The sequence below is a fragment of the Empedobacter sp. EJD.6dd genome (assembly GCF_057369435.1).
Map to the genome: position 1 here is coordinate 1614803 of NZ_CM170667.1, position 57671 is coordinate 1672473.

Sequence of the window (57671 nt, forward strand, 5' to 3'; positions counted from 1 at the left end):
TTGGGATAATTTCTTCTAAAACGGACTGATTTCTTTTCAGAATATTTTTGATTCTCAGAACCAATTCTTCCGGATCACAAGGCTTTGTAATGTAATCATCAGCACCCAATTTTAAACCTAAAACTCGATCAAAACTTTGTGCTTTTGCAGTTAAAAATAAATAAGGAACCGAAAATTTTTCAGACAACTTTTTTGCTAAAGAAAACCCATCAATTTCGGGTAACATGACATCTAAAATAATTAATTGAGTTGAAGATATAATCGACAAATCATTCAATAATTTTTGTGGATGATTAAACCAAGTTACTTCAAAGTCAGAAAATTGAAGATATTGCGTCAAAACTGTTCCCAAATCTTGATCATCTTCTACCAAAATCAATTTAGTTTTCATCCAGAATTTGTATTATAAATTCGACACCTTTTTCTTTGTTATTATCTACTTTAATTGTTCCAAAATAGCGATCAACAATCGTTTTTACGAGATACAAACCAATTCCTAAACCATTTACATTTTGATTTATCGAACGATCGACACGAAAATATTTATCAAAAATAAAAGGTAAATCATTCGTCGGAATTCCTATTCCATTGTCAGAAAATGAAAGAATTATTTCGTGTTGAAAATTAAAGTTCAAGTCAATTTTAGTTGCACCATATTTGATAGAATTTTCAATTAAATTCTGAAAGATTTGCTGAAAGTCTTTCGTTTGTAATCTTCTGTTCTTTTCAAAAAATATTTGATGCGTAATTTTAATTGTAGGAAATTGTAGCTTTGCTTTCTGAATAATTTCACTTAAAATTATTTCCCCCAACAACTCATTATTTTCATCATTTTTCACAAAAATAGAATCAACCGTATTTTCTAAACGATTAATTTGTCGTTTCATCATTTCTTTTGTTTCTTGATGTTCAACTTGATGTAACACAAATTTCATCGTCGTTATTGGTGTATTCAATTCATGTGCAATAGAGTCTATTGTTAGATGTAATTGATTGATTTTCTCTTCTTGTTTTGACAAATTTTGAATAGATTTCCAGTATAAAAAAACTATTAATGCAACAATCAATAAACTCACCACAACCAAAGGAATTATTTTCTTTAGAATTAGAAATCTAAGGTTTAATAATTCATAATCAGTTTGTGATTTTATTTTGTATTTATGTCGCTCACTTTTATCAATCCCTGAATCAGAATCTTTTTGATTACTTATATCATCCGACGACCAAACACTTTGATTAATTGATTTTGGATGAATTATTTTTGTGGATGAACGATACATTATCAATGGTTTATTTGGTAATAATTCTTTATGATTGATTTCATCATAAACTGAATAAATATCCATTTTTAACGCAATTTGATAATCTTTTTCTTTGGAGTAAAAATCAATCAACGAATCTACTTTTGATGTAAACACCTGATGATTATTATTGATATTCAAACGAATAACGTTTAATTCATCAAATTGTTTGTCTTTTTCGTGTGATAACTTCTTAAAACTATTAATTAAATTATCTTCATCTATTACTTTCTGAAATTTGTTCATCTCATCCGAAACTTTCAAAGCAATTTCAGAAGCTTCTTTATTCATATCTTTTTCTACTAAACGATACGAATTGTAAATGTAATAAGCCTGTAAAGCGACCAAAATCAACAATACAAAAGAAAATAAAATTGAATAATATTTTTTAGAAAGATTCATATTCAAAAATACATTGTTTTTCATCACAAAACACAGATTAACGCATCGTTAACCGTTCATTAACCCAAAAAAGACTTGTTTAAAATCAACTTTGTGAAAACTTATCGCATGAAAACAATTTCTTATTTCTTCCTTTTTTTTCCATCAATCATTTTTGCGCAAATAATGACAGGAAAGTTAAGTGATGAACAAAATAATCCATTAACAAAAAGTTCTATTGAAATTGAAATCCCTTCACAAGAAACTCTTTTAATCGAAACAGATGAAAAAGGAGAATTTAATTTTGAATTTCATCAAGCAAAATTATTTACAATTTATATCAAAGAATTCGGTTATCAAGAGTTTGAAAAAACTTATCAAACTGATGACACAAAATCTATTGAAATTGTTCTCAAAAAAGATGAAACAATCAAATTGAATGATGTTGTAATATCGTCTCAAAAACCAATGTTGAAAAGAAAAATTGATCGCATCGAATTTAATGTTGACAATACACCTTTACAAAATCTTAGCGCTTGGGATATTGTAAAAAATACACCAAATATTATTGTTAAAAATGACCAATTAAGTGTAAGAGGAAATACTCAAATTTTGGTTACAATAAACGATAAAAAAACATTGATAACAGAAGATCAATTGAAACAACTATTGGAAAACACAGATGGCAATACAGTTTCTTCTGTTGAAGTCATTACGAATCCTCCAGCTAAGTATGAAGCTTCGGGAAGTGCGATTATCAATATCAAAATGAAGAAAAATGTATTATCTGGTTACAAAGGTCAATTCAGAGCACGTTATCATCAATCTGCTTACGCTAAAGGGTTATTGGGAACATCGCAAACTTACAATACAAATAAATGGCAATTAACAGGAAGTTATTATTTTGTAAACGGAAATTATGTTCGAAAAAATTTTGATGTTGTAACTTTTCAAGAAGATAAAACACGCTGGGAAAGTGATATGATTCGCAAAACTTCCGCAAAAGAACAACATATTTATAATTTTTCATCTCAATATACAAGAGATAGTTTACAGAATTTTCAGTTTGGATTAAATGGTTCAAGAAACCCCGCTTCTATTGGAAATTATGAAGTTCCTACAAACATTTACAACACAGATAATAATCAACTCGAATCTTATTATATCACTCAAAATCATCGTCGAGAAGCTTCAAGTAATTTTAATACATATTTTATATATGACAAAAAGTATGGAAAAAATAATTTGACTTGGTCTAATAATTTTAGTTATCGTTATTATAAAGAAAAGCAAGATGTTTTTACGAAACTGAATTTCAAAGATAAACCTTATGAAGAAAATCGTTTTTTAAGCGCTGCAATTCAGAAATTAAATTTATTTTCTACTCAAATAGATTATAGTTTCACTGATGAAAATTTTGGCTTAGAATCGGGAGCAAAATATAGTTTTGTGAAAAATAACAATGACATGGATTTTTTTGAATTAATCCAAAATCAAATCGAATATCAACCTTTAAAGAGTAATATTTTTAATTACAAAGAACAAATTTTTGCATGGTATGTTTCGTCTAATTATAAATGGAAAAAATGGGAAACGAAAGCAGGTTTGAGATCTGAAACAACTTGGATTAATACGATTTCTGATAATCCCAATAACCACAATAAACGAACAAATACAACTTTATTTCCCACTTTTTATGTGATGTATACTATAAATGATAAACAACAAATAGGATTGAATTATGGAAAAAGAATTGATCGACCTAATTATAATTTCTTGAATCCGTCAAAATCATATTATAATTTGTACGCATATTTTCAAGGCGATGCCAATATAATTTCTACAATTATTCACAATTTGAGTTTGAGTTATACATTGAGTAATTGGAATTTTGAAACCTATTATCGTTATGAAAAAGATCCTGCAATGGAAATTTCAATTCAAAATCCTGATACTTTCGAAACTGTTTATCATTTTACAAATATCAAAAATGGTCAAGCTTTTGGAGCTAATTTTTCAAAAAACTTTAATCTAAAATCGTGGTGGAAACTGAATTTATTTGCGATGGGCGAATACAACGAAAATTATTATTTCGGACCAGATCAACAACAATATAAAAATGATGTGTTTTTTTATCACATAAATTTGGGTACTCAACTTGATTTGGATAAAGAAAAAACATTAAATATTTCGGCTGGTTATCAATACAATTCAAAAGCAATTCAAGGTTCGTTTAATATCAGTTCTTCTCAAAACACCTATTTAATTTTGAATAAAAAGTTATGGAACAACCGTTTTGAAATTGGTTTAACTTTTAATGATATTTTCAGAACTGATCGCAATACCATTTCAACAAATTATGCGAATCAAAATCAGTCTTTCAAAGATTATCGGGACAATCAATACTTCATGATCAACTTAAAATACAATTTTGGAAATCAGAAAGTAAACGAAGCAAAACAAGTTCAAAAAACAGCAGAACAAAATAGAATTTAGTATTTTATAAAAATGAATTTTTGTTAAATTTGAGCAAAAGTAATTAATGCATTCAATCAAAATTATTCGTACAAATTCATCTGACAAAGATTTTCAAAAATTGGTAGCAGAATTAGATAAAGATTTAGCCATAAGAGATGGAGATCAACATTCTTTTTTTAATCAATTCAACAAAATTGATTTGATACAACATGTTATTGTCGCTTATTTGAATGATGTTGCGGTTGGTTGTGGAGCAATAAAACATTATTCTGACACTACAATGGAAGTGAAAAGAATGTATGTAAATCCTGATTATAGAGGAAATAGAATTGCTACAAGAGTTTTGAATGAATTAGAAAATTGGACAGAAGAATCTGGATACGCAAGATGTATTTTAGAAACTGGAATAAAACAACCCGAAGCAATTTCTTTATATAAACGATGTAATTATACAAGAATCGAAAATTATGATCAATACAAAGGTATGAAAGAAAGTGTTTGTTATGAAAAGATATTAAACTAAAAAAGCCTCTATTTTAGGACACTATCCCATCAAGTGTGTAAGTAGAAAAGTTAGGGCTTAGATTTTATAATCTGAGCCTATTTTCAAAAATAAGCATAAATTGGTTTAAAACAATTCCCCAATTATGGATTGGCATAGTCCATTTTTTAGTGGACTCTTTGAGTGCCAGATAAACAGACTTTAAGACAGCATCATCGGTAGGAAATGACATTTTATTTTTAGTGTATTTTCTAATTTTTCCGTTTAGATTTTCAATTAAATTAGTGGTGTAAATGATTTTACGGATTTCTAGCGGAAATTCAAAAAATACGGTTAATTCATCCCAATTATTTCTCCAGGATTGAATGGCGTACAAATATTTACTTTCCCATTTTGTTGCAAAATCGTCCAAAGCAGCTTTTGCGGCGTCTTTGTTGGGTGCTGTATAAATGTGTTTCATATCGGCAGAAAACTCTTTTCTGTCTTTCCAAACCACATATTTGCAAGCGTTTCTAATCTGATGAACTACACAAATTTGAGTTTGCGATTCTGGAAAAACAGAGCGAATAGTCTGGGTAAATCCGTTCAAATTATCGGTTGCTGTAATGAGAATATCTTCAACACCACGAGCTTTTAAATCGGTCAAAACACTCATCCAAAAACTGGAACTCTCATTCTTTCCAAGCCACATGCCTAACACTTCTTTTCTTCCCTCTCGGTTTAAACCAACGGCTAAATAAATGGTTTTATTGATGACTTTTGAATTTTCTCGAACTTTAAAAACAATTCCATCCATCCAAACAATCAAGTATAAATCGTCTAACGGTCGGTTTTGCCAAGCAACAACTTCACTAGCAACAGCGTTAGTAATTCGTGATATTGTTGATGTTGAAATATCAAAATCGTACATTTCTTTGATCTGTTCTTCGATGTCCGAAACACTCATTCCTTTGGCATAAAATGAAATAATAATATTTTCTAAACCATCGATAATATTGTGTCTTTTGGGAACTAAAGCAGGTTCAAAACTACCTTGTCTATCACGAGGAACCTTAATTTCTGATTCACCAAAAGCGGATTTTATTTTCTTGGAGTCATGTCCGTTTCGATAATTTCCATCTTTACTTCTGGCATGTTTTTCATTGTCTAGATGACTATCTAGTTCAGCATCCAATATATGTTCAACTGCTTTCTTGTGCAGCTCCTTGAAGAAGGATGTTAAATCCTCTCCATTCTTAAAGGACTTGTAAAAATCCTTACTGTTTAATAAATCTTCTTTGTCGATCATAACTATGTAACGTTTAAAAATAATAAAAAGTTATCTCCGAAAAATTATTTGAGCTGTAAGGCTCATAATTTTTCAGAATAACTTTTCTTCTTACACAGTTTGTGTGATACTACCTATTTTAGAGGCTTTCTAATTAAAAATATTATATAAAATAGATTTATTTCTTAAAAATTGATGTCCCCCCAGCTTGTGCTTTCGGAAAAATTGTAACATCTGCAATTTGTACGTGTTCTGGTTGTTGCAACAAATATTCAATTGTATTTGCTACATCTTCTGCTACCAATGGCTCGAAACCTTTGTAAACATTATCTGCTTTTTCTTCATCGCCTTTGAAACGAACCAACGAAAATTCTGTTTCAACTGCTCCTGGTGCAATATTCGAAACTTTAATTCCATAAGGCAATAAATCATAACGCATTCCTTTACTTAACGATTCTACCGCTGCTTTAGACGCGCAATACGTTCCGCCATTTGGATAAACTTCTTTTCCAGCAATCGAAGAAAGATTGACAATATGCGCATTGTTTGATTGTTTTAACAATGGAATAATCGCTTTAGAAACGTAGATTAATCCTTTCACATTAATATCAATCATCGCTTCCAAATCAGCCAAATCAGCTGTATCAAAAGGTGCTAATCCATGTGCATTTCCCGCATTATTGATTAAAACATCAATATTTTTCCATTCGTTATCTAAACTTTCTACTGCGTTGAAAACAGCTTCCTTGTCACGAACATCAAATTGAATGGTTTTTACTTCTGTTATTTGACTCAATTCTGCCTGAATTTCATCTAATCGATCTTGACGACGCCCACATAAAATTAAACGATAATTTGGTGCTAATTTCTTTGCTGTCGCCATTCCTATGCCAGATGTTGCTCCGGTAATGAAGACTGTTCTTTTCATTTTCTTAAATAATTAAAAGTGCTTTTTTAAGACCGTCTAAGATACAAGCTAAAAAGAAATTAAAAAATGATTTATCCTGTTTTCGTTCGATATTTTCTACTTTTTCTTCTTTCATTTTTCCACGCGAATCATTCTTCACTGCAGCATTTCCAATTGCTGAAAGTAATTTCTTTTTCGAACCATCATCGCGCAAAACATTTACTTTCAAACCTTGGTAATCTATTCCAAAATTTCCTCCTGCGACTTTATCATTTCCATCAAAATTAAATTTTATTTGATTGAAATAACCATCTATAGAAACTTTAAGATAAGGCTTTACAAAAGGATCGAGGTTTTTTGCAGGAAGTTTCGTTATCGAACCATTGATGTTAAATTTCTCTGAACGATTCATTGGATTAAATGTCCAATTTGCACGCAAATCTCCATTCATAAATTCTGAACGCCAATTCACATCTACATCTGGCAACGATTTTTTACGGTAACCTGAATTGATATTCTTAACGGTCGCATTTATCGAAGAAAAAGTCAATTTTCCTGTTCCGATACTTTTCTCTGTTTCTTCTTCGTATTCTAATTTAGAATTAACCAATTGCAATTGTTTAACGCCTAAATCAAATTTCATTTCACGCAATTTTTCCGAAAACATCGTTTTGCGTTTCGTATCATCTGGTTGTAATAAACTTCTATAAATATTTGCATAAAGTTGATTTAACTTGAATTGATTTGCTTTCAAGAAAAAATCTTTTGATGGCGAAATCCCCCATTGTATACCATTCCCTTGCAATTGTTTCACAGAAACTGTGTACAAATCAGCTTGTTTTTGCAAAGAAGCTGTATAGGTTTTTCGAGAAATTTTAGGCTTCAAATTTAATTGATTCAACGTTAAATTTCCGTTGTGAAACTGCAAAGCTCCCGTATTTAATCGATATGTTTTTCCTAAATCAAAATCAATTCCCGAAGATTTTAACAAAACAGATTTGTACGAAAAAGGTATTGCTTCTTGAATTGTTTTTGGATCGACATTAATTTGATCAAACACCAACTGAACTTGCTTTAAGGTTAAATTTGGTGTTTTTTGTTGATATGGAATCACATCCAAATGTCCATTTACCAAAGAAATTTTATCAACTTTTATAATATCATTAAATTCTTTCGAGGTTTTATTTTCTCGTTGAGCAACACGTCTTGGTTGACCAAAAATCGTAAATTTAGGATTCTTGAAAATGACATGATTAATACGAAGTTCTTTTCCATACTCGTTTTTCAGTCCTAAAACAGTCAAATTAACATTATTGAAATCAAATTTTTGTGATGCAATAAATCGAGATTGTTTTATCTGAATAGTATCAATTCCGAGATTAAAATTAATCAAGAATTTTTGCGACGCTTTTTCTACTTTCTTCGCAATCACTTTTTGATTTTTTTGATCGATGATTTTGACATTTACTTCATCTAACTTGATCGAATTTGAATGAAAATAAAAATCTCCATTTCTCATTCCCCAACTATTGTTATTCAATGTTAAAATTGGCGCTTCGACATCAAGTAATGAATTTGATTTGGTGTAATTTTGATTGAATTGATTTTTAGAAATCAATGGTTTCATTTTAAAATTCTTCAGAATCAATTTTTTTTCTGTCAAATCAAAATTAGAAGCCGTTAGCGTATGCATTTCATTCAATCGATAATACATCGAATCCAGCTTTATACGAAACGTTTTATAATCAATCGGAATATCATTTGTACGTGTTAATTCGTTCATTTTTATTCCTTCGATATTTAGCACAACATTATTAACAGCATATTTTACAGTAGTTGCATTCGAAAAAAGGGAACGAATTTTTCCATTTTCTATTTGTAATTTTTTGATGTTTATCAACTCAGCATCTTCTGTTTTTATAGACACTTTTTTGGCAGATTGTTTCTCAACCTTATTTTCTGGCTTTGCTGAAATAATGGTGATTTTTGGCTTTTTGAATTTAATTAAATCTGTCTTAAAGTATAATTTATCTTCCGACGTAAAACCCCAATCCATATTTGTTAAAGAAAGTAAAGGAGTTTGAATATCCAACAAATCCTTTTCAGAATTATTTGGAACATAAAATTTTCCATTCATTTTGAGTGGTTTCATCGAAAAATTATCCAATTCAAAATCAGTTTCATTGAATCGTACTTTTCTTGCTCGAATAATCTGTTCCTCTTTTACAACAAAAAACATCGAGTCTAATTTGATATCAAAATGAGAATATTTGAACGGAATTTTCTTATTAATTGTTCTTTCATTAAAATGTACGCCGTCAAAATCAATATCAAAATTAGAAACATTAGCCATGTGTCTTTTTCCTGATTGAGAATATAAATTAAACTCACCATTTTTGATATTTACATTAGAAACATCAATACTTTGACCAACTTTGGGTTGAATAGTATCTTTTTTAACGGTATCTTTTTTCTCTTTTAGATAATAATTTACGGTAGGACTATTGATATTAATAGAAAGTGCAGCAACTTCTTTTTTGGTAATTAACTTGAAAAAATTAATTCCAACCACATTTATTTCTTTCACTTTTCCAGTTGCATCTATAGAATCCTTTATCATCAAAGAATCTTTTGGCGAAACTTCAACATTTTTTAGAGAAAGAGATGAATTGAAAACAGAGAAACTTAAATCTTCGTAAGTTAGATTATAAGCAGTATCATTTTTTTCTGCAATGATTTTTGGAAGACGATCATTGAGAAAATAAGAGATGTAAAAACTTAAAATAAAAAGTATCGCAATAATAGATATTAGAGCGATACCGATTCTTTTTATCCAACGGTTCTTAATCATTGATATAGTTTGGTTAACAATCTAAATACAATTATTATACCAAATCTAATGAAATGTTAAAATTACTCGTTAATATCGTAAATTTCTTTGATATTTTCTAAGATTGAATCAAAGTTTAAATTCAAATCAATTAATTTTCCTGTAAACAAATCGAATACCCAACCGTGAATTTGCAAACCATTTTCCATAGCACGTTGCACAAAAGGATTTTTTACAACATTTACACATTGCTCTTGTACATTAAGTTCTACTAAACGATTGTAACGCATTCCTTCATTTTCAATCGCATTTAATTCTTCTGAATGTAAACGGTAAACGTCGCGTATATTTCTCAACCAAGGATTCATTACACCTAAATCTTTCGGAATCATAGCCGATTTTATCCCTCCACAATTGTAATGTCCACAAACTACTACATGTTTTACTTTTAGATGTTCAACAGCATAATCTAAAACAGAAGTTGTGTTCATATCCAATCCAATAACCATGTTTGCAATGTTGCGATGAACAAAAACTTCTCCAGGTTCTGCTCCTAACAATTCCTCTGCTGTCACACGGCTATCCGAACAACCTATATAAAGAATCTCTGGATTTTGACCTGCTGAAAGTTTATCAAAATAATGTTCATCTTGACCTAAACGTTTATTTACCCATTCTTGATTGTGTTCGAAAACTTTTTCTAAATTCATAATTTTTTAAATTACATCTTGTACTTCGGGATGTTTACCAATGTAAACACTTACATAACTACAAAATGGTATGATTTTCAACTGATTTTTTCTGGCGTATTTTACAGCTTCTAACACTAATTTTTCGGCTAAACCTTTACCTCTCAATTCAGGATTAACACCTGTATGATTGACAATCATTTGTTCTTCTTTTAACATAAAAGTAAGCTCTCCTACCTCTTTGTTATTATTGTCAATCATGACAAAAACGCCATTCTTTCCTTCTAAATTTAATTCGATTTTCATTGCAGTTTATATTTCAAATTAAATTACTCTTTTTAGATGAGATTAAGCTAAAACATTTGTTAAATATCTATAAACACAAGACAAATTTAAGGTCGAAAAGTTTTTTATTCAAAGAAAATTTAAACAAATAATAATGATCTTTTAATAATCAGCTTTCTGTTTGATTATCAACAACAAACCTTTCTATATAATATTTAATGTATAGGTATGAGTTTTTTACTTGATTATTTATTACATTTGTTAGATATTTTAAGGAAATATTCTTCATATGAAATTTATTGTATCGAGCAACACGTTATTAAAAAATGTTAACTTAATCGGAGGAGTTATTAACTCTAATAATACTTTACCAATCCTTGATAATTTTTTATTTGAATTGGACGGAAGTCAATTAACAATCACTGGTTCTGATTTGGAAACAACAATTTCGACAACATTAGAAGTTGAATCTAATGACAACGGGAAAATTGCAATTCCATCAAAAATCTTAACAGATACGTTGAAAACTTTTCCAGCACAACCACTTACTTTTATTCAAAAAGAAGGAAATACGTTGGAAATTGTTTCAGAACAAGGAAATTATCAGTTAGCATTTGAAGACGCAAACGAATATCCTCAAACGCCAGATATCGAAGATGCAAGTTCTACAACACTTAGTGCGAGCATATTATCAGAGGCGATTATCAAAACTATTTTTGCAACAGGAAACGACGAATTACGTCCAATTATGACAGGAGTTTTCTTTCAGGCAAGTACAGATATTTTCCGTTTTGTTGCTACAGATGCGCATCGTTTAGTAAAATATACACGCAACGGATTAGAGAATTTACAAGCAGCAGAATATATTATGCCGAAAAAACCGCTTAACTTATTGAAAAATATTTTAGGAGGAAATAATGACGATGTTACAATCGAATACAACAACACAAACACACGTTTCTCTTTTCAGAACATCGTGTTAACTTGTCGCTTGATTGATGGTAAATATCCAAATTATGAAGCGGTAATTCCAAAAGAAAATCCAAACGTATTAACGATCAATAGAAACTTATTCTTAACATCTTTAAAACGTGTGGCAATTTTCTCTAACAAAACAACAAATCAAGTTCGATTAAAATTAGTTGGAAATTCTTTAACAATTTCTGCTGAAGATATCGATTTTGCAAACAAAGCAGAAGAAAGACTTCCTTGTGATTACAACGGAACAGACTTACAGATCGGTTTCAATTCTCGTTTCTTAATCGAAATGTTGAACAATTTACAATCAGAAGAAATTACATTAGAAATGTCTGAACCAAATCGCGCAGGAATCATCAAACCAGTTGATGGACTTGAAGATGGCGAAGAAATCTTAATGTTAGTTATGCCAGTTATGTTAAACGCATAATCAAAAAGAATTCATAAAATTCATTTATACAATACAATGAAAATTTCATACAATTGGCTAAAAACCTACATTGATACAGATATAACACTTGATGAAGTGTCTTCAACACTTACAAGTACAGGTCTAGAAGTTGAAGGTGTAGAACAAGTAGGTGGAGCTAAAAATTACTTGGAAACCGTAATAGTTGGTAAAGTTTTATCAGCTGTGCCTCATCCAAACGCAGATAAATTAAAAGTTACTAAAATAGATTTAGGAGACGGAAAAGAAACGCAAATCGTTTGTGGTGCTCCTAATGTTGCAGAAGGTCAAAATGTACCTGTAGCAACTGTCGGAACTATTTTACCTTCTCCAGATGGAGAATTTAAAATTAAGAAGGCAAAAATTCGTGGTGAAGAATCTTTCGGAATGATTTGTTCTGAAGTAGAACTAGGAATTGGAACAGATCATTCTGGTATTTTAGTTTTACCAGAAGATTTAAAACCAGGAACTTCTACGTTTGACCTTTTCAGAAAAAATGATGAAGTTGATCACGAAATTGAAATCGGTTTAACACCAAATCGTGCGGATGCTATGTCTCATTTTGGTGTAGCGCGTGATTTACATGCCGCATTAAAAACTCGTGATATTGCGTCAACATTCAAAACATACGATATATCAAATTATCCTTCGACAGATTTAGGGAAAAGTCCAATTTCTATTGAAGTAAAAGATACAGAAGCTGCTCCTCGTTATGCAGGTGTTTACTTAAAAAATGTAAAAGTTACTGAATCTCCAGATTGGTTAAAAAATCGTTTGAAAGTAATCGGATTATCTCCAATTAACAATGTTGTAGATGTTACCAATTATATTTTACACGATTTAGGTCAACCTTTACATGCTTTTGATGCAGATAAAATTGAAGGAAATAAAGTTATCGTTCAGAAATTAGCTGAAGGTACAAAATTCACAACTTTAGATGGCGTTGATCGTACATTAAAAGGACACGAATTGATGATTTGCAACGAAAATAACCCAATGTGTATTGCGGGAGTTTTTGGTGGAAAAGATTCAGGTGTTTCAGATGCGACTACAAATATATTCTTAGAATCGGCATATTTTGAACCTGTAACAATTCGTAAAGGTGCAAAAGCACATGGTTTGAACACAGATGCTTCTTTCCGTTTTGAGCGTGGAATTGATCCTAATATTACAATTGATGCATTGAAAAAAGCAGCGATGATATTAGTTGAAGTTGCTGGAGCTGAAATTGCATCTAATATTGATGATATTTACGCAAATCCAATTCAAAACTTTAACGTAAAATTACGTTTAGGTAAAGTTGTAGATTTATTAGGTGTTAAAATTGCTGATGAAAAAATCAAGTCAATTTTAGAGAATTTAGAAATTAAAATTTTATCAGAAAATGATGGCGTTTTAGATTTAGAAGTTCCTGCTTACAGAGTAGATGTACAACGTGATGTAGATTTGATTGAAGATATTTTGAGAATTTATGGATACGATAACATCGAGATTCCTTCAAAATTCTCATTCTCTTATGTTCCAAATCAAAAAGTTAGCCCAGATAAAATTGAAGATTTTATTGCGCGTCAATTGATTTCTTTCGGATTCAATGAAGCGATGAATAACTCGTTAACGAAAAGAGAATACGAAGAAATTTTCTTTTATCCAGAAGGAGAAAGTGTTGCGATGTTAAATCCACTTTCTGCTGATTTAGCTGTAATGCGCCGTACGTTATTGAATGGATTATTAGAAAATGTTGCGTTTAATATCAATCGTCGTAATTCGGATGTTAAATTATTCGAATTTGGAAAAATATACCGTAAAATTAATGGTATTTACGAAGAGAATAAATGTTTAGGAATCGTTCTTTCAGGTAACTTTAACAACGAATCATGGACAGGAAATTTACGTAAATCTTCATTCGCTGATTTGAAAGGTTTAGTTAAACAAATTTTTGTTCGTTTAGATATTACTATTACAGATGAAATTCCAGCTAAAGATGATAATTTCTTAGATGGAATTGAATTTATTTCTGGTCAAAAATCTTTAGGAAAACTTGGAATCATCAACAAGAAATTAGCAAAAAAATTAGGGGTAAACCAAGATGTTTTCTTTGCTCAATTAAATTGGGATGCAATGGTTGCTTTGGCAAACAAACACGATTTGAAATACAAAGAAATCTCTAAATTCCCAGGTTCTCGTAGAGATTTAGCGTTATTAATTGATTCTTCTATTAAATACGAAGATTTATTTAAAGCGACGAAAGAAGTTAAAACAAAATTATTGAAAGCGGTTAATTTATTCGACGTTTACGAAGGAGATAAATTGCCTGCTGGTAAAAAATCATATGCGTTAAGTTTTATGATTCAAGACGAAAATAAAACATTAAGTGATCAAGAAATTGATGGTTTAATGAATATATTAATCAAATTGTATCAAGAAAAATTCAACGCTGAGTTGAGATAAAATATTCCAAAAATGAAAAAGATTGTAACCCTATTTTCAGCTACTATTTTGATGAGCGTTGTAACTACGTCTTGTTCTACAAGTGCAAATACAGCAAAATTAAAACCGAAAGGGGAAGTATCAATTTCAAATCAAAATTGGTATTTAACAAACGACAACAATGTGGTAAAAGGTTTGTACGAAAAAGATATCATGATAACAATTGACGAAGCTAATTCTACTGTAAGTGGTTTTGCTGGTTGCAATAATTTTAATGCATCTTTTACAAAAGTTGGTGGTGTAACAAGCTTTGTAAATTTTTCTGAAACAAAAATGGCTTGTCCAAATTTGAATGAAGAAAAAGCATTTTTATCAATGTTGAAAAATGTTAATCGTTACGAAGTTTCTGGAAAAGAATTACATCTTTACAAAGGCAATATTTTATTGATGAAATTTAAAACTATTTAATTTTCGTTATATATAAAATCAAAAGCGCTCTTAGAGCGCTTTTTTTTGTGGTTTATTTTATTTATTTTGAACTTCTTTATTTTCTTCGATTGACTGTTTTGGAGTTTCAACGACTGTTTCCTCACTTTGTTTAAAACCAATTTTTGTAATCGGAATTTCTTTTGATGATAAATAAAACTCTAAATCAGAATTTAATTCAATTAAACGATGCGGAAAATCTTGTCCAACATTTTGTTTTGCTTCATTGATAAAAATAGCACAATGCCTCAAATAATCTGACGTTAATTTAGATTTAGCTTCTTGAAATGCAGAAAATAAAACTTTTTCTGTTAGTACGATATTTTTTGTTTCATCTTTTCTGTATAAGGCATACAAGCGTTTCTTGAGTGATTGTGTAAAATCAATCAACATTGTATTAGAAAAGAGTTTCATCTCTGCAGCATATGGCGTCCAAAAATCTTTGTTTAGTGCATTTTGATTTTTCAAAATTTTTAACAAAGGAGAATCCGAAGCCAAATTAGCCGTTAAATGATGTAACAATAATTGCTTGCGCTCATCTAAACTTGGTGGAAAAATTGGAATATGTAAATCGAAACGACCTGGTGCAACAATCTCGTCATTCAGACTTGCTAAAGATTCTACAGAACCAACAATCAAAAGTTCTTGTTTGTCATTCTTCTGAATGTGTCGCAAAACAGAATAAAATAAATCAACCATTTCTGGATAAATTGTATTCTCAGAAGTTGAATGTAACAATTCGTCAAACGAATCAATAAACAATAATGTTTTGGGTTGATTCATTTTCTTTGATAAAAAATCTGAAAATTTATTCTTTTTCGAATCAAAATTCCCGATCAAATAATCATTGAAAACGTGTACAAATTCATAACCAATCATATCTGCAATTTTCTTTGCCCAATAAATTTTCCCACTTCCAGGAGGTCCATATAAAACTAACCCTGCAGGTTTCGAAATTCCCCACCTTTCAACTTGATCTTTACTAATAAATGGATCTAACATATCTGTCAGATAAAAATATAAATCTGTATAACCGACTAATGTTTTACCAGAAAAATCCTCACATTGCGGAAAAGCTTTTTCTATGAAAGGATATTTACCTCCAATATAAGAATGAATCAAATAACTGGAAACACCTGTTTTCATTTGTTTTGCAACCTCAGCTGGAATTCCATTCGAGACAAAAAAATGAAGAACTTCTTCTTCTTTTGCACCAATTGTTTGTGCTATTTCTCCTATAGTTTTTTCTTTAGAATAATCTTCGGCATATTTCTTCAAAAAATCTTTGTTCTTCTCAGAAAAGTCAAGAAAATCTTGTGTTACATTAAAATTTTCATCGATACAAAAACTTAGATCAATATTAAAATCATTGATAAAGTTTTGTAAACTTCCTAAAGATATTTCGAGTTGATTAGATAAATCTTTTAATTTCATTTTTGGTGGTTTGTTCTAATTTCTATTAAAAATAAAGATTAATTCACGAATAAGACAACTATTAGTTCTAAACTTCTGTTAAACAAGAAAGCGCATCTATAGATGCGCTTTCTTGTATGATTAATATATTTTCAACATTATAATTTTGATGAATGAAGATATTCTTCCATTTCGTCTTTATTCGCTTCATCTACCTCATCTTTTAATACACGATTTGCTACTTTACCAACAGTTAAACCTTGTATCACGATAGAGAATAGAACAACGATGTAAGTAATTTCTAATAACAAATCTTTCCATTCTGAATTTGGCATAGAAAGTACTAATGCAATAGAAACTCCTCCACGAATTCCTCCCCAAACCAATACAATTAATGAACCTTTGGAAAACGTATTTTTTCTTAAAATAGTTCGTGCAGGAATTATTATAGATAACATTCTCGATAACAAAACAATAAAAATAGTTACAATTCCAAGTAAAATTTCATCCATTAAATCTTCTATCAACAACAATTCAAAGCCTATAAAAAGGAATAAAATGGCGTTCATAATTTCATCTATTAATTCCCAAAATTTAGCAAGATAATCGCGTGTCGTTTTACTCATCGCTACTTTTTTACCATAATTTCCGATAATCAATCCAGCAATTACCATCGCTAATGGACTTGAAACATGAAGTTCTTTTGCTATTAAAAAACCTCCCATTACAATTGATAAAGTGATTAAAGCAGATACTTTATAATCATCAATTTTTTTCATCGATTTGGAAGCTGTAAATCCTAACAAAAGTCCAAGTAAAACTCCTCCTCCTGCTTCCATTAAAAATAATTTGGAAACACTTGCGAAATCTGCGTCAAAATTTGGATTGGTTGCGATTTGTAAAACTACGGCAAACATTACTACTGCTACACCATCGTTAAATAGTGATTCTCCAGTAATTTTAGTTTCGATGATCTTTGGAACTTTTGCTTGTTTTAAAATTCCTAATACAACGATTGGATCAGTTGGCGAAATCAATGTTCCGAATAATAAGCAATAGATATACGGAATTTGTATGCCGAAATAGGGTGCGATGTAATATAAAATCGCTGAAATGATAAAAGCAGATAACACAACAGAAATTGTTGCATAGGTTGCAATTGTCCATCTTAAATTTTTAAGATCGAGGATATTGACATGCATTGCACCTGCAAAAAGCAGAAAATTAAGCATTGCTCCCATCAATATTTCATTGAAGTCTAAACTATTAAATAATTGAAAAAACTCTTTTGTGGCGTCAGGAAAATAACTATCACCCAATAAACGGATGGCGACAGAAACAAGCATAGCAATAATCATAATTCCAATTGTCCCTGGCAATTTCAAAAATCGAATATTTGCATAAGAAAATAATGCTGCGAGAACAATTAGAACCGAAAAAGAATAATATAGTTCCATTGGTTTTGATTAAAATTTTGAAAAAGGTACAAAAAAAGAGCCACTCTAAAGTGGCTCTTTTTATATTAATTTGAATTATTTATCTAATTAGTTTTTTGGAGCTTGTCCAATTAAATCCATAAATTGATCTAACTTAGGTAAAATAATAATTTGTGTACGACGGTTTTTAGATTTACCTTCTGCAGTAGCATTCGTAGTTAATGGGTTGTATTCTCCACGACCACCAGCAGTTAAACGTTTTCCATCAACTCCATATTGGTTTTGTAATGCTTGTACAACAGAAGATGCACGTAAAGCAGATAAATCCCAGTTGTTACGAATGTTTGGTTTAGAGATTGGCACATTATCTGTGTTACCTTCAATCAATACATCGTAATCTCTATAATCATTGATGATTTTAGCAATTTTACTTAAAGTTTCTCCTGCAGCTGGTGAAATTTCGTAGCTTCCAGATTTGTATAACATATTGTCTGCTAACGAAATATACACAACACCTTTCAATACTTTAACATCAACATCTTTAGCTTCGTTACTTGATAAAGAACGAGTTAAGTTGTTTGTTAATACCATATTCAAACTATCTGATTTGCTTTTTGCATCAATCAAGTGTTTGATATATTTGTTTGATTGGTTGATTTCGTTCACTAACTCAGAAACATTTTTAGAACCTCCATTAATACAATTTTTCAATTGCTCTTGTAATTGTTTAATTTGGTTTCTTTCACTCTGAACTGTGTTTTCGAATTGACCTTGATTCGCTTCATAATTAGCTAATTTAGCTTTCGCTACAGCCAATTCTGTTTGACATCCTTGGTTTTCAGAATAAGCAGAGTTGAATTTGTTTTGTAATTCATCATACTTCTTCTGGCTCACACAACTAAATAAAGTTGAAGCAGCGATTACCGCTACTGGCAAAATTGAAACTTTCATAATTATTTTTTTATTTCAGTTATACGAATATATGTTATTATTTTTTTATTGGAACTAATATTCCGCAAAAACCATGCTGTAAAAATACAAAACTCCTACAATCATAAGGTTGTAGGAGTTTTAACGATGTAATTTTATTTATATTGCATTAACCCTGAGGGATATACAAAACTTGTCCAGGATAAATTTTATCCTCGTGTTTTAACATTGGCTTGTTTGCTTCGAAGATTTTTGGATATTGCATTGGATCTCCATATACTTCTTTAGCAATTTTAGACAAAGAATCTCCACTTTTTACTGTGTACATTGTCTTAGAAATATCTGGAATCTCAATTGTTAAAGGCGTTTTTAATGTCAATTGATCTTCTACTCCATCAACTCCATCAATATTTCCAGCCGTAGCTAAGATTTTTTGTTTTTCGTTGATGTCCAAAGCTTGTCCAGCTACCACAATTTTATCTCCATCAGCAGAAAATGTAACTCCTGATAAATCGAATCCTTGTTTTGCAACTTGATCTTTTACTTTAGCTGCTTTTTCTTCTGGAGTTTCTGCTCCTCCGAAGACTTTTTCTCCGGCATTTTTAATAAATGAAAATAATCCCATAGTGAGTTGATTTAATAATATTTATTTGTTGATATTTAGTAAATATATGATTTCTGTTACAATTATCGTGCAATTGATGAATATTTCTTTTTTAAATTTTCACTCATTGTGCGCTGTTGCTGGATTTGGCTTGTCAATTGATTAATCTTTGCATCAAGTCCTTTATCATTATCTTCTGCTGTTTGAATTTTTCCATTTAACGAAACCACTTGATCTTCGATTGTTTTTAAAGCATTTTCGGTTTTAATTTTTTTCTTCATTAATCCATCAGTTGCTTTATCATCAGATTCTCTTTCTAGTTGATTTACGATTAAATCTAACTTATCGCCCAAAATCTGTTTCTTGCTTTCTAATTTTAATAACGTATTATTATTTTTTAAATATGATTTGATAGAATTTCCTTTCTTCAATTGAGCATCTGCATTCTCTTTCGCCAAACGAATCATATTCTCGTTTGCCAATTTCAGTTCATTGCGAACACAACCTTGCTTCGTTTTTACAGCTAAATCTTTCAATTGATTATAAATCTTTTCAAATTCTGCCGAATTACTATTAAAGGTCATTCCATTTTGATCAGTTAACGTATTAATCACAGTTGTTTTTCCGTTTTCTTCATCAACCAAACTGATCACAGATTTATAAACATCTTGCGAATTTTTGAACTTGATATTACTCGCTTCATGTTTTTTAAGAAAACCCGAAGCCCCTTCTTTGTTTGTTACCCAATTTTCCCACGATTTTACAATCAAACTTTGGGAACAATTATCAGTAGAAAAAGCAAAGGATTTTAATTCTTGACCATTCATTTCATACTCAACTTCAAACAATCCTTCGTCAGATTGTGCACTAACATATGCTGATGTTATCAAAGTTGTAATGGCTAAAAGTACTATTTTCATCAAGTTTGTATTTTATAATTCTATTCTCAATAATTCATCCAATTTAGCAAAATATCAGAGTTTTTGAAAAGATGTTGTACAGATTTTTTATAATGGTTAATTTTAACCAGAAATTAATCAAAACTCAATGCAAACAAAAATTTTATTAATCTACACAGGAGGAACAATTGGGATGGCTAAAGACTATGGCGACCAATCCTTAAAACCTTTTAATTTTGATAATTTGTTGAAACAAATTCCAGAATTAGGACTGTTAGATTGTTCTTTTGACTACCATAGTTTCGATACGCCAATTGATTCGTCTGATATGAAACCTAAATATTGGATAGAAATTGCTGAAACAATACAACAAAATTACGAAAACTATGATGGTTTTGTTGTCTTACACGGAACTGATACAATGGCATATACGGCTTCTGCAATGAGTTTTATGATTGATAATCTTGAAAAACCTGTTATTTTCACTGGATCTCAATTACCAATTGGAGATTTGCGAACAGATGCAAAAGAGAATTTGATTACGTCAATTCAATTGGCTTCATTACGAAAAAATGACAAACCAATTATTAAAGAAGTTTGTGTATATTTTGAATACAAATTATTTCGTGCAAATAGAACAACAAAGATTAATGCAGAAAATTTTGACGCATTCGAATCACCGAATTATCCTGTAATTGGAGTTTCTGGAGTTCATTTGGAAGTGAAAGAAGATTTGTTGTTGAAAAATAATGTTACTGGTAAACTTTCTATCAATAAAAATCTGAATGCAGATGTTGGTGTTTTGAAAATTTTCCCAGGAATGAATCGTTCTTTTATCGAAAGTGTTTTAAAAGCTCCAAATACAAAAGCCTTTATTATTGAAGCTTTCGGAACAGGAAATATTTTTACAGACGATTGGTTTATTGAATTATTAGAGGATATAACTAATCAAGGAATTCATCTTATCATCAACACGCAATGTGCAGGTGGAATGGTAGAACTTGGACGTTATGCAACAAGTGATGCTTTATTAAATATGGGTGCAATCTCAAGTTTTGATTTAACAATGGAAGCTGCAATTACGAAAGCTATTTATTTATTAGGTCAAAATCTTTCGAAAGAAGAATTTAAAACACAATACGAAGCAAACTTAAAAGGAGAACTTCGTCATCATTTTTATAATGATTAAATCGATATAAATTTCATAAAAAACGCTACAAATTTGTAGCGTTTTTTATGTTTTAATACTTCTCATCTTCAAAAGGTTTACGAACAAAATCAAGAAATTTTCTCTCTGAAACTCCAAACTCTTGAAAATTTTTCCTCGCTTGCTCTAAACATACTTTATTTGCTCCTTCCTCATACAAAGGATCATTATATTGAATTCCATCATCTTCCCAAAAACATACTTCACATAATTGAAACGTATTAGTTGGTTTTTCAGAATATGTAAAATATCCACAACATGGACATTTATACATTCCTTCTTTATTAGTCATAATTTACTAAGATAGCATTTATTTCTTCCCTGACATTGAAGCTCCGTCTGATTCTCTCAACTTAAAAAAAATATAAGTAGATAAAATTGTCATCACACCCATTGTTAAAAACGAATATCTGAAAGCTTGTACTTCTGCACCTTTTGTTAAATCTTCCATTTCTCTAAAAAGACCTAAAATAAGAGCTGCAACTGAAATACCAAAAGTCAAGGATAATTGTTGCGTAACAGATAATAAACTATTTCCTTCACTCGATGTATTTTCGTCCAAATCGGCTAATGAAAGTGTATTCATCGCTGTAAATTGAATTGAACTAAAAAATCCATTCAAAATCATTAATGGAATGATATAATAAATTGGTGATTCTGATCCTAAAAAGAAAAATAACGAAATAATTAATCCTAATATAATCGTATTTGCAATCAATGTGTTTCTATATCCAAATTTATTCACAATTGGAACAACAAATGATTTCGCAATAATGTTACTTGCAGCAGACGGAATCATGATCAATCCTGCAACTGTAGCAGTATAACCATATCCAACTTGCAATAACAACGGAATAAGAAAAGGCATTCCTCCAATTCCTAAACGTGTTATTAGATTTCCTATTATTCCTATTTTAAGCGTTCTAATTTTGAAAAGATTTAAATCAATTAAAGGATGTTGTTTATGTTTTGCATGATAGATATATAATCCAATTAAGAAAATTGAAACGGCTGATAACGCTAAAACTGTTTGTAATCCTATTACACGAGAAGAAGTTAATTCCATTATCAAGGTTAGCATCGTAACACCACCACTAAAAAGAATTAAACCTCTTAGGTCAAATTTAAAAACTGGATGTTTAAAATCGGGGATTGCAAAAGTAGTCATCCAAAGTGCAATAATTCCGAATGGAATATTCACAATAAAAATCCAATGCCAAGAAAGTGTTTCAACTAAAATTCCACCAATCGTTGGTCCTAATAACGGTCCTATTAAACCCGGAATTGTAATAAAATTAATCACTTTCAATAATTCACTTTTTGGATATGCATACAAAATTGCTAACCGAACTACAGGAACCATCATTGCACCACCAATTGCTTGAATAATACGAGAAATAACTAAAAAAGGTAATGTTGTAGCAAATGCACAAAGTGTGGAACCAAATGTAAAAATCAAGATAGCTGCTTGAAATACTTTTTTTGTTCCATATTTATCTGAAAGCCATCCGCTCAAAGGAATCAATAATGCTACAGTTAACGTATAAGCAACAATTATGGACTGAATCTCTAAAGGGGATTTTCCTAATTCTTTTGCAATTGTAGGTAAAGAAGTATTTAGAATTGTACCGTCTAATGATTGCATAAAAATTGCCATCGCTCCTAACCATGGCAAGTATTTTAACAATTTTGGACTTAAAATATTTTCATTATTCATTGGTAGTTGCATAGCAAATTTTATTCCCTTTTAAATATCATTAATTTCTATATTTAAGAAGAATAAAAGACCTAAAAAAATTTAGGTCTTTTATGTATAATTTACTTTTTAATAAACTTCAAATTTTTAGTTCCTCCAGTTGTTTGAATAGTAATAATATAAACTCCTTTTGGAAGTGATGAAACATCAATTTGTCTTTGATTATTAGTTGATTTTATTTTTGAATAGCTGCGACCATTCAAATCATTTATTTTATAATCTAACACTTCTTTATTAGATTCTATATTCAACATTTTATCTGTTGCTGTTGGATAAATTCTGACATTAATATTCTTAGTCAAATATTCTTGCGTACTTAGATTTTGAAACTTAAGAACTGGATAATTATCATTCAATCCACTTACAAATTTCCATGGCTTTTCTGAATTTGAAGCATTTAATTTATTTGCAAATGTTTCATTTTTCATTGCAGTTGTTGTGTTTCCTGTAACATCAGCTGTTACACCTTCAAATTCAAAAGTTCCAATTCCATCTATACTAGAAATTGTTTCATCAAAATAAGAATTGGTAATCTTAGCACTTCCTATCATACCAGCATAAGTTCCTACTGCCATTGGAGCTTTTACTATACTAACTGTATATGTATTTTCTACTGTTAATGCTGTTTGTGCATAACCTGCAAACCCTCCCGCTCTTTCTAACTCTGCTTCTACTTCTGAAATAGAATAAGAATCTTTAATCGTATTCATTCTATTCGGACCAAAAGCCATTGTCGTAAAACCTACAAATCCTCCAATAATATATCCTCCCACAACTTTTCCTTTTGCAAAAGAATTTGTTATTGTAGATTTATCCCATAAATTCCCTGTAAATCCTCCAACTTGATTTTTCCCTTCTACGTATCCTTCAAAAGAAGAATTATTAACAAAAGAATCTGTTAATACACTTCCCGCAAAACCACCAATATTATAAGAAGTTGTAATAATTTCTGCATTTGTTACATGACAGTTATCTACAAGACTATTTGTAGAAAGGTTACCAACAAAACAACCTGCTGTATCTTTTGCTCTAACCTTAATATTATCTATTTTTAAATCTTTGAAAGTTGCTTTGAAAGCTTGTCCAAAAAAACCAACAAAATCTCCAGTTGGTCTGTTAATTAAAACATTCTTGATTGTATGATTATTTCCTAATACAGTTCCTGAAAAAGGCTTTTGATACCCATAACCAATAGAAGTCCACAAATGTTTTCCTACATCGATATCATTAGAAATAATAATCGTTTTTCCCAAGAAATCATTTCCATCAAAAACCAATTTTGCTAATCCAGCTAACTGCTCTGCATTACCCAAAGTAAAAGATGTAGAAGTAGAATTATACCAAGAGGTATCTGCATTATCAATCCAATTTGTTGTTGGAAAATTTTCATCCGCTTTCTTTGTAAACTCTTTCTCTGTCGTTAATTCATTAAAATTAGGTGCCTTCCCACTCTGTCCGTATAACGGAATACTCGACATTACTGCCGCTAATAAAATTGTAAATAGTGTTTTCTTCATGTTTTTGTTAATTTAACTTCTAATATATTATATTTAAAACACTTAACATAAATCAATAAACCTATTTAAGTAGTTTATACTAATTACAAATAATCTTTAAAATCCTAATTAGTAGAGATATCGTTTATTTTGTATTTTTGAATTTATGTTTCTCAACGCTCATACGCATCATTTATCAAATCAATCAGATATTTTGGAATTGTATAATCAGTTTCCAAATGATTTGAATGATAAAGTGAAGTTATTTTCTATCGGAATTCATCCAGCTTATATCAAAACCTCATCAATAGAAGAAGAAATAGAACTTATTAGACAAGCTATTTCAAATAAAAACTGTTTAGCAATCGGAGAAATTGGATTAGATAAATTATGTGAAACTAATTTTGAGTCACAAATCGAGATTTTTGAAAAACAATTACAAATAGCGGAAGAAAATAGAATTCCAGTCATTATTCATTCAGTTCGGGCTTATCAAGAAATTTTACAGATTCGTAAAAAAATGAAATTAACGATACCGTTTATTTTTCATGGTTTCAATAAGAACGAACAATTGCTCAATCAAATTATTACGCAAAATTGTTTTGTATCTTTTGGTAAAAATCTTCTTTATAACAAAAACTTACAAATTATATTTGCAAAAATTTCTGCAAATCAATTCTTTTTAGAAAATGATGCAAGCGAAATTCCGATAAAAGAAATTTATGCTTTTGCAGCAGATTTGAGAAAAATAACAATCGAAGAATTAAAGCTTCAACAAGCAGAAAATTGGAAAGCAATTTTTGATTACGAAATTCAATTATAATAAAATACATTTCAATGGCAGTTTGGCAAGAAAGAGCTGAATTATTATTCAAAAAAGAAGGTTTAGAAAACCTTAAAAAATCTAATGTTTTAGTAGTAGGTTTAGGAGGCGTTGGTTCTTTTGCCGCAGAATTTATTGCACGCGCAGGTGTTGGTAAAATGACAATTGTGGATGGTGACACAGTTGATATCACAAATATTAACCGTCAATTACCCGCCTTACATTCGACAGTTGGACAACATAAAGTAGATATCGTTGGCGATCGTTTGATGGATATTAATCCTGAATTAGAATTAACACGTATCAACGAATTTTTGAGTCCAGAACGTACACACGAAATCGTTACGCCTGATTTTGATTATGTGTTAGACTGTATCGATTCTGTTACGCCAAAAATTAATTTAATCTTAGCCGCAAAACGCAAAAAGGTTAAAGTAATTAGTAACATGGGTGCTGGAGGAAAATATTTGGCAAGTAAAGTCCAAGTACGCGATATTAGTAAAACTGACGTTTGTCCTTTGGCAAAAAATGTTAGAAAGCGCTTAAAAAAAGAAGGTATTAATAAAGGTGTTAAAGCTGTTTTTTCGACAGAAGTTCCTGATGAATTATCGGTAAAATTAACTGATGGCAAAAACTATAAAAAATCTTTTTATGGAACCAACTCTTGGATGCCTGGTTTATTTGGATTACATGCTGCTGAAACAGTGATTCGACATTTATTAAAAAATGATAAATAATTAACTACTTTCTTAAAGATTTAAGTAATTTAGTTGCAAATTAACAAAGAGACGAAAAAAATGAAAGTCAATTACGATTATATCACATACGAAGATGTTTTGAGAGCGCGTCAATTTATGTACGAGCAAGCGTTGGAACAGAATGCGACTAACTCGTTGTTGAATACCGCGAGAGATTTATTTGGAAATAGTAATTTCGAGATGTGTATCAAAGTTTGTGAAGGTTTATTGGATGCAAAAGACCCAAAACAGTTATACGATGCTAAGAAATTAATTGCTTTATCATATTATAGTTTACAAGATTTTGAAAATGCAGACAATGCTTTTTTTGATTTGGCTCAAAACTCTGATAATTCAGATGATTGGTTTAATGTTGTAATTTCTGCAGCTTTAAATAAAAACATCGAACGTAGCCAAGAATGTTTCGGGATTGCATTAGAAAAATATACTAAGTTTGGTCATCAACGCAATATGCCATCTGTACAATTGATGTTGCATTACATGATTACGTTAGAAACTGTAAAAGAATATGCATTGGCTTTAGAACAATGTAAAATGTTGTTACAAGTTTATGCAAAACTGAAAAAAACAGACGAAAAATTCTTAAGTTCTCGTGGATTAGAAAAAATCGAAAACTTTTTAGAAACAGCTAAACCTGTTCTGAAAAAAGCGAAAAAGAAAGAATTAACAGAAATCAAGAAAGAGTTATTAGAAGCTCTTGATGCAAACGGAGTAGAAAAAGCAGAAGCTTTTTTTGCTGAATTTTAAGAAAATTATTTTTTTACATATTTTAAAATCCACTTCGAAAGAAGTGGATTTTTTTGTTTTAATAAATAATGTAAATTAGTCAAAACACTAATCGAATGAAATACTTTTTTACTTTCATATTCTTCCTCTCAACTTTTACTTTTGGTTGTAGTTGTAGAGAATTTTCTGTAGAAGAAATTTTTGATAATGTTGATGCCGTTTTTATAGGAAAAGTAATTGCGGTTGATACTACAAAATATGATTTTTCTTCAAATCTTGTCTATGCTTATACATTTGAAATTACCAAAGATTATAAAAGAAAATATAAGGAAGACAAATCTCAAAAACATTATACAACTATTTATACACCATCAGAAAATTTGTTTGGTGGATGTGGAATTACATTTAAGTTAAACGAAACATATTTGGTCTATGGTATTCGCACAGATGTTGGAACAATGACAAATATGTGTATGAAAACACTGGATTTGAAATTTGTAGAAAAAAATGAATTGGATTCTTTACAATTATTAAGTAATCAATTTTTTAAAAATAAAAAAAACATTCTTGATGTAGATATTTATGGGGATTATTCAGATCAAAACAATGAATTACTTACTGAATACGAAAATGAAATTTTAAAACTAAAATCAACTAATAAAATTTACATTATTATTATTAGTCTATTTTCAGTCTTATTATTATTTAGTTTATTCTTCAATTTAAGAAAAAGAACAAATTCAAAATAATTTTAAACTTTTCAAACCTGTGTTTTTCAAAATAAATAATCTTTTTATAGCTTTATAACTATTTAATTAACACATGAGTCACGGAAAAATAAGAGAAGATCACAATTGTCAGAATTGTGGACATCACGTAGAAGAACTTTATTGCACCCATTGCGGACAAGAAAATGTAGAAACTCGGCAACCTTTTCACTTTTTATTTACCCATTTTATCGAAGATTTTCTTCATTACGATGGTAGTTTTTGGCAAACAATAAAAAAACTATTTTTAAAACCAGGACAATTAACAAAAGAATATCTAAGCGGAAAACGAAATAGTTCTGTAAATCCTGTAAAGATGTATATTTTTGTCAGTTTTATAACTTTCTTTGCGATTTCAATTTTCCCTTCTAAATCGCATGAAAATAAAACGACAACTACAATAGAACTAACACCTACTTTCGAAAAAGAAAAAGCTATAAATGCTGCTTTAGATAGTTTAAAAAGTAAAAACTTTATATCCAAAGAACAAAATGAAAAAATAAAAACTGTAGTTGAAAAAAGTAAAGATGTAAACTCTTTAGAAGATTTGAATGATGAATCTATCGAAATGATGGAGTCTAAAGTTAAAAGAGATATTCCTATTTTAACTCCGATAATAAAAAAATATCAAGAGTTGAGACAAAGAAAGGTTTCTGACGAACAAATGGGAGAAGCTATTGTAGAAAATTCATTACATGTTATTCCGAAAGTTCTTTTTGTATATATGCCTTTTTTTGCATTCTTTTTATGGGTTTTTTACAACAAAAAGAAATGGTGGTATTTTGATCACGGAATTTTTACGCTGCATTATTTCACGGTAATTCTTTTGTCCATTTTGGTGATTTTCTTACTCAACAAATTATCAAATATTATAGATATTAATGCAATTTCCTCAATTGTTTTATTACTCAATATACTTATTGTAATCTATATTATTATTTACTTTTTTATTGCACTTTATAAACTCTATCATCAAGGATTTATAATAAGTTTTATAAAAGGAGTTATTCTGCTTAATATTAACACAATCATATTTTTCTTAATTGTAGTTGGGATTTTGGTTTATTCTTACTTAAATGTTTAAAAACAGAAACTAAATAAATTCAACTTCTCACACTTAATGGGATTCTGAAATGAGTTTTGAATGATTATAAAATAAAAAGCCTCGCATTGCGAGGCTTTCTAATATCTAAATTCTAACTTCTTATTTATTAAGATATTCGCTCCAAGTTTTGATTTTTAAATCATCGATAGATAAAGTACAAAAAGCATTAATAAAAGCTGCTGCTAAACGTGCATTTGTAACTAATGGAATATTAAAATCTACCGCTGTACGACGAATTTTGTAATCGTTATCTAATTCCGCTTTTGTTAAGTTTTTAGGAATATTAATAACCATATCAATTTTCTTATCGTGAATGTAAGACATTACATTTGGTTCTTTTTTATCAGATGGCCAGTAAACTAAAGTAGAATAAACGCCATTTTCTGTAAAGAATTTGTGCGTACCTTCTGTTGCATAAATTTTATAACCTTTCTCGATTAATTGTTTCGCAGGTCCTAATAAAGCAACTTTAGATTCGATTGGTCCACCAGAAATTAAAACTGTTCTTTCTGGAATTTCGTATCCTACAGAAATCATCGATTTTAATAAAGCTTCTTCAGCAGTATCTCCAATACAACCAACTTCTCCAGTAGAAGACATATCAACAGATAAAACAGGATCGGCACCAGCTAAACGTGTAAATGAGAATTGAGATGCTTTTACTCCTACGAAATCTAAATCGTAAACAATTTCTGAATGTCCTTTTTCAACTTCTAATCCTAATAAAACTCTTGTCGCTTTTTCGATTAAGTTATTTCCAGCAACTTTAGAAACGAATGGGAAAGAACGTGATGCACGAATATTAGTTTCGATTACACGAACTGTATTATTCTTAGATAAGAACTGAATGTTCATTGGTCCAGAAATCTCAAAACGTTTTGCAATTTTAGCTGCAACTTTACGCATTTGACGAATTGTTTCGATGTAAACTTTTTGTGGTGGATAATACATTGTAGCATCACCAGAGTGAACACCCGCAAATTCTACGTGTTCTGAAACTGCATAATCAACAATTTCTCCGTTTTGACAAACTGCATCTAATTCAATTTCTTTTGCTCCTTGAACGAATTCAGAAACTACAACTGGATAATCAGGAGAAACTTCTTTCGCTAATTTTAAGAAAGCATCTAATTCTTCTGTATTAGAAACTACGTTCATTGCAGCTCCTGATAATACATAAGAAGGACGAATTAAAACTGGGAAATTAACCTCATCTACGAATTTGTGAATTGCTTCTAAAGAAGATAATTCTTTCCAACGTGGTTGATCGATACCTAATTCATCTAATATTTCTGAGAATTTATGACGATTTTCTGCATCATCAATACGTAAAGGAGAAGTTCCTAAAATATTGATTGATTGATCGTATAATTTCATGGCTAAGTTATTCGGAATTTGACCTCCAGTAGAAATAATTGTTCCTTCTGGTTGTTCAAAATCTAAAATATCCATTACACGTTCAAACGATAATTCTTCGAAGTATAAACGGTCTGATTCATCATAATCCGTAGAAACTGTTTCTGGATTATAGTTGATGATAATTGTTTTGTATCCGTTTTTAGAAGCTGTTTGTGCTGCATTTACACAACACCAGTCAAATTCTACAGAAGAACCAATTCTATATACACCAGATCCTAAAATACAAACTGATTTGTCAGTTTCTGGAGTTAAATCGTTTTCTATTCCGTGGTATGTTACGTATAAATAGTTTGTTTGTGCAGGGAATTCGGCAGCTAAAGTATCCATTTGTTTAATAACAGGAACGATACCAAAGTTTTTACGTAATTCACGAACTGTTAATTCGTTTCTGTGTACGTTTTGATTTCCTTTAACTAAAACTGCAATTTGTTGATCCGAGAAACCAGCTAATTTTGCACGTTTTACTAAATCTGCATCAACTTGTTCAAATCTTTCTAATGCTTCAAATTCTTTAGAAATATTAAAAATTCTTTCTAAACGTTGTAAGAACCATAAATCGATTTTAGTTAAATCGTGGATTTTTTCGATAGAATATCCAGCTTTAAAAGCTTCTGTGATAGCGTATAAACGTTCATCATTTGGCTCAGCTAACCAAGTATCTAACGATTCTCCTTCTGGAATTGTGAAAGAGTTTGCTACAAATCCTCTGTGTCCGATATCTAACATACGAACTCCTTTCTGAATTGCTTCTTCGAAAGAACGTCCAACTGCCATTACTTCTCCAACAGATTTCATTGCAGATCCAATGTTACGACGTACACCGTAGAATTTATTTAAATCCCAACGAGGTAATTTTACAACACAATAATCTAACGCAGGCTCGAACATTGCAGATGTAATTTGTGTAACGCTATTTTTTAATTCGTTTAAAGAATATCCTAAAGCTAATTTCGCAGCAACGAAAGCTAATGGATATCCAGTTGCTTTAGAAGCTAAAGCAGAAGAACGAGATAAACGAGCATTTACTTCAATTACACGGTATTCTTCTGATACTGTATCAAAAGCATATTGAATATTACATTCTCCAACTACACCAAGGTGGCGAATTGTACGAATTGCAATTTCACGTAATTTATGGTATTCTGAGTTTGTTAAAGTTTGAGATGGAGCGATTACAATTGATTCTCCAGTGTGAACTCCAATTGGATCGAAGTTTTCCATGTTACAAACTGTAATACAGTTATCGTAAGCATCACGTACAACTTCGTACTCAATTTCTTTCCATCCTTTTAAAGATTCTTCAACTAAAACTTGGTTAGAATAATTGAATGCTTTTTCAACTAATTCTAATAATTCTTCTTCGTTGTTTGCGAATCCAGATCCTAAACCTCCTAAGGCGTAAGCTGCACGAATAATTAATGGGAAACCAATTCTTTTTCCAGCTTCCATTGCATCAGCAACAGTTTCTACAGCTTCAGAACGAGCAGTTAAAACTCCGATTTGATCTAATTTTTCGATAAAAATATCACGATCTTCTGTTGCTTCAATTACTGGAATTTGAGTTCCTAAAACTTCAACACCGTATTTTTCGAAGATGTTATCTTTATTTAATTCTACCGCACAATTTAATGCAGTTTGTCCACCAAATGCTACTAAAACACCATCTGGTTTTTCTTTTTGAATTACTTTTTCTACGAAATATGGAGTTACAGGTAAAAAGTAAACTTCGTCTGCTATTCCTTCAGAAGTTTGTACAGTTGCAATATTTGGATTAATTAAAACTGTTTTTATTCCTTCTTCTTTTAACGCTTTTAACGCTTGCGAACCAGAATAATCAAACTCTCCAGCTTGACCAATTTTTAGTGCTCCTGATCCTAATACTAATACTTTTTTAATATCTTTTTTTAACATCGTGATTCTGATTATGCGTTAGCGTTTTTATATTTTTTTACTTCTTCGATGAATTCATCAAATAAATATTCTGTATCAACTGGTCCTCCCATTGCTTCTGGGTGAAATTGAACTGTAAAGAATGGTTTTGATTCGTGACGAATTCCTTCACAAGTACCATCATTTAAGTTTGTAAAGAAAGTTTTGAAACCTTCTGGTAATTTTGAATCATCTACCGCAAAACCGTGATTTTGAGATGTGATAAAACATCTTTTTGTACCAACTAATTGTACGGGTTGATTATGCGAACGGTGTCCGTATTTTAATTTAAAAGTAGAAGCTCCGGCTGCTAAACTTACTAATTGGTTTCCTAAACAGATTCCGAAAATTGGTTTATCACCTTTTAAAGATTCTTTGATATTATTAATTGTAGGAACACAGATTGCAGGATCTCCAGGTCCGTTAGAAATGAATAATCCATCGTATTCTAAAGTTGAATAATCATAATCCCATGGCACACGAATTACTTCTACATCACGATTTACAAAACAACGGATAATGTTATTTTTAACACCACAATCAATTAAAACAATTTTAATATCAGCGCCTTCGTTGTAACGAATAACTTCTTTACAAGAAACTTGATCTACTAAATTATCTTCGTTTGGATCGTAATATTCTACATCATTTTCAGCAACAATTTTTCCTAAAGTAGAACCTTGTTCACGTAATTTTTTAGTAATCATACGTGTATCAACCCCATAAATACCTGGGATATTTTGACTTTCTAACCAAGTTCCTAATTTTTGTATTGAATTCCAATGTGAATAATCATCAGCATAATAAGAAACAACTAAACCAGTAACTTGAATTTTGTTAGATTCCATCCAAGTTTCAATTTCCTTAATCATAGCTTTATCATCAGGAACACCGTAATTCCCAATCATTGGAGCTGTCATCACCATAATCTGCCCTTTGTAAGAAGGGTCAGTCAAACTCTCATTATATCCAACTAATGCCGTGTTGAATACTACTTCTCCTGCAGCAGAAGTATATGCACCGAAAGATTTTCCTTCGATTTCTAATCCGTCTTGGAATACTAATTTTACTGTCTTATCCATTGATGATAATGTTTATCTCAGTTTCTAATGCTGATATGAATTTATCTACGTATTGTTTTGTAATTGTTAAAGGAGGTAATAAACGAATAACGTTTGTACCTGCGTAACCAACAAAAATGTTGTGTTTTGTTAATAAGTTATTTTTTAACTCATTGATAGGGAAGTCAAATTCGATTCCGATCATTGATCCACGACCACGAACTTCTGTGATTTTTGGAAATTTATTTAATTGGATTCCGATATATTCTCCTATTTCTTTAGCGTTATCTATTAAATTTTCTTGTTCGATGACATCTAATACTGCAACTGCTGCCGCACAAGCTAAATGATTTCCTCCAAAAGTTGTTCCTAATAATCCGTAAGATGCTTTAAATTCTGGTGAAATTAAAACTCCTCCGATAGGGAAACCGTTACCCATTCCTTTTGCCATCGTAATTAAATCTGCTTTTATGTCAGAATGTTGATGAGCAAAGAATTTTCCTGAACGTCCATATCCACATTGTACTTCGTCTGCGATTAAAACAACATTATTTTCAGTGCAAACTTTTCTTAATTCTTGGATAAATTCGTCAGATGGTAAAATGATTCCTCCAACTCCTTGGATTGGCTCATAAATGATTGCAGCTACATCACCACCAGCAATTATTTCTTTAATTGCATCGATGTTATAATCTACAAAAGATACTTTGTGATGTGCATTGAAAGGTGCTACAATTTTTGGGTTGTCTGTTAAAGCAACAGATCCTGATGTACGTCCGTGAAAAGCTCCGTTAAAAGCAATAATACGATCTTTACCTGTGTGGAAAGATGCTAATTTTGCAGCATTTTCGTTAGCTTCTGCTCCAGAGTTACATAAGAATAATGTATAATCATCATATCCAGATAAACGTCCTAATTTTTCAGCTAATTCTGTTTGAATTGGAATTTGAACTGAGTTAGAGTAAAATCCGATATTGTTAACTTGTTCTGTAATTTTTTCCACATAATGTGGGTGTGAATGACCAATTGAAATCACTGCGTGACCACCATAAAGGTCTAAATATTCTTTTCCGTTTTCGTCCCAAAGGATACAATCTTTGGCTTTTACCGGAGTTACATTCATTAATGGATATACGTCGAATAGTTTCATTTAATAAGTTTTAAGTGATGAGTTCTGAGTAATGAGTTAATTAATTTCTCTAATTTTTTTAATTAATGAAATTAACATCGCTTTTATTTCATTACACTCATCGGTTAATTTTGAATATTCTTCAATTGTTATATATTCTAAATCTTTGGCCAATAGAATGAAATATGTTACTTCATTCAATGAACCTAAAGCTATGTTTAAAAAATGAGCGAAATCTTTATTTGAGTTTCTACCACATCCTTCTGCAATATTAGCAGGAATAGATGATGATGCACGTTTGATTTGAGAGATTAATCCAAATTGTTCTTCTTTCGGAAATAGATTAACCATTTTATATAAATCTAAAACCAGAAGATGAGAACGATTCCAAACTTTTAATTTTCTATAATCTTGCATAAAATCAATACTTAAGACTCAATACTCATAACTTTTTAAAACGCTACTGTTTTAAGGTTTAAACCTAATTTTTCGTCCCATCCGAAGATGATGTTCATGTTTTGTACTGCTTGTCCCGATGCACCTTTTGTTAAATTATCAATTACAGAAGTAATTAATAAAACATCGTTTTGTTTTTGCACATGTACTAAACATTTATTTGTATTCACAACTTGTTTTAGAGCAATTGGCTCATCAGAAACATGTGTAAATGGTTCGTTTTTGTAATATTCTTTATATAACTGAATCGCTTCTTCTTCAGATAAATCAGATTTTAAATAAATACCAGCTAAAATTCCGCGAGTAAAATCTCCTCTCATTGGTAAGAAAAAGATTTTATCATCAAAATTTGGCTCTAACGTATTTAAAGTTTGATAGATTTCTCCTTCGTGTTGGTGATTAAATTCTTTATAAAAAGAAACATTGTTGTTTCTCCAGCTAAAGTGAGTTGAAGCTGATAAAGATTGACCAGCACCAGTTGAACCTGTGATTGCATTGATGTGAATATCTTCTGAGATAGCTTTGCTAGCTGCTAATGGTAATAAAGCTAATTGAATTGCTGTCGCAAAACAACCTGGATTTGCAATATTTTTAGCTTCTAAGATTGCAGCACGATTAAATTCTGGTAATCCATAAACAAACTCTCTGTTATCAAAGTTTTTATCTGCATTTAGACGGAAATCGTTGCTTAAATCAATAACAATTGTATGATCTGCATACTTGTTATTCGTTAAAAATTCTGCAGATTTCCCATGACCAAGGCATAAAAAAACGACATCGGCATTTTCATCAATTTGGTCAGAAAATATGATATCGGTTTCACCTAATAAATCGTCATGTACTTTAGAAACGGGATTGCCTGCATTGGACGTACTGTAAACTGAAGAAATATTAACGTTAGGATGATGAATCAAAATACGTAATAATTCTCCAGCTGTGTAGCCGGCCCCTCCTACGATACTTACATTAATTTTATTTGTCATTTTGTTTGTTGTGCGTGTTTATTGTAATCTGAATATTGAAATAAAGTGGATTCAAGTCAATGAACCCACTTTAACGAATCAATTAATCAAAACTATGAACAATCTTTAATTGATTACCAAATATTTTAATAAATCCTCTTGCATCTCTAGAATCCCAAGCGTCATTTTCTTCTCCATAAACAGCAACTTTAGACTGCATCATATCGAAAGGAGATTCTATACCGATCATTGAGAAATGATATGGGTTTAATTGTAATTTTACTTTTCCTGTAACTCTTTCTTGTGATGATTCTAAGAAAGCTTCGATATCACGCATTACAGGATCTAAGTATTGTGCTTCGTGTAATAAAGTTCCGTACCAGTTAGATAAAGAATCTTTATGTAATAATTGCCATCTTGTTAAAGTGTGTTTCTCTAATAAGTGGTGCGCTTTGATTAATATGTAAGCAGCAGGAGCTTCAAAACCTACACGTCCTTTAATTCCTAAAATTGTATCACCTACGTGGATATCACGTCCGATAGCATATTCACCACCGATTTCGTTTAATGTTTGAATTAATTGAACTGGAGTTAATTTTTTTCCGTTTAAAGCAACTGGAATACCTTTTTCAAATTCAACTTCAATTACAGATGGTTCAGTTCTTGATAATTGTGTTGGATATGCTTCTTCTGGTAAAGCTTGGTTAGATGTTAATGTTTCTACACCTCCAACTGAAGTTCCCCAAATACCTCTGTTGATAGAATATTTTGCTTGTTCCCAACTATAGTTTACTCCGTTTGCTTGTAAATAATCAACTTCTTGTTGACGAGATAATTTTTCGTCGCGAATAGGAGTGATAATTTTAGAATTTGGAGAGATTACTGCGAAAGCAACATCAAAACGAATTTGATCGTTACCAGCTCCAGTAGATCCGTGTACAATATATTCTGCATCTACATCTTTTGCGTACTGAGCAATTGCAATTGATTGAAACATACGTTCAGCACTTACAGATAATGGATATGTGTTGTTTTTTAGGATATTTCCGTAGATTAAATAACGAACACAATCGTTGTAATACTTATCTGTAATATCGATTGTTACGTGTTTAGAAGAACCTAATTCGTATGCGCGAGTTTCAATATCTTTTAATTCTTCTTCAGAAAATCCACCAGTATTTACAATTACTGTGTGTACTTCCATTCCTTGATCTTTTGTTAAATTTACTAAACAGTACGATGTATCTAAACCACCACTGTAAGCTAAAACTGCTTTATTGCTCATTGTTTGTTTATTTGTTTATATTGGGAATAATTCTTCTTAATTCATTGGTAACCTCTTCACGGGTACTCTCTTCTTTCATTACGATCAATACCGTATCGTCTCCAGCAATTGTTCCAATTATTGTATTGAAATGCGTGTTATCAATCTCAAAAGCGATTCTGTTTGCATAACCTGGCTTTGTTTTAATTACTCCCAAGTTGTTAGAGAAAATCAAAGTTGCGTTTTCGTTATGTGTAACAGTTGTTGTTGGAGCTGCACTTTCAGTAAGGCGATAAATGTATTGTCCCGAACTATTAGGAACTTTTGAAACTTTCAATTCGCGCAAATCTCTGGATAAAGTAGCTTGAGTAACTGAGATATCTAAATCGATTAATTTTTTTAATAATTCGTCTTGATTACTTATTTCTTGATCTGTTATTAAATCCTTTATAATCTGGAATCTGTATTTTTTATTACTCATTTTGAATATTTATTCGAAATTTTATGCAAATATACTCATTTTAGACAAAAAAAAACCTTAGCTCGTATATTTATTCACTTTCTTTTTTATCAACATTTTGTTTTGCTTGCTTAGCGTACTTGTCATCAAGATTATCATAAACCAATCCTGTACAAATACAACGCTCGCGATCATTATCCATTAAGATGTGATAGTTTTTACAACTTTTACATCCATTCCAAAATTCATCCGATTGCGTTAATTCCGAAAAAGTTACTGGCTTGTATCCTAATTTTGTGTTCATACGCATTACAGCTAAAGAAGTTGTAATACTAAAGATTTTTGATTTCGGGAATTTAGTACGTGACAATTCAAAAACAGCTTGTTTTATTTCGCGCCCAATTCCTGAACTCCTTAAATCTGTACGAACAATTAAACCTGAGTTTACGACGAATTTTTCTTCTTCGTACGTTTCAATGTAGCTAAACCCTGCTATTTGATCATTATTATCAAAAGCAATCACAGCATTTCCATTACGCATTTTGCGCTCTAAATAAACTGGATTTCGTTTAGCAATACCCGTTTTTCTCATACGAGCTGATTCTTCGTACCATTCGCACAACAATTCTGTGTACTTGGCATCATCTGCATTTGCTATTCTAACATACATAATTTAGGGGAAAGTCGATTAATAAAGAGGGATTGGGAAAAGATGACCCTTTGTCATCACACTTAAGTAAAATATGAGAACCAAAAGGTTTGCTTTCTATCGGAAAGCTACTCTCATAATTGAGAAGAATAATTTCAATAATTTCTTCCATTAATCAACAAGATATTCAGTTATTATACTGAGATGCAAAGTTAAATATTATATTTTTGTATCACCAAAAAAAAGCAAACAAAATTTACATATTTATTAAAATGTTGAAAATTATTAAAATAGGTGGCGGAATTATCGATAATCAGGAAGAGTTAACACAATTCCTACAAACATTTTCTGAAATTAGTGGTCCAAAAATTTTGGTTCATGGCGGAGGAAAAGGTGCTTCGAAGATGTTAAACCAATTAGGAATCGAACCAAAAATGATCGAAGGTCGTCGCATCACAGATCAACCAACTTTAGATGTAGTGACTGGTTTGTATGCAGGAAATTTGAACAAATCTATCGTTTCTCAATTACAAAAATTTGGTTGTAATGCCTTGGGTTTATCGGGCGCTGATGGTAATGCAATCAAAGGCTCTAAACGCCCTGTAAAAACTATTGATTATGGTTTTGTAGGCGATTTGAATGATACAAGTGTCAACAAAGAATTATTTCAATTGTTAATCGACAATAACATTACTCCTGTTATTTGTGCTATTACACACGACGGAAATGGACAATTGTTAAACACAAATGCAGATACTATTGCATCTACAATTGCCGTTGCAATGTCTCAAGAAAATGAAGTAGAACTTAATTTTTGTTTTGATAAAATAGGTGTCCTACGAGATGTAAATGATGACACCACATTGATACCAAAAATTAACGAAACTTTATATTTGCAGTTAAAAGAAGAAGGTGTAATTTTCGAAGGAATGATTCCAAAATTAGACAATTCATTCAAAGTAATCAATGCGGGTGTAAAAAATGTATGTTTAGTACACGCGCGCAACATTAACTCAGACATTAAAACAATTTTATGTTAGAATTAGCTGTTCTAAAAAAGAAAGCTGTCGATTTGTTATGTCAATTAATCGAAACCCAATCTTTTTCGAGTGAAGAAGATAAAACAGCCGATATTATTTTCAAGTTTTTAACCGATCACGGTGCTACGGCTCATCGTCAAGATAATAATGTTTGGAGTATTCATCCAAATTTTGATGAGAATAAGAAAACAATTTTATTAAACTCTCACCACGACACAGTAAAATTTGGTTCTTCTTGGACATATGATCCATTGAAAGCTACAATCGAAGGTGATAAATTGGTTGGTTTGGGTAGTAATGATGCTGGAGCATCTGCAGTTAGTTTATTGGCAACTTATATTAACTTCTTGCAAGATGATTTACCATACAACTTAATTGTTGCCATTACAGCCGAAGAGGAAAGCTCTGGGCAATTGAATGTTGCAAGCATTTTACCAAACCTACCTACAATTGATTTGGGAATTGTAGGTGAACCTACACAAATGGACATGGCAATCGCTGAGCGCGGTTTGGTTGTGATGGATGTAATTGTGAAAGGTAAAACGGGACATGCAGCGCGTAATGAAGGTGTAAATGCCATTTATGAAGCGATTGACGCGATGAATTGGTTCAAAACGTATCAATTCGAAAGAGTTTCTGACATGTTAGGACCTGTAAAAATGACGGTAACACAAATTGAAGCAGGAAAGCAACATAATGTTGTTCCAGATGAATGTCGATTAGTTATAGATTGTCGTGTGAATGAATTATACTCAAATCAAGAAGTTGTGGACATTATCTCAAATTGTTTACCGAAAGCTGAAGTAAAAGCACGTTCGTTACGATTAAATTCTTCTCGTATTTCAGAACATCATCCAATCGTACAAAAAGGAATCGAATTGGGTTGTGCAACTTATGGTTCTCCAACGATGTCTGATCAAGCAATGATGAATTTCGAAACTGTAAAAATGGGACCTGGAGATTCGGCTCGTTCACATACTCCTGATGAATATATTTATTTATCTGAAATAGAACATGGAATTGAACGATATACAAGTTTATTAAAAGACTTTACTTTTTAAGCAATAAGCAATCAAATAAATTGATAAAAGCCTCAAGTTAATAAATTTGAGGCTTATTTATTTTTACTTAACTATAAAACAAAAAAAGAGGCTAAATAATTTTAGCCTCTTTTTATATATTGAAATTAAGTCTTACTCAATTTGCATTTTTACTGGAATGTTGAAATTCAACTTCGCAGCACGACCATCCTCTGTTTGAGCTGGTTTAATCGTTTTACCTCTTTTTTGTTGACGTTGTGTAATACGCTCTAAAGCTTTTCTAGCCTCAGGACCTAATTTAGCGTCACCCATTGGAGAGATTCCAACAATTCTACCTTCTGTATCAATTTGGAAAGTCAATTTAGCTGAAACTACACCTGTACCTTGACCTGCTTGATCATTTGCGAAATCTTGTAACTCATCTTGTAAGTCACGAGATAATCTATCTGATAAACATTTTGTCGCAGCATCTTTACCTTTTGCAGCTTCTTTTTCACAACCTGGATATACCGCCATTACAGCTGCTGTACGTGCAGATACTGTTGCAGGAGGTGCTGGTTCAGTACCTTTTCCAGGATTAGGAGTAGCTGGTGTATCTTTTGGTGCTTCTTTTTTAGTATTTACTTCATTAGCACCACCAGTTTGTGTTGTTGATTTTGGCCCTTCTCTATCCACTAAACCTAAATCTTTATCCGCCATTTCCTTAACTTCAGGAACAGTTTCTTCTTTTTTAGGCTGAGCTTTTGGTTCTGGCATAACCACTTTCACCTGAGCTGTTTCTTCTTGATATCTTTGTTCTGGCTCTGGCTTTGGTGGTTCTGGTTCAACCACTTCCTCCTCTTTCGGAGGTTCAGGCATATTCAAATCTTCAAGCTGAACATCTACGACTACATCTTCTGTCTTCTTACTATCGAACATACCTGTCGCAGAAGCAATAAGAGCAAAAGCTAAAATCGCAATTACTATAAATCCACGAATGAAAGCTTTTAATAACGTACTCTTCTCTGTCATTCTCATGTCATAAGCTCCGTACGCTTTATTTCTACCTTCAAATACTATCTCGTCTAAGGATTTTAGTTTGTTGTTATTTTCTGACATTTTAATTCTTTTAAATTTAACAATTAAACTAATTATTTACCTACTTTTTCGTCGAACACTTTTTGTTCAAAAGGTGCAACAGGTACGATACCGTATCGAGTAGACTTAGTAATTTCCATTTCATCTAAGATAGTTACTAAATTATCATACGTAGCATCATCCATAGGTTTGATAATTACAGTAAACTTATCCTTATCTGCTCTAGCTTGTGCTGCTGTAATAACATCACGAACTTTAGAGTAGTCAGTTTCATTTAGAGTTCCTACATTTAATCCAGCCTCATCTTGTTGATGCCAAAACAACTTGTTATCCTTTCCAATTAAAATAGACAAAGAGTTTGCTAATTTAATTTCAGGAATATCAGTAGGTTTTGGTGTGTCAATTTTTGGAGGCATGTTCAAGTTCATTACGTTTGGTTTGATCGATGTCGCCGCAAACATAAAGAAAGTAATTAATAAGAAACCTAAATCAACCAAAGGAGCCATATCGACTTTCGTCGAATTCTTTTTGGAACGGACTTTCTTTCCGCCACCGTCATCGTGACTTTCTATTTGTGCCATTTTCTAATTTCTTAATAATTATTCTTGAGATGTGATTAACTGGAACTTATTCATATTTTTCATTTGCAACTGTTGAATCAAATTCTTGAATTGTTTATATTCAGATTTTTGATCCCCTTTAATTGCTAAGAAAACATCTGGGTTCACTTCTTTTGCTTCAAATACCCAATCAATTAACTCTTGGTTCTTTTCAGGTATTGTATCTAATGGAATACCAGGATGATATTTTTGTTGTTTATCAGCAGGCTGATTCAAATAATTTCTCATCTCTTTCATTGGTACACCAAATTCCACTATGCTTTTGAATGCGTTCTTTTCAGCATCTGTAAACTTTACTCCGTACTTATCACCCATTCTCTCTAATGTTGCGATACGATCCTTTTCTTCTAATCCGAATAAGAATTGTCCTTTATCATCGATTTTAATGATCATCATGTTTTCCGCAGCCATTTTTTGGTTCGAAACAGATGTTGGTGTTACGACAGGAACTACTTCAGGCTCTCTAAAGTTAGATGTCAAAATAAAGAAAGTTAACAAAAGCCAAGCCATGTCAGACATAGCTGTTAAGTCCATCGAAGGACCTCTTCTTTTTGGTTTTACTCTTGCCATTTTCTCTGTATTATTAATTAATATTCTAAATTGTTTGTGTATTGATTTTGTCCTTATACTATCCTTCTAAGGTTTTCGTCAATGAATATTAATTGTGAGCAGAGAAAGATTGTTGGATACTCATTCCTACTTCATCAATTTTGAATGTTAAATCATCAATTTTTGAAGTTAAGTAAGCATAAGCAATAATAGCGAATGCAGAAGCACCAATACCCATACCTGTATTAATTAAGGCTTCGGCAATACCTACTGATAATTGTGCAGCGTCTGGAGATCCACCTCCTTCTCCTAATGCGAAGAATGCTTTAATCATCCCGATTACAGTACCCATTAAGGCAATTAACGTACCCACAGAAGCAATTGTAGAAATGATTGTCATGTTTTTCTCTAACGTTGGCATTTCTAAAGTAGTTGCCTCTTCTAACGTTTTACCTAATTGAGCTAATTTTTGCTCTTTGTTTAATGTAGTATCGTTTTCTAAAGCTTTGTAAGTTGTTAAACCTTCTTTAACTACATTACCTACAGCTCCTTTTTGTTTGTCACATAATTCGATTGCTTTGTTTACTTCATTTTTGTTTAATAAAGCACGAATGTCGTTAACAAATTTTTCAGCAGATCCAGTACCTTTAGCTTTGTTTAAAGCAATAATACGGTCGATTGAGAAAACGATTACCATAAAGAAGAAAGACATTAAGAATGGAATAATTACCCCTCCTTTAAAAATAATCCCAAGTGGATTTAAAGGTTGCCCTTTAGCTGTATCCCCTCCTTCAAAGTTACCTGGTTGTCCAAAAACACCATAGAAGATCCCCATTGCTACTGCAATTAAAATGATCATAGTAATCACAGGGTTAAGACCTCCCTTTTTAGTTTTAGCTGGTACTGTTACATTCTTTTCCATTTACTAATTCTTTTAAATATTATGATTTTTATTAATGTGGGTGTAAATTAAGTGAAAATTTTTTAATTCTTCTAAATTTTTTGCGTTGTTATCACGTTAAATTTCGATTTCATTCAAAATCAATACTATTTTTTACCGAATTGATAACTTTATTTTCATCAAAACAGTGCAAATATGAAAAAACAACCTTTTAATTTCGAGTATCAATAGCTATCACAAAAATTAACCTATCGCAAATTTATTCAATAATTATACATATTTATATTTTTTTTTAAGAATTAAATTATTATTTTGACTTTTGTACTTTATTTGTATTTTGATCATATGAAAGTTTGCATTGCCGAAAAACCAAGTGTTGCTAAGGATATTGCCAAAGTTATTGGCGCTAATCAAAAGCATGATGGATATTATGAAGGAAACGGATTTCGTGTCACTTGGACATTTGGGCACCTGTGTACATTAAAAGAACCGCAAGATTATACACCCGAATGGAAAAGTTGGGATCTTAATTATTTACCTATGATTCCATCAAGTTTTGGAATCAAGTTAATTGAAGACAAGGGTGTTTCGAAACAGTTTAAAATCATCGAAAAGCTAGTGACAGATGATCAAGTTGAAGAGATTATCAACTGCGGTGATGCTGGGCAAGAAGGAGAATTAATACAACGTTGGGTACTTTTAAAAGCTAAAGCTAAAGCTCCTATGAAACGTCTTTGGATTTCTTCCTTAACAGAAGAAGCGATTAAAGAAGGTTTTGAGAATTTAAAAGATGGAGAAAAATATTTCAATTTATTCTCTGCTGGACAAGCGCGTGCAATTGGTGATTGGTTATTGGGAATGAATGCAACGCGTTTATTTACAAAGAAATTTGCTCCACCAAAAACTGTTCTTTCAATTGGTCGTGTACAAACCCCTACGTTAGCAATGATTGTTCAACGTCAGAAAGAAATCAATGCATTTATTGTAGATGAATATTGGGAATTGAAAACTATTTTTAAAGAAGTTGAATTTAATGCCACAATTCCTCGTTTAAAATCAGAAGAAAAAGCCAAACAAGGTTTAGATTTTATCAAAGATCAAGAATTTGAAATCATTGATTTTGAAGTAAAAGAAGGTCGTGAAAAAAATCCTCGTTTGTTCGATTTAACCGCATTACAAGTAGAAGCAAATAAAAAATATGCATTTTCTGCCGAGAATACCTTAAAATATATACAAAGTTTATACGAGAAAAAGTTTGTGACCTATCCTCGTGTTGATACTACATATTTATCTGAAGATATTTACCCAAAAGTTCCTGGAATTTTATCTAAACTATCAGCTTATCAAAATTTGATTGCTCCTTTGATGACACAACCTATCCCAATGTCTAAAGCCGTTTTTGATAACACAAAAGTAACAGATCACCACGCAATTATTCCAACCGAAATCTTTCCACAAGGTTTATCAAACGAAGAAAAGCGTATTTATGATTTAGTTGCTCGACGTTTTATTGCTGTTTTTTATCCAGAATGTAAAGTTGCGAACACAACTGTCGAAGGAAAAGTTGAAAATACAGGAAAAGATGGACAACTTTCTGCAATAAATTTTAAAGCAACAGGGAAACAAATTCTCGAAATGGGATGGCGCGAAGTTTATGTAAAAGATAAGAAAGAAGATGAAAAAGATGAGGAGAAAATAATGCCAATTTTTGAAATTGGTGAAAAAGGACCTCACGAACCTTTTATACATAAAGGAAAAACTACGCCTCCGAAAAACTATACAGAAGCGACTTTATTACGTGGAATGGAAACTGCAGGTCGACAAGTTGATGATGAAGAAATGCGCGAACTAATGAAAGAAAATGGAATTGGTCGTCCATCTACTCGTGCAAATATCATCGAAACATTATTTCGTCGAAAATACATTGAAAAGAAAAAACGTAATATTATTGCGACCCAAACTGGTATTGACTTGATTGATACTATACAAGATGAATTATTAAAATCGCCTGAGTTGACAGGAGTTTGGGAACGAAAACTTCGTTTGATTGAAAAAGGTGAATATGAATTGGAGCAATTTAAACAAGAATTAATCGAAATGGTTTCGAAACTAACGTTTGATGTAAAAAACAGCTATTTCAGACCGATTGCTTCACATCAAAACTCAATTCAAACAGAAGATAAACCCAAAAAAGAACGCAAACCAAAAGAAGAAATTAACCTGGAAGATGCGACTTGTCCTAAATGTAAAACGCATAAGTTAGTAAAAGGAAAGGCGGCTTATGGCTGTGCTAATTTTAAGGAATGTAGATTTAAAATTCCTTTCGAATTTATGGGTAAAAAACTGACAGATAAACAGATTTTAGATTTAGTTACCAAGCAAAAAACAGGAAAAATGGCTGGTTTAATCAACTCTGAAAATGGAGAAAAAGTTACTGGAAAAGCTATTCTTGGAATGAATTTCGAGTTAGAATTTGAAGAAATGTAAAAAAATAAAGCGAGTTTCGAAATTCGAAACTCGTCTAATTATATTTCTCCAACGTTTCCTTTAAAATTGTTTTGACTTTTTCTTTCAATTTTTTGGGTTCGATAATCGTAACTGAACGACTCATAGAAAGAATTTCACTGATAAAGTCTTCGGTTAAAAATAATTCTAAACCAATGAAAACCTCATCATTTTTTGTCTCTAAAATGTGTTGAGATTCATGTAAAGGCAAAGATTCTAAATATGCAGCCTGCTTTTTTGTTACAGAAAGTATTATTTTTTCTGGTTTTTCTGAACTTGGAACAATAATTCCGAACGAATATTTGTACTTATCATTGTAATTAAACTCGATATTATCGTCAATTTTTTCCTTTAAAATTGAAACTTTATTCATTCGTTCTAAACCAAAATTTTTGACAATTCCTTTATCATCTGCAATTAAATACCAACGATTATTGTGTTCTCTAATCGCAACAGGCGAAACTTTACGAATCGTTTCTTTTTCCTCTCCAAATTTTAAATAATGAAATTCGATTTTCTTTTTTTGTTGAATTGCTTGCACAATGTCAGGCAAAAATTCTGCTCGTTTAGGTTTTCTTTTTTCTAAATAAACAATCGATTCGAGTGAATTTGTCAATTTTAAAGCAGAAAAACTATTAATTTCTTCTAAGGTTTTCAGAAATAAATCGGAACTATAATCATCTTGAATAATATAATATCCACGCTGACTTCGACTATACATAATATCAATTCCCAAAATATTTCGAATTTCTCGAATATCGCGTTGTAATGTACGTTTCGAAAAATTAAACTCTAACGTATCATCTTGAATTTGCAACATTTCAAATTCTCGTTCTAAAAAACGTTCTAACTCTTCATACGAACAATATTTTTGTTGTGAAAGTTTACGAACAATATTGAAGTAACGTGCGATATATCCTTGTTTTGACATTGAATTGTAAGTATTTGAGCAAACTTAAGTGTTCTACAACTAAAAACAAAAAAAAGTAACATTTCCTTACAAAATGTTACTTTTTCTTCATTAATAAAAATGAAATATTCGAAAAAACGGATTTTATTTTTTAGATTTTTTCACTTTCGTTTTTACGTCCTTTGTTGCAGCTTTTACATCTTGCGCAGCCTCATCTACTGATACTGCTACAGAATCCATAGCCACAGCTGCGGTATCAACTGCTCCAAGTTCTGCTGTAGTTGCAGTTAAACCTGATTCATTGATTTGCGCTGTTTCGATAAAATTTGAAAGTTTATCAACAATTTCTGCATTTGAAGTTGGTTCATTCTTCACTTTTACGCTTAAAAAGATTGATGGAGCTGCATTATCTTGGATATAATTTGAATCGTTTTGATAAACTCCGTCATTTTTAACAAGTGATGAACTGAAATTTTCTGTTAGTTCTTTTGCTACTTTAATTGTTTCATCAAACGCTACATTTTGTTTAAAAACGACTGCAGCCACCTTATTAGAATTATCATCAGTTTTATCAAAACTTAACGTCATGATTAATTCTGGTTTCAAACTATCAATAATTTCTTTTTTCTCTTCTTCTTTTAAACCTTTCGTTAAATCTTTCCAAAGTAAAACATTTACATTTTCTTTATTTAAAGATTCTAATTTAGTTTTAAGCTCAGTTGCAATATTAGCCCCCGATGCTGCAGCAATGTTATCTACAATATCTAAAATAACAACTTTTGGTGCATCTTCAACAATTTTGTAAGATGATTGTGTTACTACTGGAACTTCATTCTTTGTTGTAAAAGAGAAAGAAACTAACCCTATTGCTACAACTCCTAATACTTGCGTCAATTTTTTCATAATAAATGTGTTTTGTTTAAAAAATGATACTTTTTAAATAGTTAGTACATGAATAAACTTTGCAGACACTGTTCCGAAAACTCTTAATTAATCCTAATAAATGTTATAGTTTTCTTAATTGACTGAATTTATACGGGATTCAGAAGAGATGAATTAATCATTTATCAAGATTTCGAAAATATAAAACATAAAAAAAGCTCAACTAAGTTGAGCTTTTATATTATTTACATGCAGCAATTATCTGCACGAAATCATCATATTTTAAGGCTGCTCCTCCAACAAGACCACCGTCAATATCTGGTTGAGCAAAAATCTCGTTAGCATTCTGAGCATTGACACTTCCTCCGTATAATATGCTTGTATCGTTCGCTACCTCCACTCCAAATTCATCATTTAAAACTTTACGAATAAATGCATGAATTTCTTGTGCTTGTTCTGGCGTTGCTGTTTTTCCTGTTCCAATTGCCCAAACTGGTTCGTAAGCAATAATCAAACGAGAAAGATCTTCTGAGTTTTGAGCAACCAAAGCATTTATCAATTGAGATTTCACTACATCAAAATGTTTATTTGATTCACGCTCTTCTAATTTTTCTCCAACACAAAGAATTGGATTAATTTGATGTTTGAACGCTTGTTTTAATTTCTCAGCAATGATAACATCTGTCTCGCCTTGATATTCTCTACGTTCAGAATGTCCGATAATTGCAAAATCTAATCCGATACTGTCTAATTGTTCTGCAGAAATATCTCCAGTATAAGCTCCTTTATCGTGAGCAGAAATATCTTGCGAAGAAACCTTAACATATTGCTCGTCTACAGCTTCTAATATTGTTTGTAAATAAATAGAAGAAGGCGCTACAATTACTTGTGCTATTGGCTGATTATCTGCCACCCAAGCATTAAGGTTTGTTGCTAAATGAATTGCCTCTTCAAAGTTTAAGTTCATTTTCCAGTTTCCTGCTACGATTCTATCACGCATAAAAAAGTGTATTTGATTAGATTTTGATTTAATATTACTGCAAGATAATTATTTCTCTTGAAATTATACCTGATTTATTTTATACGAACACGAGGATCAAGAATTCCGTAAAGTATATCAACCAAAATATTAATAATAATAAACATGACTGCAATCACTAAAACAGCTCCCATAACAATTGGCAAGTCTAATGTATTCAAAGCATTTACAATTTCTTTTCCTAAACCATTCCATCCAAAAACAAACTCAACAAAAACAGAACCTGCTAACATCGAAGCAAACCAACCCGAAATTGCTGTAATTACAGGATTTAAAGCATTGCGCAAAGCATGTTTTGTGATAACTGTTTTACGAGATAAACCTTTTGCGAAAGCTGTTCTGATATAATCTTGGTTCAAAACTTCTAACAACGAGTTACGTGTTAATTGTGTGAAAACAGCTAACGGACGAGAACCTAATGTAATGGCAGGAAGAATTAAATTTTTTAACATCAAATGCTTTCCTTCGCCCAAATCATCTACTTCGTACAAACTACCAATCATATTAAGTCCCGTAATATCATGCATTAAAAATGCAAAAATATACGCAATAATAATCGCCGAAAAGAACGACGGAATACTCATTCCAAAACTTGTGACTACCAATAAAACCCGATCAACCCAAGTATCTTTCATCAAAGCAGAAACAATTCCCAAAGCAACACCAATTATTGTTGCAATAATAATAGCTGCAATAGCCAAAACCATTGTATTAGGCAAGGTTTCTCCGATAATTGTACTAACACTTTTGCCTTGTTTTTGAAAAGACTGACGTAAATAAGGTGTTTTCAGAACCATTTCATTTGTTCCAAAATCAACTAATTTGGTGTACTTGTATTTATCCGAACTTAACGATGTATAAGTTGTATTGTTTTCGTCAATATTGTGAAAAGAAATCGGTGAAAGATCATTTAAATAAAACGCATATTGTTTCCATAAAGGCTGATCTAAACCTAAATTCCTACGAATTTGAGCCAATTGCTCTGGATCTTCTTTTTGATCAAGCATCATACGAGCAGGATCGCCAGGAAGAACCGAAAACATTAAAAAGACAACGGTAACAACTCCGAAAAGCGTTAAAAATCCGTAGAAAACTTTATTTAAAATATAATTAATCACCTGTTAAAATAATTCTTCTAATTGACTAATCGATGGAAAATCATTGTGATGATATTTAGCTTTTACTGTTCCTTTTTCTAAGATCATCACACCAGGATTAGAGCGAATAATTGTTTTCATTGTTGTTTGATCCATAAAACAATTTTCTAGTTCCAAACCTTTGATTGGATTATTAGAAACCGCCGTAACAATATAACCTTTTGATTTTGCTTCTTTTCCTAAACTATTTAATCTAGCAATTTGTTCCTTATTCACTTTTTCAACAAAAGGAAGAACAAAAACCAATGCTTTTGGCGCATTTAAAATCTCAGTAGTTTTATCAACACCATTACAATCAAAACTAAAATCGTGAATTGGTGGTTCGTAGCCTTTTTTCTCGACAATAGTTCGCGTTTTATCCGCTTCAATTACCCAAGGTGTTCCGTGTTTGTACCACTTATCATCTGCAATATATTGTGCATCATCAATTTCTACCACTTTACCATCAACATTATTTTTCATCGTATAAATTGTTTTGTATGTTGTTGGTTTCAATCCTAATTCTTGCGGAGATTTCATTCCTTCTATCAAATTCTTTCCAACAGCATAAGGTCTAAAATCAATCATTGGTAAATGATTAATTCCAATATAAGCGATAATTGCAGAACTTAAAATTGTAATAAAATTGATTACATAATTTGCTTTTTCGACAAACAATGGTTTAATGTATTGTTGACCAATCACCAAAATAATAATCAAAACCAACAAAACAACATCTTTATAAAATGATGTCCAAGGTTCTAATTTCAGCGCATCGCCAAAACATCCACAATCTGTTACTTTATTGAAGTAAGCTGAATAAAATGTTAGGAACGTGAAGAAAATTATCGTCAACAATAATGCAATTGTTGTAAATCTTTTCCAAACTCCAAGCAATAATAAAACACCTAAAACAATTTCAAAAATTGAAAAGAAAGTTGCTAAAGGCAAACTTAAACTTTCTAAAAAAGGAATATTAAGAACCGTTGGCGAAAAATATTCTTCTAATTTGAAACTTAATCCAATTGGATCCACGTTTTTTACAAATCCCGAAATGATAAAAATAACACCAACTATAATTCGTGCTAATTGTACAAGATATTTCATGATGTTTTCTTTTCATTAATTAAGATCATTGCGAAGATTGAATAATTAATCATATCCAGATAATTAGCGTCCAAACCTTCTGAAACAATTGTTTTTCCTTTATTATCTTCGATACTTTTTGTACGCAAAACTTTCTGATAAATTAAATCCGTAATTGAACTTACACGCATATCACGCCAAGCTTCTCCATAATCATGATTTTTTTTCATCATCAAATCGTGCGCTATTACAACATATTTATCATAAAATTCAATCGCTTGTTCATCTGTTAAATCTGGTTGATCTGCAAAGCCAAGTTCCAACTGAATCAATCCCATGATTGAGTAATTTACAATCGCAATAAACTCTCCTTCTTCGTCTTCATCAACCAAACGCTCTGTCGCTTCTTGCAACGTACGAATGCGATTAACTTTGATAAAAATTTGATCAGTTAAAGACGGCAAACGCAATACACGCCAAGCAGGACCGTAATCTTTAAGTTTTTTTGTATAGAGATCTCTACAAAGAGAGATAATTTCATTAAATTGAATTGAGGTATTTTTCATAATTTCGTTTCGATTTCAAAAATAATTGAAATTGCTTAAAGAACTTCTAAGATATGACAATTAATTGTAATGGTCGTTTGATTGATCTCAACGAACCAAAAATTATGGGAATTTTGAATACAACGCCAAACTCTTTTTATGATGGTGGGCGTCATCATTCGATCGATTTAATTTTAGAAAAAGTAGAAAAGCACTTGTCTGAAGGTGCGGATATGATTGATATTGGGGGATACTCGACAAAACCAGGTGCTGAAAATATTTCGGAACAAGAAGAAATTGATAGAACAGCTCCAGTTATCGAAAAAATTGTTGAACATTACCCAGAAATCATTCTCTCTATCGATACATTTCGTGGAAATGTTGCACGAGAAACTATAAAAGCTGGAGCTTCTATTATTAATGATGTTTCGGGTTGGGAATTGGACGAAAATATGTTTGAAGCAATCAAAGAACTTCGAGTTCCATATATTTTGATGCATATGAAAGGAACTCCTCAAACAATGCAAAAAAATCCTGAATACAACGACATCACACTTGAAGTGAACGAATATTTTTCACAAAAAATTGCTCAATTAAAAGCTGCAAAAGTAAATGATATTATTTTGGATCCTGGTTTTGGATTTGCTAAAACATTAGATCATAATTATGAATTATTCAGTAAAATGGAAGCTTTAGGATTTGGAGATTTCCCTCTACTATTAGGTATTTCTAGAAAATCTATGATTTATAATTTATTCGAAACGACTCCGCAAGAAGCTTTAAACGGAACTTCTGTTTTGAATATGGTTGCATTACAAAAAGGGGCAAAAATTTTGCGTGTACACGATGTACGCGAAGCAAAAGAAACATTGCAAATTTTTCAGAAATTGAATCAAAAATAAAATAACAAAGCCACTTCAAAAAGTGGCTTTGTTATTTTAATCAATAATTTTACTATTCGGGAAGAAAACCTTGAATGTATCAACAATATTAATATCCGAAGTTAAAATTTGCCAATGCGAATCTTTCACAAATTCAAACACAACCTCGTTGTTATATAAGTTCTCATCTTCAATATTTACATGCAAATTATTTTCCTTTCTATCACCAATAATCAATGCTTCGGTTACATTTTCCATTTTGAAACACAAATTTTCTAATTGCTCATATTCTACAAAAATACCATCTTGCTGATCGATGACTTCTTGCAATTCGAAAACCGAATATTCTTCCGTTTCACTTTCGCCATCAATCCAAAGTATTTTCCAAAAATAATCCTGTATATCTTTTATAGGAGTAATCACCTCTTCCATTCGTTGAATTTGGTTTTCGTCTTCTCCGTAAATTTCTATTTTATAAGTTTCCATATCTAATGCAAAATTAAAAAAGTAACTTCAAATTGAAGTTACTTTTTTAATTTTTATACTTTTTCTAATTCATGCTTTACTCGTTTTTCAGATTTGATATCCATAATCTGAATCGATTCTTTACTAAAAATCTTAAACGAATGTTCATGTTTCTCTAAAAGAAAATCATAAGGTCCTTTTGGTGCGATTAATTTTACTAAAACTGGTGCTGTTTCTAACGAAATAAAAACAAGAGCTATAAAAATAGCTGCAGTTCCTAAAATTGGATTATTGACAGACAATTCATCTAATGCTTGCATACGAGCAGCAAAACCATTGTAATTTTCTTCAGTAGGCTTAGCAGCGTCAATTTCTTTCTCTTTTGCAACATTCAATCGATCCAATTCTTTATTAATCTCAGCTAAACGTGGTGCTGATTGTTGAATATAAGTTTCGATTTCAGCAGATTTTTGTTTTTTCAATTCAGCTTTACGTTTAGCATTTGGCCCATAACCTTCACGACCAGTAGTTGTTTCTGTTTGTGTTCCAACCACCTCTTTTTCCAATTCTGTAGAAGCAGAATTATACTCTGTTCTTAATTTATCAATTTGAGCATAGATTTCCTTTCTTTCATTCGAAAAAGGAGTTCCCAATTCAGCGTAACGAGCATCAATTCCTTTTTGCAATTCTGCCTTATTTCGATTGACAATGATATTTAATTGCTTATCAATTTCTTTCTCAAATATTTTTAATTCTAACGGTTTCGAAATCACAATCCCTAATAAAACTGCAACTAAAATACGTGGTAAAGCGACAAAAAACTGACGAAAAAATCCTCCTGATTTTTTCATCGAGGTTACAATATATCGATCAAGATTAAAAATCATCAATCCCCACAACAATCCAAAACCTGTTGCTGCATATATGTTATCAAAAACTGTATTCAACGCATATCCTGCTGACAATGCTGCCAAAATACCAGTAAATAAAATGACACCTCCAATACCGACGTGTTTGTTGATATCTGTTGGTGTTTTTTTCAAGAGTTCAAGACTACTCCCTGAACAGATGATTAAAAATTTCTGTAGTCCATTCATTTTTCAAATATAGTACTTTGTATAACATAATATTAAATATCGTGCCAAAAAACTAATAATCAATTATTAATAATTTTCATTATTATTTGTTTTTTTAAAAAAAGTAATAACTTTAATCACTTAATTTAATATTATATTATGAAAAAAATTTTACTATTCACTACCCTAAGCACAGCATTATCTACTTTTGCTCAAATTCAAGTTATCGATACTGAAAATGACATTGAAATTAGTTCCCTTTCAGATAATGGAGAAATAGCTACTTTTTCTTCTCCAAGTAAAATGTATATTTGGACTAAAGAAACAGGTGTTCAAGAACTATCAAACTATGCTCCAACTGTTGGAAGAAGTGGTACTGTTATATTAAATGCTGATGGTACTAAAATAAGCTCAACTGTAATGAATCCTTCAACAGGAAATAATGAAATGGGTTTATACGATATTTCAACTAAAACGTGGAAATATCTTGGCGGTTTAAAACACTATATGGGTAATGAAGAAAGTTCTGCGTACTCTATATCTAATGATGGAAAAACAGTAGTCGGATTAGGATGGTTTGAAAAGAATTCAGCTCATGCTATTTCTTGGAATGAAACTACTGGGATTAAAGATTTAGGTAGTTCTGTAGTAGGTAATAGTTCTAGAGCAAATGATGTAAATAGTAATGGTGATATTATTGTTGGTTGGCAAGATAATTCTGAATGGTACAGACAAGGAGCTATTTGGAAAGATGGAAAGCAAACATTATTTTTTGGAAAAGAAGGGGAATATGCAGGTGAAGCAATTGCAGTATCTTCTAATGGAAAATGGATTGTTGGAGGATATTTAAATTATGATGCATGGATTTGGAGTGAAGAAACTGGAATATTTCCTGTTGGATATCCCAATGCAGGAATGGATTTAAAAGGAGTAAGTACAGGAGTCTCTAATGATGGACAAATTGTTGTTGGTTTTTTTCAAGCAATGACTGCCGAATATTCTTCTAATGGATTTATTTGGACTCCTCAAACTGGTGCTATTCCTTTAACAGAATATCTTAAAACAGGAGGAATTGATGTATCTGGATATTACTTATATGGTCCTGAAGGTATAACAGATAATGGAAAATTTGTATTTGGTAGAGGATTAAAAGATGGAAAACGTATTAATTTTATAGTTGAATTACCAGAATTGTTGGCAACAAATGAAATCGCTAAAAATGAAATAAATATTTATCCTAATCCTGTTAAAGATCAAATTAATATTTCAACAAAAGATAAAATTGCAAAAACTGAAATTTATAGTTTAACTGGACAATTAATTAAATCAACTAAATTAGAAAATAATAAATTAGATGTTCAGAATTTAAAGTCAGGAACATATATTTTAAAAATAATTTTTGAAAACCAAAAAGAAATAACGCAAAAATTCATTAAAAAATAATCCATTAAAAAGCCGAATCAAATGATTCGGCTTTTATATTATACTAACAAACTTATAATTAAGCTTGCTCCTCTATTTTAATTCTCCATCCATAAGGATCATCTGCTAATCCATACTGAATATCCTTCAATTTCTTTTTCAATTGTAATGCGAAAGAGTCTTCTTCAGCTAAAGTTGGTAACTGAGCACGCTCTTCTCCAAATCCTACTGCATCATATTGTGTAATAACAACTGCTGTTCCACAACCAAATACTTCTTTTAACTCTCCAGATTTGTAAGCATCATACAACTCTTGCACTTCTACAGGACGTACTTCAACTTCGTATCCATTGTCTTTTGCTAAAGTTAAAACAGAATCACGAGTTACTCCATTTAAAATACGCTCAGAAGTTGGCGCAGTTAAAATTTTGTTACCGATACGTACCATTACGTTCATTGTTCCTGCTTCCTCGATGAATTTGTGCTCGATAGAATCTGTCCAAATCACTTGATCATACCCATCTTTTTGTGCTTCTGAAGTTGGGAAGAAAGATCCCGCATAGTTACCACCACATTTTGCAAAACCTACACCACCTTGAGCCGAACGGCTATAATAATCAGCAATTTTAACTGATAAAGGTTTGTCGTAATAATTAGGAGCATAAGCTAATAAAATCGCAAAAATAAACTCATTAGATGCTCTTGCAGAAACTGCTTCTTCCGTTGCAAACATTACTGGACGAATATATAAAGACGTTCCGTAATCTTTTGGTACCCATTGACGATCTAAATCAATAATTGCTTCTAAACCATCAATAAAAATTTCTTTTGGAATTTGAGGCATGTTAAGACGTGCCGCAGATAAATTAAAACGCTCGAAGTTTTTCTCTGGACGGAAAATAAATACTTCTTCGTCATCATTTTTGTAGGCTTTCATTCCTTCAAAAATTGTTTGTCCATAATGGAAAGACATTGCTGCTGGAGTCATAGAAATTGGTCCATAAGGAACAATTTTAGGCTCATCCCACTTACCATCTTTGTAGTGAGCAATTAACATATGGTCTGTAAACTCTTTACCAAAAACAGTAGAGTCGAAAACTGAATCATTGAATTTAGATTCAGCAATTTTTTCTATAATCATTTTACGATATATTTTGTTTGTGCTTATCAAAGGTACATTTTATTTGCACTTTTTCATAATAAAAATCATAACTTTCGACGATGAAAAGGATTATTCAAGAAACGGAAGATGGCTCTAAAACTATCTATATTGAAGATTGGGATGAATCTTATCATTCTAAACATGGCGCTGTACAAGAGGCTTTTCATGTATTTATAAAAAATGGTTTTTATCATTTTACAGAAACCAAAATTCCTATTAAAATTTTAGAAATTGGTTTAGGAACTGGACTTAATTCTTTCATCACTTTAATGGAAGCAGAAAAAAATCAAATTCCTGTACAATATGTTGGAATTGAAAAATATCCAGTTTCAGCTGAAGAATTTGAATTGATTAATTATTTTGAAAACGTATTTAAACTTTACCCTGAATTAGAAGATCGTAAAGAAGAATTTTCTCTTTATTATCAACAATTATTTAATTCGAATTGGGAAAATTGGCATCAAATTTCTCCTTTTTTCGAGATTAAAAAAGTGAAAGAAGATTTTTTCAATCTCAAAAATAGCAACGAAAATGAATTTGATTTAATTTATTTTGATGCTTTTGGCTCACGTGTTCAACCAGAATTATGGGAAGAAGGGTTGCTAGAAATTGTAGATTCTTTGACTAAAAAATCTGCAATTTTCACTACTTATGCTGCAAAAGGAACAGTTAAAAGAGGTTTAAAAAAATTAGGATATATTGTTCAAAAACGTCCTGGACCTCCGGGAAAACGAGAAATGATGGTAGGTCTAAAGAACTTTCCTTTTACGAAATAATCTCATTGACAAATTAATTTTAAAAATCGTAAATTTGCATTGGAAAACAATATGATATTTTCCATATTTTTTATGACAAATTACATCGAATATAAATTTAAAGTAGCGGAAGTAGAACCTTTTAATGAAATTATTATTGCACTAATTTCTGAATTACCTTTTGAAACTTTTGTAGAAAACGAAGAAGGTTTTGAAGCTTATATGCCAAAAACTGAAGAAAATATTGACCAAGTAAAAGAAGTAATCGATTCTATCGAGAATATTGATTTTTCTTATACACGCCAAGAAATTGAACAACAAAATTGGAATGCTATTTGGGAAGAGAATTTTA

54 protein-coding genes (2 of these 54 running past the window's edge) are annotated in these 57671 nt (G+C 31.1%); 18 read left to right on the top strand and 36 right to left on the bottom strand.

Going from position 1 to position 57671, the window contains the following annotated elements:
• Both AC2I98_RS07600 and AC2I98_RS07605 read right to left on the bottom strand, forming a co-directional pair.
• On the bottom strand, positions 1–391 hold the 5' portion of the coding sequence (locus AC2I98_RS07600; protein ID WP_486413987.1) for a response regulator transcription factor. 290 nt of this gene lie to the left of the window's left edge; the window shows 391 of its 681 coding nt (coding positions 1–391); the start codon lies at positions 389–391; its stop codon lies off the left edge, out of view.
• Positions 381–1727: a sensor histidine kinase gene (locus AC2I98_RS07605; protein ID WP_486413988.1), complete on the bottom strand. Its 1347-nt coding sequence runs from the start codon at positions 1725–1727 to the stop codon at positions 381–383. Before AC2I98_RS07605 ends, AC2I98_RS07600 begins: the two co-directional genes overlap by 11 nt.
• An 84-nt stretch (positions 1728–1811) precedes the next feature.
• On the opposite strand from AC2I98_RS07605, the gene AC2I98_RS07610 reads away from it, so the two are divergent.
• Both AC2I98_RS07610 and AC2I98_RS07615 read left to right on the top strand, forming a co-directional pair.
• On the top strand, positions 1812–4178 hold the full coding sequence (locus tag AC2I98_RS07610) for an outer membrane beta-barrel family protein (RefSeq protein WP_486413989.1): 2367 nt from the start codon (positions 1812–1814) through the stop codon (positions 4176–4178).
• Positions 4179–4224: 46 nt separating this feature from the next.
• Entirely contained in the window at positions 4225–4683 is a 459-nt protein-coding gene (locus AC2I98_RS07615) for a GNAT family N-acetyltransferase (protein WP_486413990.1), read from the top strand.
• Positions 4684–4747: 64 nt separating this feature from the next.
• On the opposite strand, the gene AC2I98_RS07620 is transcribed toward AC2I98_RS07615, so the two are convergent.
• From AC2I98_RS07620 to AC2I98_RS07640, 5 genes are all read right to left on the bottom strand, one after another.
• Positions 4748–5950, bottom strand: coding sequence for an IS256 family transposase (locus AC2I98_RS07620; RefSeq protein WP_486413099.1), 1203 nt, complete (start codon positions 5948–5950; stop codon positions 4748–4750).
• A 157-nt stretch (positions 5951–6107) separates the two neighbouring features.
• Positions 6108–6857: an SDR family NAD(P)-dependent oxidoreductase gene (locus AC2I98_RS07625; RefSeq protein WP_486413991.1), complete on the bottom strand. Its 750-nt coding sequence runs from the start codon at positions 6855–6857 to the stop codon at positions 6108–6110.
• 4 nt (positions 6858–6861) lie between these two features.
• The gene (locus AC2I98_RS07630; protein ID WP_486413992.1) at positions 6862–9687 is read right to left on the bottom strand and encodes a hypothetical protein; all 2826 of its coding nucleotides are present in this window, start codon (positions 9685–9687) and stop codon (positions 6862–6864) included.
• 62 nt (positions 9688–9749) lie between these two features.
• A complete protein-coding gene (locus tag AC2I98_RS07635; RefSeq protein WP_486413993.1) occupies positions 9750–10376 on the bottom strand; it encodes a carbonic anhydrase in 627 nt (208 codons plus the stop codon).
• A gap of 6 nt (positions 10377–10382) precedes the next feature.
• Positions 10383–10661 (bottom strand): GNAT family N-acetyltransferase, encoded by a 279-nt coding sequence (locus AC2I98_RS07640; RefSeq protein ID WP_486413994.1) that lies wholly within the window; start codon positions 10659–10661, stop codon positions 10383–10385.
• A 268-nt stretch (positions 10662–10929) separates the two neighbouring features.
• Between AC2I98_RS07640 and dnaN the strand changes: the two genes are divergently transcribed.
• Genes dnaN through AC2I98_RS07655 form a run of 3 tightly spaced genes read left to right on the top strand, consistent with a single transcriptional unit; the run spans position 10930 to position 14961 of the window.
• Positions 10930–12048, top strand: coding sequence for a DNA polymerase III subunit beta (dnaN, locus tag AC2I98_RS07645; protein ID WP_486413995.1), 1119 nt, complete (start codon positions 10930–10932; stop codon positions 12046–12048).
• 36 nt (positions 12049–12084) lie between these two features.
• Positions 12085–14514 carry a phenylalanine--tRNA ligase subunit beta gene (pheT, locus tag AC2I98_RS07650; protein WP_486413996.1) on the top strand — a complete coding sequence of 810 codons (2430 nt, stop codon included), beginning with the start codon at positions 12085–12087 and terminating at the stop codon, positions 14512–14514.
• 12 nt (positions 14515–14526) lie between these two features.
• On the top strand, positions 14527–14961 hold the full coding sequence (locus tag AC2I98_RS07655; RefSeq protein ID WP_486413997.1) for an META domain-containing protein: 435 nt from the start codon (positions 14527–14529) through the stop codon (positions 14959–14961).
• A 57-nt stretch (positions 14962–15018) separates the two neighbouring features.
• Here the strand turns inward: AC2I98_RS07655 and AC2I98_RS07660 are convergent, their stop codons facing one another.
• The 5 genes from AC2I98_RS07660 to AC2I98_RS07680 all read right to left on the bottom strand — a co-directional run bounded on the left by AC2I98_RS07660 (position 15019) and on the right by AC2I98_RS07680 (position 20282).
• The gene (locus AC2I98_RS07660; RefSeq protein ID WP_486413998.1) at positions 15019–16413 is read right to left on the bottom strand and encodes an AAA family ATPase; all 1395 of its coding nucleotides are present in this window, start codon (positions 16411–16413) and stop codon (positions 15019–15021) included.
• A gap of 137 nt (positions 16414–16550) precedes the next feature.
• Complete coding sequence (locus AC2I98_RS07665) at positions 16551–17849, bottom strand: cation:proton antiporter (protein WP_486413999.1); 1299 nt, start codon at positions 17847–17849, stop codon at positions 16551–16553.
• A gap of 87 nt (positions 17850–17936) precedes the next feature.
• Positions 17937–18779 carry an OmpA/MotB family protein gene (locus tag AC2I98_RS07670; protein WP_486414000.1) on the bottom strand — a complete coding sequence of 281 codons (843 nt, stop codon included), beginning with the start codon at positions 18777–18779 and terminating at the stop codon, positions 17937–17939.
• Positions 18780–18927: 148 nt separating this feature from the next.
• Entirely contained in the window at positions 18928–19383 is a 456-nt protein-coding gene (gene lysM, locus AC2I98_RS07675; protein ID WP_486414001.1) for a peptidoglycan-binding protein LysM, read from the bottom strand.
• 62 nt (positions 19384–19445) lie between these two features.
• Positions 19446–20282 carry a hypothetical protein gene (locus AC2I98_RS07680; RefSeq protein ID WP_486414002.1) on the bottom strand — a complete coding sequence of 279 codons (837 nt, stop codon included), beginning with the start codon at positions 20280–20282 and terminating at the stop codon, positions 19446–19448.
• A gap of 127 nt (positions 20283–20409) precedes the next feature.
• Between AC2I98_RS07680 and AC2I98_RS07685 the strand changes: the two genes are divergently transcribed.
• Positions 20410–21450, top strand: a complete 1041-nt coding sequence (locus AC2I98_RS07685; RefSeq protein WP_486414003.1) for an asparaginase — start codon at positions 20410–20412, stop codon at positions 21448–21450.
• A gap of 52 nt (positions 21451–21502) precedes the next feature.
• On the opposite strand, the gene AC2I98_RS07690 is transcribed toward AC2I98_RS07685, so the two are convergent.
• From AC2I98_RS07690 to AC2I98_RS07700, 3 genes are all read right to left on the bottom strand, one after another.
• Positions 21503–21760, bottom strand: a complete 258-nt coding sequence (locus AC2I98_RS07690; protein WP_486414004.1) for a CPCC family cysteine-rich protein — start codon at positions 21758–21760, stop codon at positions 21503–21505.
• An 18-nt stretch (positions 21761–21778) separates the two neighbouring features.
• On the bottom strand, positions 21779–23185 hold the full coding sequence (gene mdtD, locus AC2I98_RS07695; RefSeq protein WP_486414005.1) for a multidrug transporter subunit MdtD: 1407 nt from the start codon (positions 23183–23185) through the stop codon (positions 21779–21781).
• A 101-nt stretch (positions 23186–23286) separates the two neighbouring features.
• Complete coding sequence (locus AC2I98_RS07700) at positions 23287–24741, bottom strand: T9SS type A sorting domain-containing protein (RefSeq protein WP_486414006.1); 1455 nt, start codon at positions 24739–24741, stop codon at positions 23287–23289.
• A gap of 145 nt (positions 24742–24886) precedes the next feature.
• Between AC2I98_RS07700 and AC2I98_RS07705 the strand changes: the two genes are divergently transcribed.
• The 5 genes from AC2I98_RS07705 to AC2I98_RS07725 all read left to right on the top strand — a co-directional run bounded on the left by AC2I98_RS07705 (position 24887) and on the right by AC2I98_RS07725 (position 28878).
• Positions 24887–25543 carry a TatD family hydrolase gene (locus tag AC2I98_RS07705; RefSeq protein WP_486414007.1) on the top strand — a complete coding sequence of 219 codons (657 nt, stop codon included), beginning with the start codon at positions 24887–24889 and terminating at the stop codon, positions 25541–25543.
• Between the two features lie 14 nt (positions 25544–25557).
• Positions 25558–26280, top strand: coding sequence for a tRNA threonylcarbamoyladenosine dehydratase (locus tag AC2I98_RS07710; RefSeq protein ID WP_486414008.1), 723 nt, complete (start codon positions 25558–25560; stop codon positions 26278–26280).
• 60 nt (positions 26281–26340) lie between these two features.
• Positions 26341–27048: a hypothetical protein gene (locus tag AC2I98_RS07715; RefSeq protein WP_486414009.1), complete on the top strand. Its 708-nt coding sequence runs from the start codon at positions 26341–26343 to the stop codon at positions 27046–27048.
• Between the two features lie 95 nt (positions 27049–27143).
• Positions 27144–27776 carry a hypothetical protein gene (locus AC2I98_RS07720; protein ID WP_486414010.1) on the top strand — a complete coding sequence of 211 codons (633 nt, stop codon included), beginning with the start codon at positions 27144–27146 and terminating at the stop codon, positions 27774–27776.
• 73 nt (positions 27777–27849) lie between these two features.
• Positions 27850–28878 (top strand): DUF3667 domain-containing protein, encoded by a 1029-nt coding sequence (locus AC2I98_RS07725; protein ID WP_486414011.1) that lies wholly within the window; start codon positions 27850–27852, stop codon positions 28876–28878.
• 120 nt (positions 28879–28998) lie between these two features.
• Here AC2I98_RS07725 and carB read toward each other — a convergent pair whose 3' ends face one another.
• From carB to AC2I98_RS07765, 8 genes are all read right to left on the bottom strand, one after another.
• Positions 28999–32229, bottom strand: coding sequence for a carbamoyl-phosphate synthase (glutamine-hydrolyzing) large subunit (carB, locus tag AC2I98_RS07730; protein ID WP_486414012.1), 3231 nt, complete (start codon positions 32227–32229; stop codon positions 28999–29001).
• Between the two features lie 11 nt (positions 32230–32240).
• Positions 32241–33329, bottom strand: a complete 1089-nt coding sequence (gene carA, locus AC2I98_RS07735; protein WP_486414013.1) for a glutamine-hydrolyzing carbamoyl-phosphate synthase small subunit — start codon at positions 33327–33329, stop codon at positions 32241–32243.
• Entirely contained in the window at positions 33322–34458 is a 1137-nt protein-coding gene (locus AC2I98_RS07740) for an aspartate aminotransferase family protein (protein ID WP_486414014.1), read from the bottom strand. The genes carA and AC2I98_RS07740 overlap by 8 nt, the downstream gene beginning before the upstream one ends.
• A gap of 36 nt (positions 34459–34494) precedes the next feature.
• Entirely contained in the window at positions 34495–34854 is a 360-nt protein-coding gene (locus tag AC2I98_RS07745) for a four helix bundle protein (protein ID WP_486414015.1), read from the bottom strand.
• Positions 34855–34889: 35 nt separating this feature from the next.
• Positions 34890–35876, bottom strand: a complete 987-nt coding sequence (argC, locus tag AC2I98_RS07750) for an N-acetyl-gamma-glutamyl-phosphate reductase (RefSeq protein WP_486414016.1) — start codon at positions 35874–35876, stop codon at positions 34890–34892.
• A gap of 82 nt (positions 35877–35958) precedes the next feature.
• Positions 35959–37140 carry an argininosuccinate synthase gene (gene argG, locus AC2I98_RS07755; protein WP_486414017.1) on the bottom strand — a complete coding sequence of 394 codons (1182 nt, stop codon included), beginning with the start codon at positions 37138–37140 and terminating at the stop codon, positions 35959–35961.
• A 7-nt stretch (positions 37141–37147) separates the two neighbouring features.
• Positions 37148–37600: an arginine repressor gene (locus AC2I98_RS07760; protein WP_486414018.1), complete on the bottom strand. Its 453-nt coding sequence runs from the start codon at positions 37598–37600 to the stop codon at positions 37148–37150.
• A gap of 70 nt (positions 37601–37670) precedes the next feature.
• Positions 37671–38249 carry a GNAT family N-acetyltransferase gene (locus AC2I98_RS07765; protein ID WP_486414019.1) on the bottom strand — a complete coding sequence of 193 codons (579 nt, stop codon included), beginning with the start codon at positions 38247–38249 and terminating at the stop codon, positions 37671–37673.
• Positions 38250–38500: 251 nt separating this feature from the next.
• On the opposite strand from AC2I98_RS07765, the gene argB reads away from it, so the two are divergent.
• Together argB and AC2I98_RS07775 are read left to right on the top strand one after the other, a co-directional pair.
• The gene (gene argB / locus AC2I98_RS07770; protein ID WP_486414020.1) at positions 38501–39268 is read left to right on the top strand and encodes an acetylglutamate kinase; all 768 of its coding nucleotides are present in this window, start codon (positions 38501–38503) and stop codon (positions 39266–39268) included.
• Positions 39262–40329 carry a M20 family metallo-hydrolase gene (locus AC2I98_RS07775; RefSeq protein ID WP_486414021.1) on the top strand — a complete coding sequence of 356 codons (1068 nt, stop codon included), beginning with the start codon at positions 39262–39264 and terminating at the stop codon, positions 40327–40329. The genes argB and AC2I98_RS07775 overlap by 7 nt, the downstream gene beginning before the upstream one ends.
• Before the next feature lie 132 nt (positions 40330–40461).
• Here the strand turns inward: AC2I98_RS07775 and AC2I98_RS07780 are convergent, their stop codons facing one another.
• The 4 genes from AC2I98_RS07780 to AC2I98_RS07795 all read right to left on the bottom strand — a co-directional run bounded on the left by AC2I98_RS07780 (position 40462) and on the right by AC2I98_RS07795 (position 43476).
• Positions 40462–41406 carry a hypothetical protein gene (locus AC2I98_RS07780; RefSeq protein ID WP_486414022.1) on the bottom strand — a complete coding sequence of 315 codons (945 nt, stop codon included), beginning with the start codon at positions 41404–41406 and terminating at the stop codon, positions 40462–40464.
• A 32-nt stretch (positions 41407–41438) separates the two neighbouring features.
• On the bottom strand, positions 41439–41966 hold the full coding sequence (locus tag AC2I98_RS07785; RefSeq protein ID WP_486414023.1) for an ExbD/TolR family protein: 528 nt from the start codon (positions 41964–41966) through the stop codon (positions 41439–41441).
• 18 nt (positions 41967–41984) lie between these two features.
• Positions 41985–42575 (bottom strand): biopolymer transporter ExbD, encoded by a 591-nt coding sequence (locus tag AC2I98_RS07790; RefSeq protein WP_280063122.1) that lies wholly within the window; start codon positions 42573–42575, stop codon positions 41985–41987.
• Positions 42576–42663: 88 nt separating this feature from the next.
• Positions 42664–43476, bottom strand: a complete 813-nt coding sequence (locus AC2I98_RS07795; RefSeq protein WP_280063124.1) for a MotA/TolQ/ExbB proton channel family protein — start codon at positions 43474–43476, stop codon at positions 42664–42666.
• A 324-nt stretch (positions 43477–43800) separates the two neighbouring features.
• Here AC2I98_RS07795 and AC2I98_RS07800 point away from each other — a divergent pair, with 324 nt between their 5' ends.
• Complete coding sequence (locus AC2I98_RS07800) at positions 43801–45942, top strand: type IA DNA topoisomerase (protein ID WP_486414024.1); 2142 nt, start codon at positions 43801–43803, stop codon at positions 45940–45942.
• Positions 45943–45976: 34 nt separating this feature from the next.
• Here AC2I98_RS07800 and AC2I98_RS07805 read toward each other — a convergent pair whose 3' ends face one another.
• The 6 genes from AC2I98_RS07805 to AC2I98_RS07830 form a co-directional block, all read right to left on the bottom strand.
• Complete coding sequence (locus tag AC2I98_RS07805) at positions 45977–46891, bottom strand: helix-turn-helix transcriptional regulator (RefSeq protein ID WP_486414025.1); 915 nt, start codon at positions 46889–46891, stop codon at positions 45977–45979.
• 123 nt (positions 46892–47014) lie between these two features.
• Entirely contained in the window at positions 47015–47773 is a 759-nt protein-coding gene (locus AC2I98_RS07810) for a hypothetical protein (protein ID WP_486414026.1), read from the bottom strand.
• Between the two features lie 220 nt (positions 47774–47993).
• Positions 47994–48752 (bottom strand): triose-phosphate isomerase, encoded by a 759-nt coding sequence (gene tpiA, locus AC2I98_RS07815; protein WP_486414027.1) that lies wholly within the window; start codon positions 48750–48752, stop codon positions 47994–47996.
• 74 nt (positions 48753–48826) lie between these two features.
• Positions 48827–49909: an ABC transporter permease gene (locus AC2I98_RS07820; protein ID WP_486414028.1), complete on the bottom strand. Its 1083-nt coding sequence runs from the start codon at positions 49907–49909 to the stop codon at positions 48827–48829.
• A gap of 3 nt (positions 49910–49912) precedes the next feature.
• On the bottom strand, positions 49913–51034 hold the full coding sequence (locus AC2I98_RS07825) for a BT_3928 family protein (RefSeq protein ID WP_486414029.1): 1122 nt from the start codon (positions 51032–51034) through the stop codon (positions 49913–49915).
• The gene (locus AC2I98_RS07830; protein ID WP_486414030.1) at positions 51031–51579 is read right to left on the bottom strand and encodes a DUF1599 domain-containing protein; all 549 of its coding nucleotides are present in this window, start codon (positions 51577–51579) and stop codon (positions 51031–51033) included. Before AC2I98_RS07830 ends, AC2I98_RS07825 begins: the two co-directional genes overlap by 4 nt.
• Positions 51580–51632: 53 nt before the next feature.
• Between AC2I98_RS07830 and folP the strand changes: the two genes are divergently transcribed.
• On the top strand, positions 51633–52460 hold the full coding sequence (folP, locus tag AC2I98_RS07835; RefSeq protein WP_486414031.1) for a dihydropteroate synthase: 828 nt from the start codon (positions 51633–51635) through the stop codon (positions 52458–52460).
• Positions 52461–52496: 36 nt separating this feature from the next.
• Here the strand turns inward: folP and AC2I98_RS07840 are convergent, their stop codons facing one another.
• Together AC2I98_RS07840 and AC2I98_RS07845 are read right to left on the bottom strand one after the other, a co-directional pair.
• Entirely contained in the window at positions 52497–52925 is a 429-nt protein-coding gene (locus tag AC2I98_RS07840; protein ID WP_486414032.1) for a hypothetical protein, read from the bottom strand.
• Positions 52926–52978: 53 nt separating this feature from the next.
• Positions 52979–54001, bottom strand: coding sequence for a DUF4407 domain-containing protein (locus tag AC2I98_RS07845; RefSeq protein ID WP_486414033.1), 1023 nt, complete (start codon positions 53999–54001; stop codon positions 52979–52981).
• 138 nt (positions 54002–54139) lie between these two features.
• On the opposite strand from AC2I98_RS07845, the gene AC2I98_RS07850 reads away from it, so the two are divergent.
• Positions 54140–55423: a T9SS type A sorting domain-containing protein gene (locus AC2I98_RS07850; RefSeq protein ID WP_486414034.1), complete on the top strand. Its 1284-nt coding sequence runs from the start codon at positions 54140–54142 to the stop codon at positions 55421–55423.
• Between the two features lie 58 nt (positions 55424–55481).
• Here AC2I98_RS07850 and AC2I98_RS07855 read toward each other — a convergent pair whose 3' ends face one another.
• On the bottom strand, positions 55482–56543 hold the full coding sequence (locus AC2I98_RS07855) for a branched-chain amino acid aminotransferase (RefSeq protein WP_486414035.1): 1062 nt from the start codon (positions 56541–56543) through the stop codon (positions 55482–55484).
• Between the two features lie 80 nt (positions 56544–56623).
• Between AC2I98_RS07855 and mnmC2 the strand changes: the two genes are divergently transcribed.
• Both mnmC2 and prmA read left to right on the top strand, forming a co-directional pair.
• Positions 56624–57340, top strand: coding sequence for a tRNA (5-methylaminomethyl-2-thiouridine)(34)-methyltransferase MnmC2 (gene mnmC2 / locus AC2I98_RS07860; RefSeq protein WP_486414036.1), 717 nt, complete (start codon positions 56624–56626; stop codon positions 57338–57340).
• A gap of 72 nt (positions 57341–57412) precedes the next feature.
• On the top strand, positions 57413–57671 hold the 5' portion of the coding sequence (gene prmA, locus AC2I98_RS07865; RefSeq protein WP_486414037.1) for a 50S ribosomal protein L11 methyltransferase. 569 nt of this gene lie beyond the right edge of the window; 259 of the gene's 828 nt are visible here — the first part of the coding sequence; it begins with the start codon at positions 57413–57415; the stop codon falls past the right edge of the window.

Coding starts and splice junctions, on each gene's coding strand:
- AC2I98_RS07605 (WP_486413988.1), bottom strand. CDS start 1,727: ATGAAAAACAATGTATTTTTGAATATGAATCTTTCTAAAAAATATTAT.
- AC2I98_RS07610 (WP_486413989.1), top strand. CDS start 1,812: ATGAAAACAATTTCTTATTTCTTCCTTTTTTTTCCATCAATCATTTTT.
- AC2I98_RS07615 (WP_486413990.1), top strand. CDS start 4,225: ATGCATTCAATCAAAATTATTCGTACAAATTCATCTGACAAAGATTTT.
- AC2I98_RS07620 (WP_486413099.1), bottom strand. CDS start 5,950: ATGATCGACAAAGAAGATTTATTAAACAGTAAGGATTTTTACAAGTCC.
- AC2I98_RS07625 (WP_486413991.1), bottom strand. CDS start 6,857: ATGAAAAGAACAGTCTTCATTACCGGAGCAACATCTGGCATAGGAATG.
- AC2I98_RS07630 (WP_486413992.1), bottom strand. CDS start 9,687: ATGATTAAGAACCGTTGGATAAAAAGAATCGGTATCGCTCTAATATCT.
- AC2I98_RS07635 (WP_486413993.1), bottom strand. CDS start 10,376: ATGAATTTAGAAAAAGTTTTCGAACACAATCAAGAATGGGTAAATAAA.
- AC2I98_RS07640 (WP_486413994.1), bottom strand. CDS start 10,661: ATGAAAATCGAATTAAATTTAGAAGGAAAGAATGGCGTTTTTGTCATG.
- dnaN (WP_486413995.1), top strand. CDS start 10,930: ATGAAATTTATTGTATCGAGCAACACGTTATTAAAAAATGTTAACTTA.
- pheT (WP_486413996.1), top strand. CDS start 12,085: ATGAAAATTTCATACAATTGGCTAAAAACCTACATTGATACAGATATA.
- AC2I98_RS07655 (WP_486413997.1), top strand. CDS start 14,527: ATGAAAAAGATTGTAACCCTATTTTCAGCTACTATTTTGATGAGCGTT.
- AC2I98_RS07660 (WP_486413998.1), bottom strand. CDS start 16,413: ATGAAATTAAAAGATTTATCTAATCAACTCGAAATATCTTTAGGAAGT.
- AC2I98_RS07665 (WP_486413999.1), bottom strand. CDS start 17,849: ATGGAACTATATTATTCTTTTTCGGTTCTAATTGTTCTCGCAGCATTA.
- AC2I98_RS07670 (WP_486414000.1), bottom strand. CDS start 18,779: ATGAAAGTTTCAATTTTGCCAGTAGCGGTAATCGCTGCTTCAACTTTA.
- lysM (WP_486414001.1), bottom strand. CDS start 19,383: ATGGGATTATTTTCATTTATTAAAAATGCCGGAGAAAAAGTCTTCGGA.
- AC2I98_RS07680 (WP_486414002.1), bottom strand. CDS start 20,282: ATGAAAATAGTACTTTTAGCCATTACAACTTTGATAACATCAGCATAT.
- AC2I98_RS07685 (WP_486414003.1), top strand. CDS start 20,410: ATGCAAACAAAAATTTTATTAATCTACACAGGAGGAACAATTGGGATG.
- AC2I98_RS07690 (WP_486414004.1), bottom strand. CDS start 21,760: ATGACTAATAAAGAAGGAATGTATAAATGTCCATGTTGTGGATATTTT.
- mdtD (WP_486414005.1), bottom strand. CDS start 23,185: ATGAATAATGAAAATATTTTAAGTCCAAAATTGTTAAAATACTTGCCA.
- AC2I98_RS07700 (WP_486414006.1), bottom strand. CDS start 24,741: ATGAAGAAAACACTATTTACAATTTTATTAGCGGCAGTAATGTCGAGT.
- AC2I98_RS07705 (WP_486414007.1), top strand. CDS start 24,887: ATGTTTCTCAACGCTCATACGCATCATTTATCAAATCAATCAGATATT.
- AC2I98_RS07710 (WP_486414008.1), top strand. CDS start 25,558: ATGGCAGTTTGGCAAGAAAGAGCTGAATTATTATTCAAAAAAGAAGGT.
- AC2I98_RS07715 (WP_486414009.1), top strand. CDS start 26,341: ATGAAAGTCAATTACGATTATATCACATACGAAGATGTTTTGAGAGCG.
- AC2I98_RS07720 (WP_486414010.1), top strand. CDS start 27,144: ATGAAATACTTTTTTACTTTCATATTCTTCCTCTCAACTTTTACTTTT.
- AC2I98_RS07725 (WP_486414011.1), top strand. CDS start 27,850: ATGAGTCACGGAAAAATAAGAGAAGATCACAATTGTCAGAATTGTGGA.
- carB (WP_486414012.1), bottom strand. CDS start 32,229: ATGTTAAAAAAAGATATTAAAAAAGTATTAGTATTAGGATCAGGAGCA.
- carA (WP_486414013.1), bottom strand. CDS start 33,329: ATGGATAAGACAGTAAAATTAGTATTCCAAGACGGATTAGAAATCGAA.
- AC2I98_RS07740 (WP_486414014.1), bottom strand. CDS start 34,458: ATGAAACTATTCGACGTATATCCATTAATGAATGTAACTCCGGTAAAA.
- AC2I98_RS07745 (WP_486414015.1), bottom strand. CDS start 34,854: ATGCAAGATTATAGAAAATTAAAAGTTTGGAATCGTTCTCATCTTCTG.
- argC (WP_486414016.1), bottom strand. CDS start 35,876: ATGACAAATAAAATTAATGTAAGTATCGTAGGAGGGGCCGGCTACACA.
- argG (WP_486414017.1), bottom strand. CDS start 37,140: ATGAGCAATAAAGCAGTTTTAGCTTACAGTGGTGGTTTAGATACATCG.
- AC2I98_RS07760 (WP_486414018.1), bottom strand. CDS start 37,600: ATGAGTAATAAAAAATACAGATTCCAGATTATAAAGGATTTAATAACA.
- AC2I98_RS07765 (WP_486414019.1), bottom strand. CDS start 38,249: ATGTATGTTAGAATAGCAAATGCAGATGATGCCAAGTACACAGAATTG.
- argB (WP_486414020.1), top strand. CDS start 38,501: ATGTTGAAAATTATTAAAATAGGTGGCGGAATTATCGATAATCAGGAA.
- AC2I98_RS07775 (WP_486414021.1), top strand. CDS start 39,262: ATGTTAGAATTAGCTGTTCTAAAAAAGAAAGCTGTCGATTTGTTATGT.
- AC2I98_RS07780 (WP_486414022.1), bottom strand. CDS start 41,406: ATGTCAGAAAATAACAACAAACTAAAATCCTTAGACGAGATAGTATTT.
- AC2I98_RS07785 (WP_486414023.1), bottom strand. CDS start 41,966: ATGGCACAAATAGAAAGTCACGATGACGGTGGCGGAAAGAAAGTCCGT.
- AC2I98_RS07790 (WP_280063122.1), bottom strand. CDS start 42,575: ATGGCAAGAGTAAAACCAAAAAGAAGAGGTCCTTCGATGGACTTAACA.
- AC2I98_RS07795 (WP_280063124.1), bottom strand. CDS start 43,476: ATGGAAAAGAATGTAACAGTACCAGCTAAAACTAAAAAGGGAGGTCTT.
- AC2I98_RS07800 (WP_486414024.1), top strand. CDS start 43,801: ATGAAAGTTTGCATTGCCGAAAAACCAAGTGTTGCTAAGGATATTGCC.
- AC2I98_RS07805 (WP_486414025.1), bottom strand. CDS start 46,891: ATGTCAAAACAAGGATATATCGCACGTTACTTCAATATTGTTCGTAAA.
- AC2I98_RS07810 (WP_486414026.1), bottom strand. CDS start 47,773: ATGAAAAAATTGACGCAAGTATTAGGAGTTGTAGCAATAGGGTTAGTT.
- tpiA (WP_486414027.1), bottom strand. CDS start 48,752: ATGCGTGATAGAATCGTAGCAGGAAACTGGAAAATGAACTTAAACTTT.
- AC2I98_RS07825 (WP_486414029.1), bottom strand. CDS start 51,034: ATGAAATATCTTGTACAATTAGCACGAATTATAGTTGGTGTTATTTTT.
- AC2I98_RS07830 (WP_486414030.1), bottom strand. CDS start 51,579: ATGAAAAATACCTCAATTCAATTTAATGAAATTATCTCTCTTTGTAGA.
- folP (WP_486414031.1), top strand. CDS start 51,633: ATGACAATTAATTGTAATGGTCGTTTGATTGATCTCAACGAACCAAAA.
- AC2I98_RS07840 (WP_486414032.1), bottom strand. CDS start 52,925: ATGGAAACTTATAAAATAGAAATTTACGGAGAAGACGAAAACCAAATT.
- AC2I98_RS07845 (WP_486414033.1), bottom strand. CDS start 54,001: ATGAATGGACTACAGAAATTTTTAATCATCTGTTCAGGGAGTAGTCTT.
- AC2I98_RS07850 (WP_486414034.1), top strand. CDS start 54,140: ATGAAAAAAATTTTACTATTCACTACCCTAAGCACAGCATTATCTACT.
- AC2I98_RS07855 (WP_486414035.1), bottom strand. CDS start 56,543: ATGATTATAGAAAAAATTGCTGAATCTAAATTCAATGATTCAGTTTTC.
- mnmC2 (WP_486414036.1), top strand. CDS start 56,624: ATGAAAAGGATTATTCAAGAAACGGAAGATGGCTCTAAAACTATCTAT.